The organism is Streptomyces sp. NPDC056128, from assembly GCF_042263835.1.
Classification (GTDB): Bacteria; Actinomycetota; Actinomycetes; order Streptomycetales; family Streptomycetaceae; genus Streptomyces.
The window spans coordinates 1-54,365 of the sequence record NZ_JBHJVQ010000029.1 but is presented as its reverse complement, the minus strand read 5'-3'; the positions used below and the strand labels follow the sequence as shown (position 1 = coordinate 54,365).

At 72.8% G+C, this 54,365-nt stretch carries 57 protein-coding genes (1 of these 57 running past the window's edge); 33 read left to right on the top strand and 24 right to left on the bottom strand.

Features of this window, described 5'->3' with window-relative positions:
• On the bottom strand, window positions 1-829 hold the 5' portion of the coding sequence (locus ACFC1X_RS33285; protein WP_376361068.1) for a DUF6421 family protein. It extends 569 nt beyond the left edge of the window; the window shows 829 of its 1,398 coding nt (coding positions 1-829); its start codon is at window positions 827-829; its stop codon lies off the left edge, out of view.
• A gap of 228 nt (window positions 830-1,057) precedes the next feature.
• On the opposite strand from ACFC1X_RS33285, the gene ACFC1X_RS33280 reads away from it, so the two are divergent.
• Window positions 1,058-1,741 carry a glycerophosphodiester phosphodiesterase gene (locus ACFC1X_RS33280; protein WP_376361065.1) on the top strand — a complete coding sequence of 228 codons (684 nt, stop codon included), beginning with the start codon at window positions 1,058-1,060 and terminating at the stop codon, window positions 1,739-1,741.
• Window positions 1,742-1,756: 15 nt separating this feature from the next.
• Here ACFC1X_RS33280 and ACFC1X_RS33275 read toward each other — a convergent pair whose 3' ends face one another.
• Window positions 1,757-2,296, bottom strand: coding sequence for a GNAT family N-acetyltransferase (locus ACFC1X_RS33275; RefSeq protein ID WP_376361062.1), 540 nt, complete (start codon window positions 2,294-2,296; stop codon window positions 1,757-1,759).
• A gap of 76 nt (window positions 2,297-2,372) precedes the next feature.
• Here ACFC1X_RS33275 and ACFC1X_RS33270 point away from each other — a divergent pair, with 76 nt between their 5' ends.
• Together ACFC1X_RS33270 and ACFC1X_RS33265 are read left to right on the top strand one after the other, a co-directional pair.
• Window positions 2,373-2,765: a VOC family protein gene (locus ACFC1X_RS33270; RefSeq protein WP_376361059.1), complete on the top strand. Its 393-nt coding sequence runs from the start codon at window positions 2,373-2,375 to the stop codon at window positions 2,763-2,765.
• A gap of 111 nt (window positions 2,766-2,876) precedes the next feature.
• The gene (locus ACFC1X_RS33265) at window positions 2,877-3,641 is read left to right on the top strand and encodes a VOC family protein (RefSeq protein ID WP_376361056.1); all 765 of its coding nucleotides are present in this window, start codon (window positions 2,877-2,879) and stop codon (window positions 3,639-3,641) included.
• A 64-nt stretch (window positions 3,642-3,705) separates the two neighbouring features.
• On the opposite strand, the gene ACFC1X_RS33260 is transcribed toward ACFC1X_RS33265, so the two are convergent.
• Both ACFC1X_RS33260 and ACFC1X_RS33255 read right to left on the bottom strand, forming a co-directional pair.
• Entirely contained in the window at window positions 3,706-4,263 is a 558-nt protein-coding gene (locus tag ACFC1X_RS33260) for a MarR family winged helix-turn-helix transcriptional regulator (protein ID WP_376361053.1), read from the bottom strand.
• Complete coding sequence (locus ACFC1X_RS33255) at window positions 4,260-5,966, bottom strand: FUSC family protein (protein ID WP_376361050.1); 1,707 nt, start codon at window positions 5,964-5,966, stop codon at window positions 4,260-4,262. The genes ACFC1X_RS33260 and ACFC1X_RS33255 overlap by 4 nt, the downstream gene beginning before the upstream one ends.
• Before the next feature lie 210 nt (window positions 5,967-6,176).
• Between ACFC1X_RS33255 and ACFC1X_RS33250 the strand changes: the two genes are divergently transcribed.
• From ACFC1X_RS33250 to ACFC1X_RS33230, 5 genes are all read left to right on the top strand, one after another.
• Window positions 6,177-6,731: a DUF5134 domain-containing protein gene (locus tag ACFC1X_RS33250; protein ID WP_376361047.1), complete on the top strand. Its 555-nt coding sequence runs from the start codon at window positions 6,177-6,179 to the stop codon at window positions 6,729-6,731.
• Window positions 6,732-6,879: 148 nt separating this feature from the next.
• Entirely contained in the window at window positions 6,880-7,815 is a 936-nt protein-coding gene (locus tag ACFC1X_RS33245; protein WP_125489584.1) for a M56 family metallopeptidase, read from the top strand.
• 66 nt (window positions 7,816-7,881) lie between these two features.
• Complete coding sequence (locus ACFC1X_RS33240) at window positions 7,882-8,553, top strand: phosphatase PAP2 family protein (protein WP_376361043.1); 672 nt, start codon at window positions 7,882-7,884, stop codon at window positions 8,551-8,553.
• A gap of 40 nt (window positions 8,554-8,593) precedes the next feature.
• Window positions 8,594-9,301 (top strand): HAD family hydrolase, encoded by a 708-nt coding sequence (locus ACFC1X_RS33235; RefSeq protein WP_376361040.1) that lies wholly within the window; start codon window positions 8,594-8,596, stop codon window positions 9,299-9,301.
• A gap of 146 nt (window positions 9,302-9,447) precedes the next feature.
• Window positions 9,448-10,131, top strand: coding sequence for a TetR/AcrR family transcriptional regulator (locus ACFC1X_RS33230; RefSeq protein ID WP_376361037.1), 684 nt, complete (start codon window positions 9,448-9,450; stop codon window positions 10,129-10,131).
• Here ACFC1X_RS33230 and ACFC1X_RS33225 read toward each other — a convergent pair.
• On the bottom strand, window positions 10,119-11,621 hold the full coding sequence (locus tag ACFC1X_RS33225; protein ID WP_376361035.1) for an LVIVD repeat-containing protein: 1,503 nt from the start codon (window positions 11,619-11,621) through the stop codon (window positions 10,119-10,121). The two genes, ACFC1X_RS33230 and ACFC1X_RS33225, sit on opposite strands and share 13 nt — an antisense overlap.
• 208 nt (window positions 11,622-11,829) lie before the next feature.
• Between ACFC1X_RS33225 and ACFC1X_RS33220 the strand changes: the two genes are divergently transcribed.
• A complete protein-coding gene (locus ACFC1X_RS33220; RefSeq protein WP_376361195.1) occupies window positions 11,830-12,483 on the top strand; it encodes a DUF305 domain-containing protein in 654 nt (217 codons plus the stop codon).
• A gap of 18 nt (window positions 12,484-12,501) precedes the next feature.
• Here the strand turns inward: ACFC1X_RS33220 and ACFC1X_RS33215 are convergent, their stop codons facing one another.
• Window positions 12,502-12,957, bottom strand: a complete 456-nt coding sequence (locus tag ACFC1X_RS33215; protein ID WP_376361032.1) for a DUF6214 family protein — start codon at window positions 12,955-12,957, stop codon at window positions 12,502-12,504.
• A 115-nt stretch (window positions 12,958-13,072) separates the two neighbouring features.
• Window positions 13,073-13,435 carry a helix-turn-helix domain-containing protein gene (locus ACFC1X_RS33210; protein WP_376361030.1) on the bottom strand — a complete coding sequence of 121 codons (363 nt, stop codon included), beginning with the start codon at window positions 13,433-13,435 and terminating at the stop codon, window positions 13,073-13,075.
• 122 nt (window positions 13,436-13,557) lie between these two features.
• Between ACFC1X_RS33210 and ACFC1X_RS33205 the strand changes: the two genes are divergently transcribed.
• Window positions 13,558-14,637 (top strand): NADH:flavin oxidoreductase/NADH oxidase, encoded by a 1,080-nt coding sequence (locus ACFC1X_RS33205; protein ID WP_376361027.1) that lies wholly within the window; start codon window positions 13,558-13,560, stop codon window positions 14,635-14,637.
• Between the two features lie 197 nt (window positions 14,638-14,834).
• On the top strand, window positions 14,835-15,638 hold the full coding sequence (locus ACFC1X_RS33200) for a pectate lyase (RefSeq protein ID WP_376361024.1): 804 nt from the start codon (window positions 14,835-14,837) through the stop codon (window positions 15,636-15,638).
• 4 nt (window positions 15,639-15,642) lie between these two features.
• Here ACFC1X_RS33200 and ACFC1X_RS33195 read toward each other — a convergent pair whose 3' ends face one another.
• Complete coding sequence (locus ACFC1X_RS33195; RefSeq protein WP_376361193.1) at window positions 15,643-16,395, bottom strand: PaaX family transcriptional regulator C-terminal domain-containing protein; 753 nt, start codon at window positions 16,393-16,395, stop codon at window positions 15,643-15,645.
• 102 nt (window positions 16,396-16,497) lie between these two features.
• On the opposite strand from ACFC1X_RS33195, the gene ACFC1X_RS33190 reads away from it, so the two are divergent.
• The 5 genes from ACFC1X_RS33190 to ACFC1X_RS33170 all read left to right on the top strand — a co-directional run bounded on the left by ACFC1X_RS33190 (window position 16,498) and on the right by ACFC1X_RS33170 (window position 22,256).
• Window positions 16,498-18,204: a DNA alkylation response protein gene (locus ACFC1X_RS33190; protein ID WP_376361021.1), complete on the top strand. Its 1,707-nt coding sequence runs from the start codon at window positions 16,498-16,500 to the stop codon at window positions 18,202-18,204.
• Between the two features lie 110 nt (window positions 18,205-18,314).
• The gene (locus tag ACFC1X_RS33185) at window positions 18,315-19,469 is read left to right on the top strand and encodes a WD40/YVTN/BNR-like repeat-containing protein (protein ID WP_376361018.1); all 1,155 of its coding nucleotides are present in this window, start codon (window positions 18,315-18,317) and stop codon (window positions 19,467-19,469) included.
• Window positions 19,470-19,539: 70 nt separating this feature from the next.
• Entirely contained in the window at window positions 19,540-20,217 is a 678-nt protein-coding gene (locus ACFC1X_RS33180) for a uracil-DNA glycosylase (protein ID WP_114527144.1), read from the top strand.
• Entirely contained in the window at window positions 20,214-21,194 is a 981-nt protein-coding gene (locus ACFC1X_RS33175; RefSeq protein WP_376361014.1) for an N-acetylglucosamine kinase, read from the top strand. The genes ACFC1X_RS33180 and ACFC1X_RS33175 overlap by 4 nt, the downstream gene beginning before the upstream one ends.
• A 138-nt stretch (window positions 21,195-21,332) precedes the next feature.
• A complete protein-coding gene (locus tag ACFC1X_RS33170; protein WP_376361011.1) occupies window positions 21,333-22,256 on the top strand; it encodes a sirohydrochlorin chelatase in 924 nt (307 codons plus the stop codon).
• Between the two features lie 205 nt (window positions 22,257-22,461).
• Here ACFC1X_RS33170 and ACFC1X_RS33165 read toward each other — a convergent pair whose 3' ends face one another.
• Together ACFC1X_RS33165 and ACFC1X_RS33160 are read right to left on the bottom strand one after the other, a co-directional pair.
• A complete protein-coding gene (locus ACFC1X_RS33165; RefSeq protein ID WP_376361008.1) occupies window positions 22,462-23,496 on the bottom strand; it encodes a lactonase family protein in 1,035 nt (344 codons plus the stop codon).
• Between the two features lie 138 nt (window positions 23,497-23,634).
• Complete coding sequence (locus tag ACFC1X_RS33160; RefSeq protein ID WP_376361005.1) at window positions 23,635-25,125, bottom strand: FUSC family protein; 1,491 nt, start codon at window positions 25,123-25,125, stop codon at window positions 23,635-23,637.
• Between the two features lie 206 nt (window positions 25,126-25,331).
• On the opposite strand from ACFC1X_RS33160, the gene ACFC1X_RS33155 reads away from it, so the two are divergent.
• The 3 genes from ACFC1X_RS33155 (at window position 25,332) to ACFC1X_RS33145 (ending at window position 27,343) form a co-directional block, all read left to right on the top strand.
• Window positions 25,332-25,808 (top strand): Lrp/AsnC family transcriptional regulator, encoded by a 477-nt coding sequence (locus ACFC1X_RS33155; protein ID WP_125489566.1) that lies wholly within the window; start codon window positions 25,332-25,334, stop codon window positions 25,806-25,808.
• Between the two features lie 20 nt (window positions 25,809-25,828).
• Complete coding sequence (locus ACFC1X_RS33150) at window positions 25,829-26,539, top strand: HAD family hydrolase (RefSeq protein ID WP_376361002.1); 711 nt, start codon at window positions 25,829-25,831, stop codon at window positions 26,537-26,539.
• A 63-nt stretch (window positions 26,540-26,602) separates the two neighbouring features.
• The gene (locus ACFC1X_RS33145) at window positions 26,603-27,343 is read left to right on the top strand and encodes a DUF4142 domain-containing protein (protein WP_307009906.1); all 741 of its coding nucleotides are present in this window, start codon (window positions 26,603-26,605) and stop codon (window positions 27,341-27,343) included.
• Window positions 27,344-27,364: 21 nt separating this feature from the next.
• Here ACFC1X_RS33145 and ACFC1X_RS33140 read toward each other — a convergent pair whose 3' ends face one another.
• Window positions 27,365-28,156 (bottom strand): LysR family substrate-binding domain-containing protein, encoded by a 792-nt coding sequence (locus ACFC1X_RS33140; protein WP_376360998.1) that lies wholly within the window; start codon window positions 28,154-28,156, stop codon window positions 27,365-27,367.
• 58 nt (window positions 28,157-28,214) lie between these two features.
• Between ACFC1X_RS33140 and ACFC1X_RS33135 the strand changes: the two genes are divergently transcribed.
• Entirely contained in the window at window positions 28,215-28,613 is a 399-nt protein-coding gene (locus ACFC1X_RS33135; RefSeq protein WP_307009909.1) for a DUF5997 family protein, read from the top strand.
• Between the two features lie 29 nt (window positions 28,614-28,642).
• Here ACFC1X_RS33135 and ACFC1X_RS33130 read toward each other — a convergent pair whose 3' ends face one another.
• Both ACFC1X_RS33130 and ACFC1X_RS33125 read right to left on the bottom strand, forming a co-directional pair.
• Window positions 28,643-29,035 carry a DUF2267 domain-containing protein gene (locus ACFC1X_RS33130; RefSeq protein ID WP_376360994.1) on the bottom strand — a complete coding sequence of 131 codons (393 nt, stop codon included), beginning with the start codon at window positions 29,033-29,035 and terminating at the stop codon, window positions 28,643-28,645.
• 82 nt (window positions 29,036-29,117) lie between these two features.
• On the bottom strand, window positions 29,118-30,188 hold the full coding sequence (locus ACFC1X_RS33125; protein WP_376361190.1) for a galactosyldiacylglycerol synthase: 1,071 nt from the start codon (window positions 30,186-30,188) through the stop codon (window positions 29,118-29,120).
• 273 nt (window positions 30,189-30,461) lie between these two features.
• Here ACFC1X_RS33125 and ACFC1X_RS33120 point away from each other — a divergent pair, with 273 nt between their 5' ends.
• Genes ACFC1X_RS33120 through ACFC1X_RS33110 form a run of 3 tightly spaced genes read left to right on the top strand, consistent with a single transcriptional unit; the run spans window position 30,462 to window position 33,078 of the window.
• Window positions 30,462-31,316 carry an SDR family NAD(P)-dependent oxidoreductase gene (locus tag ACFC1X_RS33120; protein ID WP_376360991.1) on the top strand — a complete coding sequence of 285 codons (855 nt, stop codon included), beginning with the start codon at window positions 30,462-30,464 and terminating at the stop codon, window positions 31,314-31,316.
• Window positions 31,317-31,332: 16 nt separating this feature from the next.
• Complete coding sequence (locus ACFC1X_RS33115; RefSeq protein ID WP_376360988.1) at window positions 31,333-32,253, top strand: DMT family transporter; 921 nt, start codon at window positions 31,333-31,335, stop codon at window positions 32,251-32,253.
• A 30-nt stretch (window positions 32,254-32,283) separates the two neighbouring features.
• On the top strand, window positions 32,284-33,078 hold the full coding sequence (locus tag ACFC1X_RS33110; RefSeq protein WP_376360985.1) for a polysaccharide deacetylase family protein: 795 nt from the start codon (window positions 32,284-32,286) through the stop codon (window positions 33,076-33,078).
• Between the two features lie 56 nt (window positions 33,079-33,134).
• Here the strand turns inward: ACFC1X_RS33110 and ACFC1X_RS33105 are convergent, their stop codons facing one another.
• From ACFC1X_RS33105 to ACFC1X_RS33090, 4 genes are read right to left on the bottom strand one after another with little or no spacing between them, the layout of a single operon-like run.
• Window positions 33,135-34,265 carry an XdhC family protein gene (locus tag ACFC1X_RS33105; protein WP_376360982.1) on the bottom strand — a complete coding sequence of 377 codons (1,131 nt, stop codon included), beginning with the start codon at window positions 34,263-34,265 and terminating at the stop codon, window positions 33,135-33,137.
• Window positions 34,258-36,429 (bottom strand): xanthine dehydrogenase family protein molybdopterin-binding subunit, encoded by a 2,172-nt coding sequence (locus ACFC1X_RS33100; protein WP_376360980.1) that lies wholly within the window; start codon window positions 36,427-36,429, stop codon window positions 34,258-34,260. Before ACFC1X_RS33100 ends, ACFC1X_RS33105 begins: the two co-directional genes overlap by 8 nt.
• Complete coding sequence (locus tag ACFC1X_RS33095; protein WP_376360977.1) at window positions 36,426-37,418, bottom strand: FAD binding domain-containing protein; 993 nt, start codon at window positions 37,416-37,418, stop codon at window positions 36,426-36,428. Before ACFC1X_RS33095 ends, ACFC1X_RS33100 begins: the two co-directional genes overlap by 4 nt.
• Entirely contained in the window at window positions 37,415-38,014 is a 600-nt protein-coding gene (locus ACFC1X_RS33090) for a 2Fe-2S iron-sulfur cluster-binding protein (RefSeq protein WP_376360974.1), read from the bottom strand. Before ACFC1X_RS33090 ends, ACFC1X_RS33095 begins: the two co-directional genes overlap by 4 nt.
• A 175-nt stretch (window positions 38,015-38,189) precedes the next feature.
• On the opposite strand from ACFC1X_RS33090, the gene ACFC1X_RS33085 reads away from it, so the two are divergent.
• The gene (locus tag ACFC1X_RS33085) at window positions 38,190-38,780 is read left to right on the top strand and encodes a TetR/AcrR family transcriptional regulator (RefSeq protein WP_376360971.1); all 591 of its coding nucleotides are present in this window, start codon (window positions 38,190-38,192) and stop codon (window positions 38,778-38,780) included.
• On the opposite strand, the gene ACFC1X_RS33080 is transcribed toward ACFC1X_RS33085, so the two are convergent.
• Together ACFC1X_RS33080 and ACFC1X_RS33075 are read right to left on the bottom strand one after the other, a co-directional pair.
• Window positions 38,743-39,528: a response regulator gene (locus tag ACFC1X_RS33080; RefSeq protein WP_376360968.1), complete on the bottom strand. Its 786-nt coding sequence runs from the start codon at window positions 39,526-39,528 to the stop codon at window positions 38,743-38,745. The two genes, ACFC1X_RS33085 and ACFC1X_RS33080, sit on opposite strands and share 38 nt — an antisense overlap.
• Window positions 39,525-41,171 carry an ATP-binding protein gene (locus tag ACFC1X_RS33075; protein ID WP_376360965.1) on the bottom strand — a complete coding sequence of 549 codons (1,647 nt, stop codon included), beginning with the start codon at window positions 41,169-41,171 and terminating at the stop codon, window positions 39,525-39,527. The genes ACFC1X_RS33080 and ACFC1X_RS33075 overlap by 4 nt, the downstream gene beginning before the upstream one ends.
• 243 nt (window positions 41,172-41,414) lie before the next feature.
• On the opposite strand from ACFC1X_RS33075, the gene ACFC1X_RS33070 reads away from it, so the two are divergent.
• The 4 genes from ACFC1X_RS33070 to ACFC1X_RS33055 all read left to right on the top strand — a co-directional run bounded on the left by ACFC1X_RS33070 (window position 41,415) and on the right by ACFC1X_RS33055 (window position 44,884).
• Window positions 41,415-42,401, top strand: a complete 987-nt coding sequence (locus ACFC1X_RS33070) for a Bug family tripartite tricarboxylate transporter substrate binding protein (protein WP_376360962.1) — start codon at window positions 41,415-41,417, stop codon at window positions 42,399-42,401.
• Window positions 42,398-42,964 (top strand): tripartite tricarboxylate transporter TctB family protein, encoded by a 567-nt coding sequence (locus ACFC1X_RS33065; protein WP_376360959.1) that lies wholly within the window; start codon window positions 42,398-42,400, stop codon window positions 42,962-42,964. The genes ACFC1X_RS33070 and ACFC1X_RS33065 overlap by 4 nt, the downstream gene beginning before the upstream one ends.
• Before the next feature lies 1 nt (window position 42,965).
• A complete protein-coding gene (locus ACFC1X_RS33060; RefSeq protein WP_376360957.1) occupies window positions 42,966-44,477 on the top strand; it encodes a tripartite tricarboxylate transporter permease in 1,512 nt (503 codons plus the stop codon).
• 83 nt (window positions 44,478-44,560) lie between these two features.
• Window positions 44,561-44,884: a putative quinol monooxygenase gene (locus ACFC1X_RS33055; protein ID WP_376360954.1), complete on the top strand. Its 324-nt coding sequence runs from the start codon at window positions 44,561-44,563 to the stop codon at window positions 44,882-44,884.
• Window positions 44,885-44,939: 55 nt separating this feature from the next.
• Here the strand turns inward: ACFC1X_RS33055 and ACFC1X_RS33050 are convergent, their stop codons facing one another.
• The 4 genes from ACFC1X_RS33050 to ACFC1X_RS33035 all read right to left on the bottom strand — a co-directional run bounded on the left by ACFC1X_RS33050 (window position 44,940) and on the right by ACFC1X_RS33035 (window position 49,005).
• A complete protein-coding gene (locus ACFC1X_RS33050; RefSeq protein WP_376360951.1) occupies window positions 44,940-45,701 on the bottom strand; it encodes an isocitrate lyase/phosphoenolpyruvate mutase family protein in 762 nt (253 codons plus the stop codon).
• Window positions 45,702-45,767: 66 nt separating this feature from the next.
• Complete coding sequence (locus tag ACFC1X_RS33045; RefSeq protein ID WP_376360948.1) at window positions 45,768-46,481, bottom strand: class I SAM-dependent methyltransferase; 714 nt, start codon at window positions 46,479-46,481, stop codon at window positions 45,768-45,770.
• A 204-nt stretch (window positions 46,482-46,685) separates the two neighbouring features.
• The gene (locus ACFC1X_RS33040) at window positions 46,686-48,485 is read right to left on the bottom strand and encodes a glycoside hydrolase family 15 protein (protein WP_376360945.1); all 1,800 of its coding nucleotides are present in this window, start codon (window positions 48,483-48,485) and stop codon (window positions 46,686-46,688) included.
• Between the two features lie 91 nt (window positions 48,486-48,576).
• Window positions 48,577-49,005 carry a pyridoxamine 5'-phosphate oxidase family protein gene (locus ACFC1X_RS33035; protein WP_376360942.1) on the bottom strand — a complete coding sequence of 143 codons (429 nt, stop codon included), beginning with the start codon at window positions 49,003-49,005 and terminating at the stop codon, window positions 48,577-48,579.
• A gap of 208 nt (window positions 49,006-49,213) precedes the next feature.
• On the opposite strand from ACFC1X_RS33035, the gene ACFC1X_RS33030 reads away from it, so the two are divergent.
• The 3 genes from ACFC1X_RS33030 to ACFC1X_RS33020 are packed head-to-tail and all read left to right on the top strand — an operon-like array spanning window position 49,214 to window position 52,060.
• Entirely contained in the window at window positions 49,214-49,867 is a 654-nt protein-coding gene (locus tag ACFC1X_RS33030) for a transcriptional regulator (RefSeq protein WP_376360939.1), read from the top strand.
• Between the two features lie 4 nt (window positions 49,868-49,871).
• Entirely contained in the window at window positions 49,872-50,891 is a 1,020-nt protein-coding gene (locus ACFC1X_RS33025; RefSeq protein ID WP_376360936.1) for an ornithine cyclodeaminase family protein, read from the top strand.
• Window positions 50,888-52,060: a DSD1 family PLP-dependent enzyme gene (locus ACFC1X_RS33020; RefSeq protein ID WP_376360933.1), complete on the top strand. Its 1,173-nt coding sequence runs from the start codon at window positions 50,888-50,890 to the stop codon at window positions 52,058-52,060. Before ACFC1X_RS33025 ends, ACFC1X_RS33020 begins: the two co-directional genes overlap by 4 nt.
• A gap of 58 nt (window positions 52,061-52,118) precedes the next feature.
• On the opposite strand, the gene ACFC1X_RS33015 is transcribed toward ACFC1X_RS33020, so the two are convergent.
• Window positions 52,119-52,994, bottom strand: a complete 876-nt coding sequence (locus tag ACFC1X_RS33015; RefSeq protein ID WP_376360930.1) for a sigma-70 family RNA polymerase sigma factor — start codon at window positions 52,992-52,994, stop codon at window positions 52,119-52,121.
• An 87-nt stretch (window positions 52,995-53,081) separates the two neighbouring features.
• On the opposite strand from ACFC1X_RS33015, the gene ACFC1X_RS33010 reads away from it, so the two are divergent.
• A complete protein-coding gene (locus ACFC1X_RS33010) occupies window positions 53,082-53,540 on the top strand; it encodes a carboxymuconolactone decarboxylase family protein (protein WP_376360927.1) in 459 nt (152 codons plus the stop codon).
• 90 nt (window positions 53,541-53,630) lie between these two features.
• Window positions 53,631-54,263, top strand: a complete 633-nt coding sequence (locus tag ACFC1X_RS33005) for a DUF1345 domain-containing protein (RefSeq protein ID WP_376360924.1) — start codon at window positions 53,631-53,633, stop codon at window positions 54,261-54,263.
• The last annotated feature ends 102 nt before the right edge of the window (window positions 54,264-54,365 follow it).

The window sequence follows — 54,365 nt, the reverse complement described above, 5'->3', positions numbered from 1 at the left end:
TCCAGAACGGCTGGCGCTGCTTGATCATGAACGGGTCGAAGGGCAGGTCGCCGTGGCTGTGGGTGCGGTCGTGGACCATGTCCCACAGGACGAAGGCCTCCTCGCAGCGCTTCTGGTCGTCCACCAGCGCGGCGACGTCCTCGGGCAGCTCCAGGCCCAGGATGCCCACGGCGGCCTCGGTGACGCGGCGGAAGCGGGCGGCCTCGCGGTCGCAGAAGATGCCGCCCCAGGAGAAGCGCTCCGGGGCCTCGCGCACGGCGATGGTCTCCGGGAAGAGGACGGCCGAGTTGGTGTCGTAGCCGGCCGTGAAGTCCTCGAAGGTGATGCCGCAGAACAGCGGGTTGTCGTAGCGGGTGCGCTCCAGCTCGGCCAGCCAGTCGGGCCAGACCATGCGCAGCACGACCGCCTCGAAGTTGCGGTCCGGGTTGCCGTTCTGCGTGTACATCGGGAAGACGACCAGGTGCTGGAGGCCGTCCGCGCGGTTCGCGGCGGGCTGGAAGGCCAGCAGCGAGTCGAGGAAGTCGGGCACCTCGAAGCCGCCGTCGGCCCAACGGCCGAGGTCGGCCACCAGGGCCTCGTGGTACGCGTGGTCGTGCGGGAGGAGCGGGGACAGCTCCCGGACCGCCGCGACGACCCGGCGCACGGCGTCCTCGGCGTCGGTCCGCCCGGGCGCGCCCTCTGCGTCGAAGTCGATCGACCCGTCCTTGGACTGCCATGGCCGGATCCGCTCCACGGCATCCTTGAGCGCGGGCCACGCCGGGTGCTCAACCACCCTGCTCGCCGGAGGAACGTTCCCCTCCGCACCCACCTGCACAAGAATTTCCGTCATGTCCCATCCTCTACGAGAGAAGCTTGCGTCAGGACACCGTATGCATACGAGGTTTCTCCCAGCAAGGGGAGGCCCCGTAAATTATCCTGCCCCACCCGGGCCTTCACCGCATTTTTTCCTGCGGGACGCCTTGGCTCGTATACCAGGCGCGGCAGAGGGGAAACGGTCCCGCAGGGCCGTTAGGCTGCCGCCCTGCCATCGCCGACGTCGACGGAAGCGAGTCGAGCCTTGAACTTCCTCACCATCGGTCACCGCGGAGCGATGGGTGTCGAACCCGAGAACACCCTGCGTTCCTTCGTCGCCGCCGAGCAGGCCGGCCTCGACGTCGTCGAACTCGACCTGCATCTGAGCAAGGACGGCGCGCTCGTCGTCATGCACGACGCGGAGGTGGACCGCACCACCGACGGCACCGGCGCGATCGCCGACAAGACCCTCGAGGAGCTGCGCGCGCTGGACGCGGGCCGCGGGGAGCGCATCCCCGTCTTCGAGGAGGTGCTGGACGCCGTCTCCGTGCCGTTGCAGGCCGAGATCAAGGACGCGGCGGCCGCCCGGACGCTCTCCGAGGTGATGCTCCGCCGGGACCTGGTGGACCGGGTGGAGGTGATCTCGTTCCACGACGAGGCCATCGTCGAGATCGCCCGGCTGGTGCCGGGGGTGCGCACCGCGCTGGTCGCGCAGTACTACGGCAAGGAAGTCGTGGACCGGGCCGTGGAGGCGGGCGCCGGGACCCTGTGCCTGGACATCAACCGGATCACCCTGGAGATCGTGGAACGGGCCCGCAAGGCGGGCCTGCGGGTCTTCTCCTGGACCATCAACACCCAGGACCAGCTGCGGCTGGTGCGCGCCCTGGGCCTCGACGGCGCGACGACCGACTACCCGGAGATCAAGCGCACCGGCCGCTTCACCGCCTGAGGACCGCACAAGGGCTCAGCCCAGCGGCTTGACCAGCAGCTCGAACTGCAGGTCGTCCCGCTGCGGAATACCGAAGCGCTCGTCGCCGTACGGGAAGGGAGTCATCTTTCCCGTACGGCGGTAGCCGCGGCGCTCGTACCAGGCGATGAGGTCCTCGCGGACGGAGATCACGGTCATGTGCATCTCCGTGACGCCCCACGCCTCGCGGGCCTGCCGCTCCGCCTCCGCGATGATCGTCCTGCCGAGGCCCTCGCCCTGGAGCGCGGGACTGACGGCGAACATGCCGAAGTACGCGTGCTCCCCGCGGTGCTCCAGCTGGCAGCAGGCCACGATCCGGCCGTCCCGCTCGACCGTCAGCAGCCGGCTGTCCGGCGACTTCACGACGTCCAGCACGCCCTGCGGGTCCGTGCGCTGCCCCTGGAGGATGTCCGCCTCGGTGGTCCACCCGATGCGGCTGGAGTCGCCCCGGTAGGCCGACTCTATGAGCGCCACGATCCCGTCCACGTCGGCGTCGGTGGCATCGCGGTAGATCAGTCGGCCGGCGGTGGTGTCCATGTGGGGCGTCTCCGGTTCTTCCTCGGGCGCGGCGGGGGCACCGATGAGGGTAACGCCGCCCGTAGGGTCGGGACGCATGGTGCATGTACTCAGCAGCCGGATCCTGCTCCGTCCCACCGACCCCGAACGCTCCCGCGCCTTCTACGGCGAACAGCTCGGCCTCGCCGTCCACCGGGAGTTCGGCACCGGTCCCGAACGGGGCACCGTCTACTTCCTCGGCGGCGGCTTCCTGGAGGTCTCCGGGCGCTCCGAGGCCCCGCTCTCCCCGGCCCTCCAGGTGTGGCTCCAGGTCGAGGACGCGGCGGCGGCCCACGACGAACTGCGCGCCAAGGGCGTCGAGATCGTGCGGCCGCCGGTCGAGGAGCCGTGGGGGCTGGTGGAGATGTGGATCGCGGATCCGGACGGCACCCGGATCGTGCTGGTGGAGGTGCCCGCGGAGCATCCGCTGCGTTACCGGCCGGGGATCTGAGGCGTCCGGGCCGCCGGGGGCGGTGCGTGCCGGATGGCCCCGGCACCGGGGCGGCCTTAGCGTGCTGGAAGGGGGCGGAGGGCCCGCGGCCCGGCGGAAGGAGGCCCCGCGATGAAGCTCCATGAACCGGTGACCGGCGGACCCTGCTGGGCGGAGCTGGGGACCGACGACCTGGCGGTGGCCGAGCGGTTCTACAGCGGGCTGTTCGGCTGGCGCCCCGAGACGGACCCGAGGCAGCGGGCGAGCGGCCACACGATCGCCCGGCTCGGCGGCGAGGCGGTCGCCGGGCTCACCCCCCTGTCGCGGCCGGAGCAGCCGGTCGCGTGGAACGTGGTGTTCGCCGTGCGCGACGCAGACACCGCCGTCCGGCAGGTGACGGCGGCTGGCGGCACGGTGCCGGAGGGGCCCACGGACGTCCTCGGCCACGGCCGCTTCGTGGTGGTTGTGGACCCCACCGGGGCGCTGTTCCAGCTGTGGCAGCCCGGCTCGTTCGCCGGTGCCGGACTGTTCAACGCGCACGGCTCGCTGGGCTGGGTGGAACTGCTGACCCGCGAGCCCGGCCTGGCCGCCGACTTCTACACCACGGTGTTCGGCTGGAGCGTCACCGCCTCGGAGTACTACCCGCAGTGGGGCATCGGCGGGGCGGACTTCGGCGGCATGGTGACGATGGACGACAAGTTCCCGCACGAGGTGCCGGCGCACTGGTTGCCCTACTTCGCCGTGACGGACGTGGACACGGCGGCGGCCGGCACGACCGACGGCGGCGGCACCGTGCTGATGGAGCCCGTCTCGCCGCCCGACGGACCGCGGATCGCGGTGCTGCGCGATCCCCGGGGCGCGATGTTCGGCGTGTACCGGGCGGGGGACGAGCGCTGAGCCTGCCGGGGCGGGGCGTGCGGCGGCCGCCGGGGCAGGCTCAGCCCGGCCGTCGGGGGCCGCTTCAGACCCGCAGCGCGTCCAGGCGGCCCTCCAGCTGGCCCAGCAGCCCGCCGAGAAGTGCCGCCAGCTCGCTCTGCCGGGGCTCGTCGACGCCCGACAGGACGGCGGCCTCGTAGGCGAGCTGTTCGGGCAGGATGCCGTCGACGAGTTCGCGTCCGCTGTCCGTGAGGCGGACGTGGGCGACGCGGCGGTCACGGGCGTCTCCGCGCCGCTCCACCAGACCGCGCTCGGTCAGCTGCTTGAGGCGCTTGGTGACGGCGGCACCGGAGGAGAAGGTCTCGCGGGCGAGGTCGCCCGGGGTCAGCTCGTGGCCGGTGCGGCGCAGCGCGCCGAGCAGGTCGAACTCGGCCCGGCTCAGGCCCGCCCGGCGCAGCGGTGCGTCCTCGGCCTGCTGGAGGAGGGCGGCGCAGCGGTTGATCCGGCCGATGATCTCCATCGGCCCGGTGTCGAGGTCCGGATGGACGGCCCGCCACTGCCGCACGACCGCGGCCACGGTGTCGCCGCCCGGTCCCCCTCTCCCGTCGCCCCCGGTCGCCGAGCCCCCGTCGGTTGCGGTCATGGCCGTACGTCCTCCGCTCTCGTACCCGTGTCCCGGTCCCGACGCGCTGCCCGGCGTCGCACCGCTGCGGCGAGCGTACGGTGTCCGGACTGCTCGGCGAGCACGACCCTCTCCTGCGGCAGTGCGCGTCCCCACCATTCGCCGGACGCCCCGTCCACGGTGGCCCGCAGGTCGGTCAGCGCGGCGGCCAGGGACCGGCGGGCGGCCTCCAGGGCGCCGGGCGCCGGCTCGGGCTCCGCCAGGACGCGGGCGGTGTGCTCCCGGGCCCGGTCGGCGGCCCGCAGCGCCCGCTCGACGCGGTTCCCGGCGCCGCGGTCGGTGACGGCGACGGCGGCCAGGAAGCCGACCATGGCGCCGACGAGGGTGTCCACCACCCGCTCGGTGATCAGAGAGCTCGGTTCCTGGTAGCCGGCGAACTCGGTGATGAGCAGCGCCATCGGGGTGACGCAGACGCTGCCGAGCCAGTAGTTGCGGGTGATGAGGGCCTCGGCGCCGAAGTTGAGGGCGAGGCAGAGCAGGACGAGGAGCGCCGGGCCGAGGTGGGCGAGCGGGGCTATGGCGGCGAAGAGCAGCACCCCGGCGAGGTTGCCGACCACGCGCTGCACGGCCCGGCTCCAGGTGAGGGTCAGGTTGGCCTGGTAGAGCGCGGCGGCGGTGACCAGCGCCCAGTAGGGGCGGCCGACGCCGAGGGCCAGGGAGGCGTAGCCGGCCAGCGCGCAGCCCAGGGCGGTGCGTACGGCGACCGGGGCCAGCGGGCCGAGGCGCTGCCACAGGAGGGCGGGGCGGGCGGCGAGTTCGGCGTCGACGCCGAGGAGTTCGTCGGTGACGGCCGGGCCGTCGTCGGTGCGGGGGACGCGGCCGGTGCCGCGCAGGGCGCGGGCCCAGGTGCGCAGCGGCTCGGGGTCGGTGTCGGCGGGGGCGGCCAGCGCCACCTCGGCGCGGACGACGAGGCGCTCGAGGGCGTGCCGGGTGGTGACACGGGCGCCGGTGGCCGGGACGGACAGCAGCGTCTGCCAGGCGTGCTGCACCGCGGCGTACCCGGCGGCACGGGCGGGGGCGTGGCCGTCGCCGGTGCCACGGGGGTCGGCGTGCGCGGCTTCGGCGTACGCGGCGGCGGCGTTCAGGGCTTGGGCGGTGGCCCGGCGTTCCGGGCCGTGCGGTCGGACCAGGACGGGTGCCATGCAGACCAGCCAGGCCCAGGCGCCGGCGGCGGCGCCCAGGGCCAGGTGGGCGGGGATCTGGCCGAGGGTGTGCGGGACGAAGAGGGCGGCGGAGCTGATGAAGGTCAGGACCACGTTGCCCGGCGGGCCGATGCGGGTGGCGTCGCACAGTGCCTTCTGTACGGCGGCCAGCAGGGCCCCGACGGTGACCAGGACGACGGCGTTCCGGGTGAGCGAGGCGGTGACCAGGGCGACGGCGACGCCGCCGAGCATGCCGAGCACCACCCACGCGAGGGCCCGGGCCCGGGCGGCGTAGGGGCGGTTGTGGGCGTAGAGCGCGCACAGGGACCCGGCCATCGTGTACATCGCCAGGTCGAGCCGGCCGAGCGCCAGCAGGAGCAGGTTGGGCGGGGCGACGGCGGCGACCGAACTCAGGGCGGGCTTGAACCAGATCTCGGAGGGCCGGCGCAGGCGCAGCACGCCGGCCAGGGACAGTCGTCGGCCCGGTGAGGTGCCGGGGATGGAGGGGGGCGCACTGCTCATGTGAATTATCTTAGCAGGTGTTTTACTCGTGAATAATCAGCCTCTGGTACCGACGGGGAGCGCCCGCGCCGCGCCATGCCGTGGCTCCGACCAGCGGCGATCCCCCGCGCTCCCCCGAATACCCCCTGCGTACTCCCTTGCGCTCGCGTGCGCGCCGCGTGGCCGGGGCAGGCCTTGACCGACCGTGGACCGCCGAACGGGGAGGTGCGTGTGCACGGACCGGCGTCGCCCGGATGGCTGCTGGTCGCGCTGTGCGCGGCGACCGGCGCGTACTGCCTGCTGCGGATGCGCAGCCACGAGGGGGAGCAGCGCCGCGCCGCGGGCGGCGAGGCCCTGATGGGGTTCGGCATGGCCGCCATGGCCGTGCCCGCGGCGGCGTTCACTCCACCGGCGTGGACCTGGGCCGGATACGTGGTGGTGTTCGGCGCCGCCGGGCTGCGCGCCCTGTGGGCGGCGGCGCGGTACGGGGGCCACCATCTGCACCACCTCGTCGGAGCCGCGGCCATGGTCTACATGGCGGTGGTGATGGCCGGTTCGCCCGCACACGCCCATGGGCACGGCGTGTCGGGCCCACCCGCGGCGACGGGTGCGCTGCTGCTCTACTTCACCGGATACGTCCTGCTGTCCGGCGTACGCCTGCTGCCGGTCGTCGCCGTCGCCGGGGGCGGCGGTCCGACGGCCGGGTGGGGGGACCGGCCGGAGCTGGCCCGGGCCTGCCGCCTCTCCATGGGCATCGCGATGCTGGCCATGCTGGCGGCCATGTGACCCGGCCGTGCGACGGGGCCGTGCCACCGGGCCGGGTGATCGCGTCGTCGGCCGGTCGTGCCCGGTGTTCGCCGCGCGCAATCGTTGCCTGCGTCACTTTGCGCCTCGGCCCGTACTGCGGGCGGCGCCGCGCTCATAGGCTGCCCCCATGATTCTCCCCGCGGCACTGCTGCTGCTCGGCGCCCTGACGGCCGTGCTCGCCCCGAGGCTGCTCGCCCGGGCCGACTGGCCGGACCGCGAACCGGTGGTCGCCCTGTGGGTGTGGCAGTGCGTGGTGGCGGCCGTGCTGGTGTGCTGCGCGCTGTCGATGACGTTCAGCGCGGCGGCGGCCTGGCACGCGGTGGGCGGGCCCGTCTTCGCGACGGCGCCGGGCCCGGTGGTCGAGGCCTACGCGCTCGGCACGTCCGGCCTCTGGGCGGACACGACCGCCCTCACCCTGGCCTGTGCCGGGTTGTGGAGCGCCACGATGCTCGTCAGGGAGGTCGTACGGGCCCGGTCCCGGCGTCGCGTGCGCCGTGCGGAACTCCTGCACCGCGCCCCGCTGTTGCCCGGCGAGGTGCCCGGGCCGGACCGGCTCGTCGTCCTGGAGGGTGAGCGGCCGGACGCCTGGTGGCTGCCCGGCACTCCCCCGCAACTGGTCGTCACCACCGCCGCGCTGAGCCGCCTCAAGGGCCGTCAGCTGGACGCGGTCCTCGCCCACGAGAAGGGGCACGCGCAGGCGCGGCACGACTGGCTGCTGCACTGCTCGGCCGCGCTGGCGGACGGCTTCCCGCAGGTTCCGGTCTTCGCCGCGTTCCGCGACGAGATGCACCGCCTGGTCGAACTCGCCGCGGACGACGTGGCGTCCCGCCGCTTCGGCCGCCTGACGACCGCGCTGGCGCTGGTCGAACTCAACGAGGACCGCGGCGTGTTCGGTCCGTGCCCGACCCCGCAGGCCCAGGTCCCGCAGCGGGTGCACCGGTTGCTCACCCCGCCCGACCGGCTCTCGGCGGCCCGGCGACTGCGGCTGACGGCGGCGGCCGCGCTGGTACCTGCGGTCCCGGTGCTGGTGGCGTTCGCGCCGGGGCTGCGGGCGCTGGGTTAACCCGCCGCGGGTCGCCCGTACCCGGGGAATTCGCCTCCGGGCCACTTGGTCGGCGAGTATCGCAGCATGCAGACGCCGCCGGTCGACTCCCCGCCCACTCCACCGCGCCCCCGCACGGCTCTCGGCCTCACCTGGACGCTGGCCGTGTGCTCGGCGCTGCTGCTCACGCTGGTGGCCGTCGAGTGGGGGCCGTTGATCCGCCTCGACGACGACATCGCCACCACGACGCACCGCTGGGCCGTCGACGAACCCGACGTCACGCAGGTCATGCGGGTCCTCACCGACTGGGTGTGGGACACGTGGACGATGCGACTCCTGTGCGCGGTGGTCGTGTTGTGGCTGTGGTTCCGGCGCGGGGACCGGTGGACGGCCGTCTGGCTGGGGGCCGCCTGCCTGCTGGGCAGCCTCCTCCAGCAGGCCCTGAAGGCCGCGGTGGACCGCCCCCGCCCGGTCTGGCCCGACCCCGTCGACTCCGCCCACTACGCGGCCTTCCCGTCCGGCCACGCCATGACGGCGACCTTTGTGTGCGGCCTCCTGGTCTGGCTGGTCCACTACTACGGCGCCTCCCCGGCCCTGCGCCGCGCCGCCTGGACCGTGGCGGCGATCTCCGTGGCGGGCGTCGGTGTGACCCGGGTATGGCTGGGCGTGCACTGGGCGACGGACGTGGCGGGCGGCTGGCTCCTGGGCGTCCTGGTCACGGCGCTCGCGGTCCTGGTGCACCAGCGCCGGCATCCCTGAGTCCGGCACCGGCCGCCGCCCCGCCTCGTAGGATCCGCCCATGACCGCCGTTCTGTTCGACTTCTCCGGGACCCTGTTCCGCATCGAATCGTCCGAGGACTGGCTGCGTGCCGTGCTCGAGGGTGCCGGGGTGCCCCTGTCCGGTCCGGAGCTGGCCGAGACGGCACGGGCGCTGGAGGCCGCGGGAGCGCTGCCCGGTGGCGCGCCGCCGGTGCGGGTGCCGGAGGAACTGGCCGGGGTGTGGGAGATCCGCGACCAGAGCTCCGAGCTGCACCGGAGCGCGTACACCGGGCTGTCCCGGCGGGTGCCGCTGCCGGACCCCGGGCTGCACGACGCGCTGTACGAGCGGCACATGACGCCGGGCGCCTGGCGTCCCTACCCGGACGCCGCCGAGGTGCTGGAGGCGCTGCGCGGGCAGGGCGTCGCCGTGGGCGTGGTCAGCAACATCGGCTGGGACCTGCGGCCCGTCTTCCGCGCACACGGCCTCGACCGGTACGTGGACACGTACGTCCTGTCCTACGAGCACGGCATCCGCAAGCCGGACCCCCGGCTGTTCGCCCTGGCCTGCGAGGCGCTCGGCGTCGAGCCGGGGCGGACCCTGATGGTGGGCGACGACCGGCGGGCGGACGGCGGCGCCGCGGCCCTCGGCTGCGGGGTGCACTTCGTGGATCATCTGCCGGTGACCGAGCGTCCGGCCGGGCTGCGGCCGGTGCTCGACCTGGTGCACGGAAACGGGTCGGGCACGTAGCCCGAGGCAACCAGCGGGGCGGGTGCGTCCGTCCCGGACGATCCCCCGTGTCGCCCGGGACGGACATGACCGGACCGGACCTCTGAAGGCCGGCCCGCCTGCGCCGAGTATAGTTGGCTGTCAGCCAGTCAACGCAGGAGTACAGCATGTCCCCGCGCAGCGCCTCGGTCAATGAAGAGTTGCGGCGGCGTTCGAAGGAGCGGCTCCTGCAGGCCGCCGTGGAGCTGGTGGGCGAGCACGGGTACGACGCGACCACGCTGGGCGCCATCGCCGACCGCGCGGGCTCGGCACGCGGCCTGGTCTCGTACTACTTCCCCGGCAAACGCCAACTGGTGCAGTCCGCCGTGCACCGGCTGATGCACCGCACGCTGGAGGAGGCCCTGGAGCGCGAACCCGGCACCGCCGACGGGGCCGAGCGGATGGCGCGGGCCATCGACGCGATCCTGGGCCTCGCCAGGGACCGGCCGGTGCTCATGCGCCAGCACATGGCGGGCCTGCTCCAGGCCGAGGTGGGTTTCGTACCGTGCCCCGAGCAGCGGAGGCTGGCGGAGCTCCTGCGGGACACCGTCGCCCGGCACGGCTCGCGGGACGTCGACCGCGACTACCCGATGCTGCGCGCGCTGCTGATGGGAGCCGTCTTCGCGGCCCTGGTGCCGGGCGTACCGATGCCCGTGCCGGTGCTGCGCGCCGAGTTGTTCAAGCGTTACCGGCTGGAGTGGGAGATGGGTGTCCCGCCGGACACCGAGGCGTCCGGCGGGACGACGTGCGACGCGGACCTGTCGCGGTTCTTCGCGACCGGCGGGCCCGACGACCAGGCTCAGTCGAAGTAGTCCGGCTGCGTCTGCGTGTTCAGCTCACGCAGGTGCACCCGCTTGGCCGGGTCGGTGCGCCGGTCGTTGAGCTTGAGGACGTCGAAGCCCTTGGCGATGTCGTTCGAGTAGATGTAGCCGTTGTAGTAGTACGCCGACCAGGAACCGCCCGTGGTGATGCCGTCCGTGGTCAGCGGTCCGCGCTCGAAGTAGGCGATCTCCTTGGGGCGCTTGGAGTCGGTGAACTCCCAGACGGAGATGCCGCCCTGGTACCAGGCCTGCACCATGATGTCGCGGCCCTTGACCGGGATCAGCGAGCCGTTGTGGGCGACGCAGTTCTCGGTGTCCGCCTGGTGGCGGGGGATCTTGAAGTAGCTGCGGAAGACCAGCTTGCGGTGGTCGCCCCGGCCGACGATGTCGTAGATGCCGTCGGCGCCCCGGTCCGGGCCGATCTCCGCGTTGCAGGTGGCCGCGCCGCCGCCGCCCAGCTCGTCCGTGAAGACGACCTTGTTGGCCTTCTGGTTGAAGGTCGCCGAGTGCCAGAACGCGAAGTTCACGTTGTCCTGGACCCGGTCGATGACCTTCGGGCGCTCGGGGTTCTTGATGGAGAACAGGATGCCGTCACCCATGCAGGCGCCCGCCGCGAGGTCCTTGGAGGGCAGCACGGTGATGTCGTGGCAGCCGGTGGTCTTGGAGACGCCCGGGTTGGTGGGCCCGCCCGGGTTGCCGCCGCCGTCGGGGCCCTCACCGGGGAACAGCACCGGGAAGTCCACGACCGCCGCCCGCTCGGGCGCCTTGCGCGGCACCTTGATGACGGAGATCCCGTCGTGCGGCGGCCGGCAGTCGGGGTACGAGGCGCTCGGCGAGTACGAGGAGACGTAGACGTAGACGTTCCTGCGCTCGGGCACCAGCGTGTGGGTGTGCGAGCCGCAGGCGGTCTCGACGGCGGCGACGTACTTCGGGTTCCGCTTGTCGCTGATGTCGAAGACCTTCATGCCCTCCCAGGAGGACTTCTCGGTCGCCGGCTGCGTGGTGCTGTTGCAACTGCTGTCGCTGCGCGAGGAGTCGGTCGACAGGAACAGCAGGTCCCCGGAGACGGAGATGTCGTTCTGCGAACCGGGACACAGCACCTGGGCGACGGTCTTCGGCTTCTTCGGGTTCTTGATGTCGAAGATGCGGAAGCCGTCGTAGTTGCCGGCGAAGGCGTACCGGCCCTGGAAGGCCAGGTCCGAATTGGTGCCCTGGAGTGCGTCCTTGGGGATGTTCGTCAGGTGCTCGATGTTGTCCGAGTGGACTATCTCGTCCTGGCCGGGTATCTCGCCGCTCTCTATCGCCTCGCGCACCTCGGCGCGCGCGCTCTTCGACACCTCCTTCGACGTGGCCGGGCTGTCCCCGGGGTCTGGGGTCGCCACGGCCGGGCCGGCGGTGAGCAGAGCGGAGAGCAGTCCGGCGGCGACCGCCGCGACTCCCAGGCGTCTGCGCCGCGTTCGCGGGTCGTTCAACAGGGTCACTGTTTCCTCCCTAGGTCCGTTCCCGTCGGAACGGTTCACGCACCACGCAGTATCGTCTTCGCCATGCTCATACCAACAGGGGGCAACAAACACGCAATGAAGTTTTTTGATCAGTGACGCGCGGAAGCGTGCTAGGACGGTCATCGCACCCACGAGGTGTTCCGCATTCCGCCTGCCACAGGAGGTTGTTGTGCCCTTTCGCTCCGCGATGTCCGGCGCGTCGCTTTTCACGGCCTCGCTGACCGCACTGGCCGTGCTCGGCCTGAGCGCCTGCGACTCGGGCTCGGACACCGGGTCGGCCGCCGGTACCGGACCCTCGGTGATCGCTCCCGGCCGGCCGGGTGAGGGCAACCGGACGCTGTCCGCCGAGGACGCCGAGAAGCAGCGGGCGGACGACGACTCCCCCAACTCGGCGGACGTCTCCTACGCGCGGATGATGATCCAGCACCACGCCCAGGCACTGAAGATGACCGAACTCGTGCCGAAGCAGGCCGAGTCGGGCCGGATCAAGAAGCTCGCCGAACGGATCTCCGCCGCGCAGGGCCCCGAGATCGAGGCGATGCGGGGCTGGCTGAAGAACCACGGCGAGGAAGAGAAGGACGAGAAGGGGACGGGCGGCGGGCACGAGCACGCCGGGATGCCCGGTATGGCGACGGAGGCCCAGCTGAAGAAGTTGCGCGCGGCGCGGGGGAGCGCCTTCGACCAGCTCTTCCTCACTCTGATGATCACCCATCACGAGGGCGCGATCACCATGGCCACGGACGTCAAGTCGCAGGGCAACAACGTGCAGGTCGAGGAGATGGCCGACGACGTGGTCGCCCAGCAGACGAGCGAGATCTCGCGGATGCGCGAGATGCTGTGACCCTCGACCGGCGGCGACTCAGCGGCGGGCGCGGCGCGGCGCCAGGTACCCCTCGTCGCGCGCCTGGCCGATCAGCCTGAGGGACTTGCGCCTGCTGTGCCCGGTCACGCGCATCACCGCGAGGACGGGGTCGGCCCCCTCCTCGCGGGCCTCCCGGTACTCCCGCGCGACGAGCAGGCGCTCCTCCCTGCCGCGCGGCCACGCGGGACGGCCCCGGCGCGACACGGCCGGTACCGCGCGGGCGGGCGCCGGCACACAGGCCGCGAAGAGCGGGTTCTCCAGCCACTCGGCGAGCACGGCGAGGTCGTCGAGGGACAGGGGCGGCTCGGCCCGCACGCCCTCGACCCGCACCTCCCGGCCGGACAGGACGGCGAGCACGTCCACCCGGGCGCCGTCGGCGAAATCCAGCCGGACATCGAACCAGGAGGCCGTGGCGCCGCCCTCCCGCACCACCCAGGCGTGCCGCACGGACATATCACCGTCGTCCGGACAGCGATCGGAAAGCCGAAGAGAACGATCAAAGAAGGCTGCTTCGAGCACATACGCAACGTAACCGAATGATCACATTCCATACGAATGAAACACGCGGTCAGCTGTCACCAGAGGTGGCGGCCTGGCGGGCGGCGGCGGACAGCAGGGCGTCGAGCAGCCCCGGGAACAGCGCGTCCAGGTCACCCCTGCGCAGGCCGTTCATCTTGGCCGTGCCCCGGTAGGTCTGCCGGACCACCCCGCTCTCGCGCAGCACCCGGAAGTGGTGCGTGGTGGTCGACTTGGTGACCGGCAGGTCGAAGTGCGAGCAGGAGAAGAGCGCGTCGCTGTCGGCGGCGAGATCCCGCACGATCCGCAGCCGCACCGGATCGGAGAGCGCGTGCAGCACTCCCTCCAGCCGGATCTCCCCGCGCGTGGGGTGCGGCAGCTCGCGGGCGCCTGCGGCGGTGGCGGCGGGGGTCACGGCGACTCCAGTTCGTCCGGGGGCTTCATTGTACGATGACCACCGTAGTTTGACACTCGCCGTACTACGAGACGTATCGTACGAGCTCTCCCGTCCCGCCACACCCCAGGGAGCAGCCCGCCATGAGTGCCCTCTTCCAGCCTCTGCACCTGCGTGCCACCACGATCCCGAACCGGGTCTGGATGCCGCCGATGTGCCAGTACTCCGCCGCGCCCCAGGGCCCGTTGGCGGGCGTCCCCGGCGACTGGCACTTCGCCCACTACGGCGCACGCGCGGCAGGCGGCACCGGTCTGATCGTCGTGGAGGCCACCGGCGTGTCGCCCGAGGGCCGCATATCCCCGCAGGATCTGGGGCTGTGGAACGACACGCAGGTCGAGGCGTTCCGCCGGATCACGGACTTCATGCGCTCCCAGGGCACCGTTCCCGCGGTCCAGCTGGCCCACGCGGGCCGCAAGGCGTCGACCGCGCAGCCCTGGAAGGGCGGGGCCCCGGTGGGGCCGGACGCGTACGGCTGGCAGCCGGCGGCCCCGAGCGCGCTCGCGTTCGACGAACGGCACCCGGTGCCGACCGAGCTGACGGTCCCGCAGATCCAGGAGGTGGTCGGCCGGTTCGCGGACGCCGCGCGCCGGGCCCTCGCCGCCGGCTTCGAGATCGTCGAGCTCCACGGCGCCCACGGCTACCTGATCCACGAGTTCCTGTCGCCGCACTCCAACCACCGCACCGACGCCTACGGCGGCTCGTACGAGAACCGCACCAGGTTCGCCCTGGAGGTCGTCGACGCCGTACGGGAGGTGTGGCCGGACGACAAGCCGCTGTTCTTCCGCGTCTCGGCGACCGACTGGCTGGACGAGGGCGGCTGGACGGGGGAGGACACCGTCCGGCTGGCCGGCGATCTCAAGGCGCACGGCGTCGACCTCCTCGACGTCTCCACCGGCGGCAACGTCCCGCGCGTGCGGATCCCGACCGGGCCCGGCTACCAGGTCCCGTTCGCCGCGCGCGTGAAGGCCGGGGCCGCGCTGCCGGTCGCCGCCGTCGGTCTGATCACCGAGGTGGAGCAGGCCGAGAAGATCCTGGCCAACGGTGAGGCGGACGCGGTACTGCTGGGTCGCGAGCTGCTGCGCAACCCGTCCTGGGCGCAGCACGCGGCGCGGGAGCTGGGCGCGGACGTCCGGATGCCGGACCAGTACGGCTGGGGCATGTGAGGCGGCGTTCCGCGCGAAGCGTTGACCAGAAAGCGCTTACCCTCTACGGTCCGTTCATCAGCATGACCGATGTGCACGCGGTGGGGCACCCAATGCCCCGCCGGCACCCCACCGCGTGCGCATTGGAAACGTGTTGATGCACATCGTTCACGTACATGTTCCGTTCCACCCCCACTCCCTATGGAAGGGATCAGAACATGACCGCTGCGACACGCCCCCACGCGCGACGGCGCGCGGCCGTCGGCGCACTGGCCGCGCTCGGCGTCTCGGTTGGCATGCTCATGACTACCGAGGCGACCTCGGCGCACGCCGCGACCTGGCCCACCCCCAACGGCAGCGAAGGCGTCTCCTCCACCATCTCGGTGTCCGGCACCAAGGACTACGGGATGAAGCGCCTGTACGGCACCGGCGACCTGGGCTCCGGCGGCCAGGACGAGGACCAGGGCCCGATCCTGAAGCTGGCGCCCGGCGCCGTCCTCAAGAACGTGATCATCGGCGCCCCCGCCGCGGACGGCGTCCACTGCGAGGGCGGCTGCACGCTGCAGAACGTCTGGTGGGAGGACGTCGGCGAGGACGCGGCGACCTTCCGGGGCTCCTCGTCGTCGAACGTCTACACCGTCTCCGGCGGCGGCGCCAAGGAAGCCAGTGACAAGGTGTTCCAGTTCAACGGCGCCGGGACCCTGAACGTCTCCAACTTCGCCGTGAAGAACTTCGGCACCTTCATCCGCTCCTGCGGCAACTGCTCGTCGCAGTACCAGCGGACGATCAACCTCAACACGATCGAGGTGAACTGGAAGGGCAGCCGGATCGCCGGCATCAACACCAACTACGGCGACAGCGCGACCCTGCGCAACATCACCATCGTCGGGGACAGCGGCAAGAAGATCGTCCCGTGCCAGAAGTACATCGGCAACGACGACGGCGACGAGCCGGACTCCAACGGCTCGGGCGCCGACGGCACGCACTGCAAGTACGCGTCCTCCGACATCACCTACAAGTGACGTGTCAGGTCCGGGTGCCGCCCGCCCGGACCTGTCCGGACTGCTCCCGCTGGTACTCCGTGTAGGCGTCCCGCAGGGCCGCCCCCGGCCAGTCGGACGGGAGCAGTTCCGCGGGCAGTACCGGGTCGGCGAGCAGATGGCGCACGACGGCCGCGAAGGCGGTGAGACGGTCGGCCGGCCGCCGGGCCCGGTCGACCCGGGCGAGCAGGTCCCGGGCCGTGCGGGACCAGGCGTCCAGCGGCCACAGCCGCGCGGACAGTTCGGCGGCCGGGCGCTCGGGGCGTGAGACGAGGCGCTCGGCGACGCCGTCCAGAGCGGCGGGCAGCGGGCGGCGCAGGTTGGCGGGGCGCAGCCAGACGCCCTCCCGGAGTTCGGCGAGGCGCAGGGCGGTCAACCGGGTGCGCAGCTCGGCGCGTTCGGCGGGACCGCGGCCCGTCGCGGTGATCACGAGCGTCTCCCAGTCGCCGTCCCACGCGCGCGTGCGCGGGCGCAGGGCCTCGTCCTGGCGCCGCTGGCGTTCCAGCAGCCGCTCGCTGAGCCGGTAGCCGGTGTCCGTGCGCCTCAGGTCCCCGGCGGCGGCCATCCGGCTGAGCGCGGCGCGCACCGTGGACCCGCCGACGTCGAAACCCTCCACGAGCCGTACCAGCTCCCGGACGGGCAGTTCGGGGGGATGCGTGCCGAGCAGCAGGCTCAGCACCACCGACCGCGCGGACAGCGGGCGCAGTGGCGGCTCGCCGGGGGCCGCGGAACCGTTCATCCGCGCGGGCACGTGTCGTCCGTCCACATGAGCACGTACTGTACGTGCGCCCGGGGTGTTGCACCATTGCTGCGGTCGCAGCGATGGTGCAACACTCGGGTCATGACGACACTCGCGCAGGAGCCGGACGAGCAGTACGAGGAGTCCGCGGGCCACCCGGAGGGGTACGCCACGCACGACGTCACCAACCAGCCCCCTCCCCTGGCCCCCTACGACGCCTCGGACGACACGGCGCTGCTGGAAGGTCTGCGGCGGGAGGGCGCCGGGTGGGCCGAGGACGGGCTGCGCCGGCTCGGCCGGCGGGCCGGCAGCGCGGAGGCGCAGGACTGGGGCGACCTGGCCAACCGCCACGAACCCGTCCTGCGCACCCACGACCGGTACGGCAACCGGGTCGACGAGGTCGAGTACCACCCGAGCTGGCACCACCTGCTGCGGGTGGCGGTCGGGGAGGGCCTGGCGGGTGCGCCCTGGGCGGACGACCGGCCGGGCGCCCATGTCGCGCGCACGGCGGGCGGACTGGTGTGGGGCCACACGGAGGCGGGACACGGGTGCCCGACGTCGATGACGTACGCGGCCGTCCCGGCGCTGCGCGGCACCCCGGAGCTGGCCAAGGTCTACGAGCCGCTGCTGACCGGCCGGGAGTACGAACCGGGGCTGCGGACGCCCACGGAGAAGCGCGGCCTGCTGGCCGGGATGGGCATGACCGAGAAGCAGGGCGGGTCGGACGTCCGCACGAACACCACGACGGCCACCCCGACCGCCGAGCCCGGCGTGTACACGCTGCGCGGGCACAAATGGTTCACGTCGGCGCCGATGTGCGACGTGTTCCTGGTGCTGGCCCAGGTGGCGCCCGGCAGGGGGCAGGGGGGCCTGTCCTGCTTCCTGGTGCCGCGCGTGCTGCCGGACGGCACCCGCAACACCTTCCGCATCCAGCGGCTGAAGGACAAGCTCGGCAACCGGTCCAACGCCTCGTCCGAGCCCGAGTTCGACGGCACCGTCGCCTGGCTGGTCGGACCCGAGGGGCAGGGCGTCAAGACGATCATCGAGATGGTCAACTGCACCCGGCTGGACTGCGTGATGTCCTCGGCGACACTGATGCGCAAGACGCTGGTCGAGGCCGGCCACCACGCACGGCACCGCAGCGCCTTCGGCGCCCGGCTCGTCGACCAGCCGCTGATGCGCAACGTGCTGGCCGACCTGGCGCTGGAGTCCGAGGCCGCGACGGCGCTCACCCTGCGGCTGTCCGGCGCGGCGGACCGGGCGGTGCGCGGGGACACCGCCGAGGCGGCCTTCCGGCGTATCGCCACCGCCGTCGGCAAGTACTGGGTGACCAAGCGGGGACCGGCGTTCACCGCGGAGGCCCTGGAGTGCCTCGGCGGCAACGGCTACGTGGAGGAGTCGGGCATGCCCCGCCACTACCGCGAGGCCCCGCTGCTGTCGATCTGGGAGGGCTCGGGGAACGTCAACGCCCTCGACGTCCTGCGCGCCCTGGGCCGCTCCCCCGCCACCACGCACGCCCTCTTCGCGGAACTCGCCCTCGCACGCGGGGCGGACGCCCGGCTGGACGCCGCCGTGGCCCGGCTGGAGACGGGACTGACCGAGGCGTCCGAGACCGGTGCCCGCCGGCTGGTGGAGCTGATGGCCCTCACCCTCCAGGGCTCCCTCCTGGTCCGGCACGCGCCGCCCGCCGTCGCCGACGCCTTCTGCGCGACGCGGCTCGGCGGCGACTGGGGGCACGCCTTCGGCACCCTGCCGTCCACGGCCGACCTCGGAGGGATCCTGGCGCGGGCGCTGCCGACGGCGGACTGAGCGGGCGGGGTCGGGGTCCGGCCCCCGTGCCGCCCCCCTCCCCCGGCTCCGCGAGCATGCCGCATCACCGCGATGACCTGCGACGACGCCGACTCCAGAGGTGACTGTCAGTGGCTGGGTGCAGACTGGCCCGTGTCCGAGACAAAGGCGTCGACGAGGACGCCGCGGAGGTGATCGGCATGACCGAGGTACTGCTCGCCGTGGGCACCCGCAAGGGCCTGTTCATCGGGCGCCGGCGGGGTGGCACCTGGGAGTTCGACGAGAGTCCGTACTTCAACGCCCAGGCCGTCTACTCGGTCGCCCTCGACATCCGCGGCGACACCCCGCGCCTGCTGGCCGGCGGCGACAGCGCGCACTGGGGCCCGTCGGTGTTCCACTCCGACGACCTGGGCCGCACCTGGACCGAACCGAGCGCTCCGGCCGTCAAGTTCCCCAAGGACACCGGAGCCTCACTGGAGCGGGTGTGGCAGCTGCACCCGGCCGCCGCCGAACCGGACGTGGTCTACGCGGGCACGGAACCGGCCGCGCTGTACCGCTCGGAGGACCGCGGCGAGAGCTTCGAGCTGGTCCGGCCCCTGTGGGAGCACCCCACGCGGTCCAAGTGGGTGCCGGGCGGCGGCGGGGAGGGGCTGCACACCGTCCTCACCGACCGCCGGGACCCCGACTCGGTGACGGTCGCCGTGTCCACCGCGGGCGTGTTCCGCACCACCGACGGCGGCGCGAGCTGGGCGCCGTCCAACTCCGGTGTCTCCGCGGTCTTCCTGCCGGACCCCGACCCGGAGTTCGGCCAGTGCGTGCACAAGGTCGCGCGGGACGCGGCCCACCCGGACCGCCTGTACCTGCAGAACCACTGGGGGGTGTACCGCAGCGACGACGCGGGCGCCCACTGGACGGACATCGGCGAAGGGCTGCCGTCCACGTTCGGATTCGCCGTGGCCGCCCACCCGCACCGCGGCGACACGGCATACGTCTTCCCGATCAACGCCGACGCCGACCGGGTGCCCGCGGACCACCGGTGCCGGGTCTTCCGCACCGCGGACGCGGGCAAGAGCTGGGAGCCGCTCTCGGCGGGCCTGCCCCAGGAGGACCACTACGGCACGGTGCTGCGCGACGCGCTGTGCACGGACGACGCGGACCGCGCGGGCGTGTACTTCGGCAATCGCAACGGCGAGGTGTTCGCGTCGGCCGACGACGGCGACAGCTGGCGGCAGTTGGCCTCCCACCTGCCGGACGTGCTGTGCGTGCGGGCCGCGGTCCTGGCATGAAGCGGGCGGGGGGATCCGGCCTTGGCCACCGCTTGATCGGCGTCACCCGTACGGCAGTAGGGTGACGCCCGTGGCACCACGACCCTTGAATGAAATCGTCGAAGCGGGCTGGGCGAAGGCGCTGGAACCCGTCGCCGGACGGATCACCTCGATGGGTGACTTCCTGCGCGCGGAGATCGCCGCCGGACGCACCTACCTCCCGGCCGGAGCCAACGTCCTGCGGGCCTTCCAGCAGCCCTTCGACGACGTCCGGGTACTGATCGTCGGACAGGACCCGTATCCGACCCCGGGGCACGCCGTGGGGCTGTCGTTCTCGGTCGCACCCGAGGTGCGTCCGCTGCCCGGCAGCCTCCTCAACATCTTCCGGGAGCTGAACACCGACCTGAACCTGCCGCAGCCCTCCAACGGCGACCTGACCCCGTGGACCCGGCAGGGCGTGCTGCTGCTCAACAGGGCGCTCACCACCGCCCCGCGCAAGCCCGCCGCCCACCGCGGCAAGGGCTGGGAGGAGGTCACCGAGCAGGCCATACGCGCCCTGGCGGCGCGCGGCAAGCCGATGGTGTCCATCCTGTGGGGCCGCGACGCCCGCAACCTGCGGCCGCTGCTCGGCGACCTGCCGGCCCTGGAGTCCGCGCACCCGTCCCCGATGTCGGCCGACCGCGGGTTCTTCGGCTCCCGCCCGTTCAGCCGGGCCAACGACCTGCTGGTGCGGCTGGGGGGCCAGCCGGTCGACTGGCGGCTGCCGTGAGCGGCGGCTTCCTGGCCGTGGACTCCGGCGGCTCGGGTCTGCGCGTGGTCGTGGGCACCGCCGGTGCCGACGGGCGCGGCCCGCTCGGGCACCGCGCGTCGCGGGAGCCCGTGCGCACCGGGCCCCGTGGCATCGAGCCGGAGCACCTGATGGCACAACTGCTGCCCATGGTGCGGTCGTTGACCGCCGAGACCCGGGTGGACCGGTTCGGCACCGTCGTCGTCGGGGCCGCCGGTCTTGCCACCCTGGGCGACGCCCTGCGCGCCGAACTGCCGGGCGCGCTCGCCCGGGAACTGGGAGCGCGGAAGGTCGCGCTGGTCGCCGACGCGGTGACCGCCTACGTCGGCGCCCTCGGCCCCCGGGCCGGAGCGGTGGTGGCCGCCGGGACCGGCCTGATCGCGACGGGCACCGACCTGACCGGCTGGCACCGGGCGGACGGCTGGGGGCATCTGCTGGGCGACTGCGGCGGCGGCGCGTGGATCGGACGGGCCGGTCTGGAGGCCGCGCTGCGCGCCCACGACGGGCGGGAGGGCGGCTCCGCGTCCCTGCTGGCCCGGGCCCGGGAGCGCTTCGGCCCGGCGGCGGGCATCCCCGGGCAGCTGTATCCGCGGACCGACCGTCCCGCCGTCCTCGCCTCCTTCGCGCCCGACGTGGCCGCCTGCGCGCCCGGCGACCCCGTGGCCGCCGAGATCCTGCGCGCCGCGGCACGGCACATGGCCGACTCGGCCGCCGCGGTCTGCCCCCGCGACGGCGAGCCCCGCCTCGCGGTCACCGGCGGCCTGCTGAAGCTGGGCGACCCGCTCGTCGTACCGCTGGAGGAGGAGCTGGCTAAGCGGCTGCCGCAAGCACGGCGGACGGCCGCGGAGGGCGACCCCCTGGACGGCTCGGTCCGCATCGCCACCGACCTGGCGACCGGCGCGCTCACCCTCCCGGGTGATGACGCGATGCTGTGGGTGACGACCGTGACGGAAGGCTGAGAATCGGTCCACCGGAGAGGTGAATCGTGCCGATGTCGGCCGATCCGTACATCACTCATCAGACAAAACAGGACGGATACCGCTCACCTGCACCCTCCCCGAACAGGGAAACCCCGGAAACCAGTAACATGCGGCGCCATGAGCTCCCCCACTGGGCCCGCGTCCGGCCTGCCAGTACGAATGCCGCGCCCCCGCCAGCCGGGACGGCACCGCCGCCCCGAACCCCTGGTGGCTCCCGAGGGCGCGCCCGCGCTTGTCCTCGCGGTCCCGGGCACGCCCAGTAGCGCCACCCGGGGCCTCGCCGACGAGGTCATCAGCATCGCCCGCTCCGAGCTCCCCGGCCTCGACGCCCGGGTCGGACACCTCGAAGGGGACGACGCCGAGTTCCCCTCGCTGTCGGCCGTGCTCGTGAGCGCCGCCGAGGAGCGCACCGCCCGCTTCGAGCAGGCGCGCGCCGCCGGCCTGGAGGTGAAGGAGCCCGAGGGCCCCGTCGCCGTCGTCGTGCCGCTGCTCGCGGGCCCGGACAACGCGCTGCTGCGCCGGATCCGGCAGGCCGTCATGGACAGCAGGGTCGCGGCCGAGCTGACCGACGTGCTCGGCCCGCACCCGCTGCTGGCCGAGGGCCTGCACGTGCGGCTCTCCGAGGCCGGTCTGGCCCGCGCCGACCGCGCCCGGCTGTTCACCGTGGCGACCGCCGCGGACGGCATCATCCTGGCCTCCGTGGGCGGTGACGAGGCGGTCCAGGCGGCCGGGATCACGGGCATGCTGCTCGCCGCGCGCCTCGCCGTGCCGGTGATCGCCGCCGCGCTGGACGAGGAGGGCTCGATCGCGTCCGTGGCCGAGCAGCTGCGTTCCTCCGGCTCCCAGCAGCTGGCGCTGGCGCCCTACCTGATCGGCCCCGAGATCGAGGCGTCCGTGCTGGTGGAGGCGGCCAAGGAGGCGGGCTGCTCCACCGCCGAGCCGCTCGGCCCGTACCCGGCGATCGGCAAGCTGGCGCTGGCCAAGTACACGACGGCGCTCGGCATCTCGCCGCAGCAGCCGCAGGGCACACCGGTCCGCTGACGCGCGGACGCCCGCGCGAACGCGATCGCGGGTGGCACGAGAGACGGCGACACGGCACCTCAGGGGGGCCGAAGGGCCCGCTCCGGTACAGGAGCGGGCCCTCCGTCGTGCCGTGCGGCGAAGGGGCCCTCGGCGATCGGCCGTGGACCCTGCGCGACGTCGGCCGTGGACCCTGCGCGACGTCGGCCGTGGCCCCGGCGCGACGTCAGCCGAAGACCACGCAGGACGCCGCCGGTACCGCCAGTGAGCCGGCCCGGCGGGGCACGCCGGTGTCCGGGTCGAGGGCGAACCAGGTGACGTCCCCGGAGCGCTCGTTGGCGGCGTACAGGAAGCCGCCCGACTCGGCGATCTCCCGGGGCCAGTGCCCGCCGCAGGGCACGGTCGCGGTCAGGCGCAGTCCGTCCGGCTCCACGGCGAGGACGGACAGGACGTCCTCGCCGCGGGTGGCGGTCCACACGAAGCGGCCGTCGGGCGAGACCACGACGCCGGACGGGTAGGCGTCCCCGGCCGGTGCCCCGGTCAGCACCGGCACCTCGGTGAGCGGCTGGAGGACGCCCTCGGCCGCGTCCCAGCGGCAGAGGGTGACGGTGGGCGCCAGTTCGTTGAGCACGTAGGCGTGGGTGCCGTCCGGATGGAAGGCCAGGTGGCGCGGGCCCGAGCCGGGGCGCAGCGCGGTCTCCCGGTGCACGGCCGGGGCGCCGTCCGTCAGGGTGCAGACCCGCACCGAGTCGGTGCCCAGGTCCACGCTGACCGCCCACCGCCCGCTCGGGTCGGGCCGCACCTGGTGCGCGTGCGGCGCCTGCTGCCGCTGGGCGTGCGGGCCGGAACCGGTGTGCCGCAGGACGCCGGACGCGGACCGGGCGAGGCTGCCGTCGGAGCGGACCGGCACGGCGGAGACGGTGCCCGAGCCGTAGTTGGCGGTGAGCACGTGACCGTCGTACAGGCTGAGGTGGGTCGGTCCGTCGCCGCCCACGGGCACCGGGCGCCCGGCGGGCTCGGGCTTGTCCCCGTTCACGCGGTAGGCGGCCACCACGCCCTCGGCCGTCTCGCTGACGGCGTAGAGCGTGGCTCCGTCCGGGGCCAGGGCCAGGTAGGACGGGTCGGGCAGCCGGTCCGTGCCGCTCACGACGGTGAGCGCGCCGCTGTCGGGGTCGACGTCCGCCGTCAGGATGCCGGGGCCGCCGGCCGCCGTGAACGACCCGATGTACGCCCGCCGCTGCCGCCTGCCACCGTCCGCCACCGCTGCCCCTCTCGTCCTGCGTCACCCGTCACACGCCGTCCCGGGCGGGTCGGTGCCGACTGGTCGTCCGCCCGGAGCGACGGTAGCAGTCGATCACATGCGGTCTAGACCAAACGGGTGGTGTGGCGCCCGACGGGCTCAGGCGCCGACCAGCGGGGACCCGGAGGGGGCGCGCAGGGGCGCGGCGAGTTCGGCGAGGGCGCGCTCCAGGTCGTGGAGGTGCGCCAGCGCCGGTTCGACGGCGCGCGGTCCGCCCGCGTGGGCGGGCACGTCGCCCCCGCCGGTGAGCGCCTCCACCGCGGTCTCGACCCGCCAGCAGGCGGCGGCCAGCCGGGCGTCGTGCGAGGCCTCCGGGTCGGCGGCGACGGCGACCAGGCCGCGGATCTCCCGGGCGCAGTCGTCGAGCAGGTCGAGTACGCGCCGGGCGCGCCGCTTGCGGCCGGACATCGGGTTCAGCGGGTGCACGAGCGGGGCGATCGACAGCCGCACCCGGCCGAGCAGCTGCTCCAGTTCGGCCACGCGCGGCGCCGGGTCGGCGCCCTCGGTTCCGGCGAGCCGGGCGGCGGCCTCGGCGGTGCAGGCGTGCACGCAGCGCAGGGCGCGCTGGATCCAGGCGTCGGTGACGGCGTGCGTGGTGACCGGCAGGAGGAAGAGCACGGCGAGTACGGCGCCGAGCGCCCCGACGCCGGTCTCGGCGATCCGCAGGGCGAGCAGGCCGGGGCTGAGGACGCCCAGGAGGCCGTAGAGCAGCTCGGCGAGGAGGGTCACGCAGAGCATCATCCAGGTGTAGGAGACCGCCGCGGTGTAGAAGATGCCGAAGACGCAGACGGCGGCGAGCACGGCGGTGGGCACCACGGAACCGGCCAGCGGGAAGGCCACCAGGAAGCCCAGGCCGATGCCGACGACGGTGCCGAGGACCCGGCGGAAGCCGCGGACCAGGGTCTCGCCGCGCGAGGTGGTGTTGACGAACACCCACCAGGCGGCGCCGACCGCCCAGTACCAGCGTTCGCCCGACACCAGCTGGCCCGCGACCAGCGCGAAGCCGGCCCCCGCGGTGGCCTGCACGGCCTGGCGGGTGGTGATCCGGGCGAGTCCGGTGCCGCCGGGCGGTGCGGGGACGGCGGGCGCGGGCCGGCGGCGCTCGTAGCACCACAGGCCGAAGCGGACCGCCGCGGCGGTCGCCACGGACAGCAGGACGGCGGCGAACATCTCGGGCAGCCGGTCCGTGGTCGCCCGCAGGAACTGGGCGATGAAGAAGGTCATGAACGCGAACACGCCGAGGCTGTGCCCGCGCGGGCCCCAGCGCCGGGCGTACACGCCCGCGCCGACGACGGCGAGGAAGGTGAGGTCGCGGGCGACGGGGAGGTCGTGCAGAGCCGCCGCGGCGGCGAGCACGGGCAGCCCGGCCAACGGCAGCAGCGCGGTGGTGACGACCTGTCCGCGGACGGTCGCGTCGGTGACGGTGAACAGCGCCAGCAGCGCGGCGAGCCCGCCGATGACGGCGCCCACCAGCGAGATGCCGGCCAGCCCGCACACGACGACGGCCGCCCCGATGCCGAGGACGGCGCGCGCGGCGAACCGCAGCCGCGCCCGCCCCGGATCCGGGCTCATGAACACCTTCTTCAGCACTGCTTACCGCCCCCTCGCACCGGCCCGAACGTACTGGCATGAAAAAGGCGCCGCGGGATCCGCAGCGCCATCGACCGTCCTATAGGAGCATCCCTGCCGCCACTGGCTCAACCGGCCACGTCAGGACTGTGCCATTGGTACAGTCGTCGTGGCATTCCCCCGGCCACCCGAGAGCCAATGGCCGACGAAGGAGGACCCGGCCCGTCATGGCCGTCGACGCGCTCGACACCCGCATCCTGCGACTGCTCCTCGAGCAGCCGGGCACCAGCGTGCGCGAGTACGCCCGGCTCCTCGGCATCGCCCGCGGCACGCTGCAGGCCCGGCTCGACCGGCTGGAGCGCGAGGGCGTGATCACCGGCACGGCGCCGTCCCTCTCCCCCGCCGCGCTGGGCCACCCGGTGCTCGCGTTCGTGCACATCGAGGTCACCCAGGGCCACCTGGACGAGGTGGGCGAGGCGCTGGCGGCCGTGCCCGAGATCGTGGAGGCCTTCTCCATCACGGGCGGCGGGGACCTGCTGACCCGGGTCGTGGCCCGCGACAACGCGCACCTGGAGGACGTGGTCCAGAAGCTGATCAGCCTGCCCGGGGTGGTCCGCACCCGCAGCGAGGTGGTGCTCCGCGAGCGCGTCACGCACCGGCTGCTGCCCCTGGTGGAGTCGATCGGGCGCTCGGCCCGGAAGTGATCCTTGGCATCCTGGGGCGCATGAGCACTCTCGGCGGCATCTCGGTCATCTTCGATCTCGACGGAACGCTCGTGGACAGCGAGCCGAACTACTACGAAGCGGGTCGGCTGACCCTCGCCGAGTACGGCGTCCCGGACTTCACCTGGGCGGACCACGAGACGTACGTGGGCATCAGCACACAGGAGACGGTCGCCGACTGGAAGCGGCGGTACGCGCTGACGGCACCCGTGGAGGAGCTGCTCGCCGTCAAGAACCGGCACTACCTGGAGCTGGCCCGCACCTCGGCCCGCGCGTATCCCGAGATGCGGAGGCTGGTCGAGTGGCTGGCCGGTGAGGGCGTCCCGCTGGCGGTCGCCTCCGGGTCGTCGCCCGAGGCCATCGGGGCGATCCTGGCCCGCACCGGCCTGGACGCGCACTTGCGCACGGTCGTCTCCGCCGACGAGGTGGCGCGGGGCAAACCGGCCCCCGACGTCTTCCTGGAGGCCGCCCGCAGGATCGGCGCGGACCCGGCCGACTGCGTGGTCCTGGAGGACGCCGCTCCGGGGGCCGCCGCCGCGCACGCGGCGGGGATGCGCTGCATCGCGGTGCCGTACGTCGCGGCGCAGGCGGACGCGCCCGAGTTCGCCACCGCCGGACTGCTGGTGCGCGGGGGCCAGGACGCGTTCACCGCGCGGGCGGCGTACGACTGGATCGCGGGACCGACGCGGGCAAGTTTTTGCCCGGAGAGGTGATCAGATCACCGCCCGTATCCGTACCTCCTGGTGTCCGAGCCTGTTTTCGCCCCAGGAGGCACGATGCGCATCACGCGCACCACGGCAGGGACGGCCTTCGTGGCCGGTGCCCTGGTCCTCACCCTCACCGCCCTCGCCTACCCGACCATGCTCGGGGTGCAGAACACGGGCAGTGACCAGGCCCGGATCATCACCAACACGCGGTACGGGCCGCTCACCGAGCAGGACCGGGACTTCGTGGTGAAGGTGCGTGCCGCGGGGCTGTGGGAGCACCCGCTGGGGCTGATGGCGATCGAGCGGGGGACGACGCCGGAGATGAAGGAGGCCGGCGAGCACCTGGTCGTCGGGCACTCCCGGCTCGACGCGACCTGCCGCAAGATCGCTCCCGAGCTGGGCATCACCCTGCCCAACCTGGCGTCCCCGCAGCAGCAGCAGTTCGTGTCGACCGTGGACGGGACCACGGGCAAGCAGTTCGACACCACCGCGGTGAACATCATGCGCATCACGCACGGTCAGATCTTCCCGGCCATCGCCAAGATCCGGGCCAACACCAAGAACTCCCTGGTGCGACAGCTGGCGGATCAGGCCAACGACACCGTCCTGGACCACATCACCGTGCTGGAGAAGACCGGGCTGGTCAACTTCGACCAGGTCAACTTCCAGCAGACGGCGCCGCCGAGCCTGCCCAAGGTGCAGCTCACACCGCCCGCGCCGCAGCCGGGCGAGCCGGTGCTGTCCCTCACCCAGCCGCCCGGTCTTGACGTCAACACCTCGGCGCCGACGCCGAGTCCGACGGTCCGCTGACGCGTTCGGGGGTCCGGCGGGTCAGCGGCCGCGGGGTTTGCCGCGCCCGCCGCCGCTGCCGCTCTTCTTGCGCGGGGTACCGCCGCCGCGCCGGGCTCCACCGGTCTGCTGCTTCCCGGTCTGTTGCTTGCCGGACTGCTGCTTGCCGGACTGCTGCTTCCCGGCGGCCGGTTTCCGTCGGGCGGGCGCCGGGTCGGGCTGCCGGCCCCGGGTGCTGTTGACGGTCCGGCCGCGGACGATGCCGATGAAGTCCTCGACCCGGTCCGTGTGCGCGTCCTCCGGCCAGGACAGCGCCACGCCCGACTGGGGGGCGTCGGTGACCGTCCGGTACGTGAGGTCCTTGCGGTGGTGCAGCCGGGCCAGCGACAGGGGCATCAGCAGCACGCCGATCCCGGCCGCCACCAGCTCGACGGCGTCCGCGGTGGTGGCCGGACGCTCGAACGCGGGCCGGCCCGGCGGCCGCTCCTCCCAGCCGAGGACGTCGTCCAGGGGGTGCAGCACGATCTCGTCGGCGAGGTCCTCGACGGTCACCTCGTCGACGGCGGTGACGAGGTGGTCCTTGGGGATCACCACGACCGTGGTCTCGGTGTAGAGGGGGATGGCGCTGAGGCGGGTCCGGTCGACGGGCAGCCGCACCAGTCCGGCGTCGGCGTCACCGTCCAGCAGGACGCCGTCCGCGCCGGCCGCGGGGACCTGGGTCAGGGACAGCGGGACGTCCGGCAGCCGCTCGTTCCAGATGCGCGCCCACTTGTCGGGCGTCACCCCCGGGACGTACGCGAGCCGGAACGAGGGGCGATCTTCCGAGCCTGTCACCCGGCCAGGTTACCGGGCGTGGTCGGGGGCCGCTCACATGCTCGATACCCTTGACGGCATGACGTCGCACCAGAACACCCAGTCCATGAAGCCCGCGACCGCGGCGAAGAAGCTGGGTGTGTACCTCGAAGCCACACCCGCGGAGTTCCGGGAGGGCGTCGTCACGCGCGCCGAGCTGAACGCGCTCCAGACCGAACCGCCCGCGTGGCTGCGCGACCTGCGGCGCGACGGCCCGCACCCGCGGCCGGTGGTGGCGGCCAAGCTCGGTGTGTCCATCGCGGGCCTGCACCGGGGCGGAGTGTCGGAGCCGCTCACCACGGAGCAGATCGAGACGCTGAAGCAGGAACGCCCGGAGTGGCTGGAGCGGGAGCAGGCCGTCCAGGCCGACGTGCGCAAGGAGACGGCCCGGGTGAAGAAGCTGCACGCGGAGCGGGCCGAGCGCGCGGACCGCGACTGACCCTCGCACCCAAGTCGCACAACCGGGGGTCAGCGCGGCGCCCGCCCCGGGCCGCCCAGGAGGTCGGCGCAGTCCGACGGCAGCTGGGCCAAGAGCTGATCGACCCGGTCGCGGGGCATCGATTCGGTCAGGGTCGCGAGCACGGCGCCCGCGTCCCACTCCGCGGTGCGCGGCCGGGCGCCGGTCTGCTGGGCCACCCGCCGCAGGAATTCGTCGCGCCCGAAGGACTCGGGCCGTCCGCGCTCGGGGCGCAGCACGTCGTCCAAGGGCTCGGGCAGGTCGGCGGCCAGCTCGGCCGCCTCCTCGGGTTCGACCCGGGACGCGAGCACCCACAGCACGGCCCTGCTGACCTGCTCGGCCTCGTCGTCGCTGTGGTACTCGCCGAGGTCGCGCACCCGGGTAAGGAATTCGTCCAGCCGCACGTCCTCGCCTCTCTCCCGCCGCTTCCGGCTCGGGGCCGGGTGCCCAGGGCCCGCGAGGGGAAACAGGTCCACGCCGTGCGGTTCAGCCGCGGGCGCGCACGGCGTCGGCCAGGTCGGTCACCCGGGTGAGGGCGTCGTCCGTGAAGAGCGTGCGTCCGGCGGCGATCCGCTCGCGGCGGGCCGGGCCCGGGGCGGTGAGCCTGCGTACCGCACCGAGCAGCGCGGTGGCGTCCCCGGCGACCTCCGACACGCCCAGCGCGGCCATCCGCCGGACACCGTCCGCGCCGTGGCCCGGTATCGGGCGGTACGCCACGACCGGCAGTCCGGCGGCGAGCGCCTGTACGGCCGTCTGGCCGGCCGCGTTGTCGATCAGGGCGCCGGCGGCGTGCAGCAGGCCGGGCATGTCGGTCACCCAGCCCAGGGCGACGACGCCCGGGGTGCCGGCCAGGGTGCGGCGCAGCCGCTGGTTGCCGCCGCAGAGCACGACCGGCAGGAAGCCGTGGTCCGCGAGGAGCCGGACGGTGCCGTCCAGGTGGGTGCCGACTCCCCAGGCGCCGGCGGACACCACGACGGGGGGCCGGCCGGGACCGAGCCGGTCGAACAGCGCCCGCCACCCGGCCGCGCCGGGGGCGTCGGCGAAGAACTCCGGGGCCACCACGGGACCGCAGGTCCCCGCGGAGCCACCCGTGCTCGCGCGCGCCTCGCGTGCCGCGTCCTCGGTGAGACACAGGCAGTGGTCGTTGCCGGGGTGCAGCCACTGCCGGTGGACGGCGAAGTCGATCACGAGGACGACGCTGGGCACCGGCAGCAGACCGCGGGCGCGCAGGTGCCCGGTCAGCTGGGCGCCGAGGTGGAACACGGGAACGACCACGTCCGCGCCGGACCGCTCGGCCAGCTCGCGCAGCCTGCCGCCGGCCAGCCGGGCCAGGGGCGTGCCGCCGGGGCGGCGTCCTGCACCGGGACGCAGGAAGAGGCGGTAGACGGCGGCGTACAGCCAGGGGAAGTGGCGTACCGACCCGCGGTAGAAGCGCCGCAGGGCGCCGCCGAGGCCGCAGGGCAGGAGCGCGAGGACGTCGACGACCAGGGCGTCGCCGCCGCGCTCGCGGGCGCGGCGGACCAGTTCGGCGGCGACGGTGTCGTGGCCGGCGCCCATGCTCGCGCTGACCACCAGCAGCCGGCCGCCCTCCCGCGAAGCGGGTGGTGCCGCCGGCCGGGGCGCCGTGGAGCCCGTCGGGGGGCCGGCCGATGAACTGCGAGGATGCACGGCGGACCAAGTTGCCCACCCCGCATGTTCCAAACCACCCCACATGGGTGCGTTTCGGGCGCGCTGGCAGGGATACTCCGTGACCGCCCGTCCGGCCGGCCGCCGGAGCCCGACCGCCCGGTCGCACGCTCCCGGTGTCCGCCCCGAGCCAAGGTGGTCCCCATGGTCCATGCGTTCTCCCGTCCCCGGTCCGCCCCCGGACCGCGGGCCGTCGCCCCCGACGCGGACCGTGCGAGCACCCGGCGGCAGCCCGCGGGCGTCCCGGACGCACGGACCCGGACGGCGCTGGTGACGGGGGCGTCCTCCGGCATCGGCGCGGCCGTGGCCCGCCGGCTGGCGGACGAGGGCGGCTGGCGGCTGGTGCTCACCGGGCGTGACCCGGTGCGGCTGCGGGAGGTCGCCGACGACGCGTCGGCCACCGCCTTCGCCGCGGACCTCACCCTGCCCGGGGCCGACCGGCAGCTGACCGACTTCGCCCTGGCCACGGTGGGTCACGTGGACCTGCTGGTGGCGGGTGCCGGGGTGGGCTGGGCCGGGGAGTTCCTGGACATGCCCCCGCACACGGTCGACGACGTCCTCGACATCAACGTGCTGGCCACGCTGCGGCTGGTGCGGCTGGTGCTGCCGGGGATGGTGGCCGCGGGCTCGGGCCGGGTGGTGCTCATCGGCTCGCTGGCCGGCAGTGTGGCGGTCCGCGACGAGGCCGTGTACTCCGCCGCCAAGGCCGCGATCGGCGCCTTCGCGGACGCGCTGCGCTACGAGTTGCGGGGCACCGGCGTGGGCGTCACCCATGTGGTGCCCGGGGTCGTGGACACGCCGTTCTTCGAGCGGCGCGGGGCTCCCTACCAGCGCTCCAGGCCGCGCCCGGTACCCCCCGAGCGGGTGGCCGACGCGGTGCGCGACGCGGTGCGGCGGGGCCGGGACGAGGTGTACGTGCCCGCCTGGCTGCGGCTGCCGTGCAGGGTGCGGGGCGCGGCTCCGGGACTGTACCGGCGCCTGGCGGCGCGGTTCGGATGAGCGGGAACACGCGGCGGTGAGTGTCCTCACCGTCGTCCTGGCCCTGTTCGCGGCGCTGGCCAACGCTGCGGCGTCGGTGTTGCAGCGGCGGGCCGCGGCGCAGGACGAGGAGCGGGCGGGCGCCAGGCACACGATGGTGCGCTCGCTGCTGCGGCTGGTGCGCGACCGGTACTGGCTGGCCGGCGCGGCGCTGCTGGCGGTGACGACGGTCCTGCAGGCGGCCGCGCTGGCGGTGGGCAGTCTGGCCGTCGTCCAGCCGCTGATGGCCAGCGAGCTGCTGTTCACCCTGATGGTCGGCAGCGTGGTCTTCCACCGGCGTCCCGATGCGCGGACGTGGGTGGCCTTCGTGGCCCTGGCCCTGGGGCTCGCGCTGTTCCTGGGCGCCGCGGCACCCTCGGCCGGTGAGGACACCGCCGCAGAGGGCCGGTGGGGCTGGGCGGGGCTGGCGCTGTTCGTCCTGGTCACGGCGCTCGCCTCGGCGGGCAGCCTGGTGCGGGGCGCGCCCCGCGCCGCTCTGTTCGGATCGGCGGCCGCGGTGGGGTTCGGCGGTACGGCGGCGCTGCTGAAGGAGGTCACCGGGCGGCTGCCGCAGGGGGTGGGCGCGGTGCTGTCCCAGTGGCCGCCGTACGCCACCGCGGCGGTCGGTGTGGTCAGCTTCCTGCTGTTGCAGAGCGCCCTGCGGGCGGGGACGCTCGCCGCGTCGCAGCCGGCCCTGACCCTCGGCGACGCGCTGACCAGCGTCGGCCTCGGATGGGGCCTGTTCGGTGAGGAGATCGTGCTCGGCGTGCGGGTGCTGCCCGAGCTGATCGGCGTGGCGCTGATCGGCCTCGGCAGTGTGGGACTGGCGCGGGCGCCGTCGGTCCACGGGGCGTGGGACACGGCGCCGGCCGCGCGGGACGGGCCCGGGCGGCGGGGAGGGAAACAGCGGGGGTCATGAGTCGGGCCGAGCGGATGGGAGGTACCGGGGATGCGTCAGGGGTTTCACACCGGGCGGGCGGTCTGCGCCGTCGCGCCCGCCGTCGTCGCGCTGGCCCACATCGGTCCGGCCGTGACCTGGCTGCCGGAGCTGCGCCGGCGCCGGTTCCCGGGCCTGGCGGGGCAGGGCCGCCCCGGTCACGTCGCCCTCACCTTCGACGACGGCCCCGATCCGGTGACCACGCCGCGCTTCCTCGACGTACTGGACGGACTCGGGGTGCGCGCCACGTTCTTCCTGCTCGGCGAGAACGTCGTACGCCACCCGGCGACGGCCCGGGAGCTGGCCCGGCGAGGACACGAACTCGCGGTCCACGGCTGGGCCCACGACCGTCCCTGGCTGCCGTCGCCGGGGCGGGACGCGCGCGAGTTGCTGCGGGCCGCCCATGTGGTGGGCGAGGCCGCGGGACGGGCGCCGTTCTGGTACCGCCCGCCGTACGGCATCCTCAGCTCGGGGCGCTGGGCAGCCGCCCGCCGGGCGGGGCTGCGGCCGGTGCTGTGGACCGCCTGGGGCAAGGACTGGCGGTCGGACGCCACACCCGCGTCGGTACGGGCGACCGTCGCGGCGGACCTGGGCGGGGGCGGCACGATCCTCCTCCACGACACCGACCACGCCTCCGCCGCGGGCAGCTGGCGGGCCGCGCTCGGGGCCCTGCCCGATCTCGTGCGGGACTGCCGCGCGACGGGGCTGGAGGTGGGGCCGCTGGGCGAGCACGGGATCCCCGGTGCGGACGCCGCCACCGGCATCGGGGCCGGGCGGCGCGGGCCGGTACCGGCGCCCGTGCCATGACGTCGGGAACGTCACCGCTCCGGGCACCGGCCGAGGTGCGCGACGGCCCGCTGGGCTCAGGCGGCCGTCTCCGTCAGGTCCCGGTGGATCGGGGTCGCTCCGCCCGTCAGGGGTTCGCCCGTACCGCCGCGGCGGGCGGCGACGATCTCCGCCGCGATGGACAGCGCGGTCTCCTCGGGTGTGCGGGCGCCCAGGTCCAGGCCGATCGGTGAGCGGAGCCGGGACAGCTCGTGCTCGGTCAGGCCGGCCTCGCGCAGGCGCCGGTCGCGGTCCCGGTGGGTGCGGCGCGAGCCCATCGCGCCGACGAACGCGACCGGCATCCGCAGTGCCTCCGTCAGCAGGGGTACGTCGAACTTGGCGTCGTGGGTGAGCACGCACAGCACGGTCCGCGCGTCGGTGGAGGTGCTCCGCAGGTAGCGGTGCGGCCAGTCGACGACGATCTCGTCGGCCTCGGGGAAACGGGCCTGCGTGGCGAAGACGGGCCGGGCGTCGCAGACGGTGACGTGGTATCCGAGGAACTTCCCCGCCCGCACGAGCGCCGCCGCGAAGTCGATCGCCCCGAACACGATCATGCGGGGCGGCGGCACGCTGGACTCGACGAGCAGGGTGAGTCCGCCGGGGCAGTGCGAGCCGTCCTCCGAGAGGCCGACCGTGCCGGTGCGGCCGCTGTTCAGCAGGGCACCGGCCTCGGCGGCCGCCGTGCGGTCCAGGTCCGGGTGGCCGCCGAGACCGCCCTCGTGCGTGCCGTCGGGGTGGACGAGCAGGGCCCGGCCCAGCAGGTCGGGCGGGCCCTGGACGACCCGGGCGAGGGCGGCGGTCCCGCCCCGGGCGGCGGTCGCCAGCGCCGCCCGGAACAGCTCCCGCGACGGCGCGTCCGCACCGACCGGAGTGACCATCATGTCGATGACCCCGCCGCAGGTCAGCCCGACCGCGAAGGCGTCCTCGTCGCTGTACCCGAACCGTTCCCGCACGGTCTCGCCGCTGCGCAGGGCGTCGGAGCACAGCTCGTACACCGCGCCCTCCACGCAGCCGCCGGAGACCGAGCCGATCGCCGTGCCCTCGCTGTCGACGGCGAGGGCGGCACCGGGACCGCGCGGTGCGCTGCCGCCCACGGAGACCACCGTGGCGACGGCGAACTCCCGGCCCTCGTCGAGCCAGCGGTCCAGTTCGGCGGCGATGTCAAGCATCCGCCGCTCCCCCGTCCGAGGCAGCCGCTCCCCCGCTCGCGGTCGCCGCCGACAGGACACGGTCCGGCCGGATCGGCAGGTTCCGGTGGCGGACGCCGGTCGCGTGCCAGACGGCGTTGGCGACGGCCGCCGCCGCGCCCACGATGCCGATCTCGCCGACGCCCTTGATGCCCACCGGGTCCTCCGGGTCGGAGTCGTCCACCCAGTCCGCGTCGATGTCGCCGATGTCCGCGTGCGTGGCGACGTGGTAGCCGGCGAGGTCGGGGGCGTAGAGGCCACCGCTCGCGCGGTCCCGTACCGCCTCCTCGTGCAGGGCCATGGAGACGCCCCAGACCATGCCGCCGACCAGCTGGTTGCGGGCGGTGAGGGGGTTGACGATCCGGCCCGCCGCGAAGATGCCGAGCATGCGGCGCACCCGCACCTCGCCGGTGGCGGTGTCCACGGCGACCTCGGCGAACTGGGCGCCGTAGGAGTGCCGTTCCTTCTGGGCGAGGCTGCCCAGGGCGGCGCTGGTGTCGGACCGTACGGTGATGCCCTCCGGCGGGACGGTGGTGCCCAGTGCCAGCCGCTCGCGCAGTTCGCGGGCCCCCTCCGTGACCGCCCAGGCCCAGGAGCGGGTGCCCATCGAACCACCCGCGATCATGGCGGGTCCGAAGTCGCTGTCGCCGATCCGGACGCGGACCCGGTCGGGTGCCACCTCCAGCGCGTCGGCGGCGATCATCGTGAGCGCGGTGCGGGCGCCGGTGCCGATGTCGGCGGCGGAGATCCGCACGGTGAAGCCGCCGTCGGCCTCGGCGGTGAGGAGAGCCGTGGAGGGGGCGGCGCCCGCGCCGAAGGAGGCCGCGGCCGTGCCCGTGCCCAGCAGCCAGCGCCCGTCGCGGCGCACGCCGGGGCGCGGGTCCCGCTCGGCCCAGCCGAACCGGCGGGCGCCCTCGCGGAAGCAGGCGTCCAGGTTGCGGCTGCTGAACGGCAGGCCGGAGACCGGGCCGGTCTCGGGCTCGTTGCGCAGGCGCAGGTCGATCGGGTCGACGCCGCAGCGCTCGGCGAGTTCGTCGAGCGCCGACTCGATCGCGAAGGACCCCGGCGCCTCGCCCGGCGCGCGCATGAACGTCGGGGACGGCACGTCGAGGCGGACCACCTCGTTGGCCGTGCGGTGCGCCTCGGCGTCGTACATGACCCGGGCCACGCCCGCGCTGGGCTCGACGAACTCGTAGACGGTGGACGTCTGGCTCACCGAGCGGTGGTCCAGGGCGCGCAGCCGCCCGTCGGTGCCGGCGCCGAGCCTGACCCGCTGGGCGGTGGGGCTGCGGTAGCCGGCCAGCGTGAACATCTGACGCCGGGTCATGACGACGCGCACCGGGCGCTGGAGGACGGTCGCGGCCATCACGGCGGACACCTGGTGGGCGCGCAGGCCCTTGCTGCCGAAGCCGCCGCCGATGTGCTCGGAGCGCACCCGCACCGCGGACTCGTCCAGGGAGAACATCTTGGCCAGTTCGCCCTGGACCCAGGTGGTGCCCTGGTTGGAGTCGACGACCTCCAGCCGGCCGCCGTCCCACAGGGCCGTGGCGGCGTGCGGCTCCATCATGCTGTGGTGCTCTTCGGGGGTGGTGTACTCCTCGTCCACCACGACGGGGGACGCGGCGAGTCCGGCGTCGAGGTCGCCCTTCCCGGTCTCGGCGGGCATCACCCCGGCGGCCGGGTAGGCGTCGGGGTGGGCGCCGGTGAGCAGGGTGTCGTGGGGTTCCTCGTCGTAGGCGACGACCAGGGCCTCGGCGGCCTCGCGGGCCTGCTCGGAGTTCTCGGCGACGACGAGGGCGACCGGCCAGCCGAGGTGCGGCACCCGGTCGTTCTGGAAGACGGCGGCGGTCGGGTCCGGCGGGATGCCCAGCAGGCCGACGTAGTCGGTTTCGAGGCGCGGCGCGTTGCCGTGGTGCAGGACGGCGAGGACACCGGGCATGGCGAGGACGGGTTCGGTCTCGACCGCACGGACGCGGCCGCGGGTGACGGTGGACAGCACCAGCCAGCCGTGCGCGAGGTCGGCGAAGGGGATCTCACCGGCGTAGCGGGCCGCTCCGGTGACCTTCTCGCGGCCCTCGACGCGGGTCTGCGAGGTGCCGACGACGCCCCTGACCGTCGTACGGCCGCCGGTCGTGGCGGTGGTCATCGGGCGGCCTCCTCGGTGAGTTCGGTGAGCACGGCCACCACGAGGTTGCGCATGAGGGTCACCTTGTATCCGTTGTCGGGCAGCGGCCTGGCGGCCGCGAGTTCGGCGTCCGCGGCGGCGGCGAAGGTCTCGCCGTCGGCCGGTGCGCCGGTCAGCACGGCCTCGGCCGCGTGGGCCCGCCAGGGCCGCGAGGCCACCGCGCCGAAAGCGAGGCGCGCCTCGCGCACGACGCCGTCCTCGATGTCGAGCGCGGCGGCGACCGAGCCGATCGCGAAGGCGTACGAGGCCCGCTCGCGCACCTTGCGGTAGCGGGAGTGGGCGGCGACCGGGGCGGGCGGCAGGGTGATGCCGGTGATCAGCGCGCCGGGCGGCAGGGCGGTCTCGCGGTCGGGGGTGTCGCCGACGGGGAGGTAGAAGTCGGCGAGCGGCAGTTCGCCGGGGCCGTCGAGGGTCTCGTAGCCGACGACGGCGTCGAAGGCCGCGAGTGCCACGCCCATGTCCGAGGGGTTCGTGGCCACGCAGTGGTCGGAGGCGCCGAGGACGGCGTGGTTGTGGTGCTCGCCCGTGATGGCGGGGCAGCCGCTGCCGGGGGCCCGCTTGTTGCAGGGCCGGCTCGGGTCGGCGAAGTAGCCGCAGCGGGTGCGCTGGAGCAGGTTGCCGCCGACGGTGGCCATGTTGCGCAGCTGGCCGGAGGCGCCGGCCAGGACCGCCTGGGTCAGCGCGGGGTAGCGGCGGCGCACCTCGGGGTGGGCGGCGAGGTCGCTGTTGGTGACGGTGGCGCCGATGCGCAGGCCGCCGTCCGCGGTCGGTTCGATGCCGTCCAGCGGGAGTTCGCGGACGTCGACGAGGCGGGCGGGGCGTTCGACGCCGGTCTTCATCAGGTCGACGAGGTTGGTGCCGCCGCCGAGGAAGCGGGCGTCCGGGTCGGCGGCGAGCAGCGCCACCGCGCCGGAGACGTCGTCGGCCCGCTGGTATCCGAACTCCCTCATGCCGCCGCCTCCTCTGCGGTCCGGGCGCGGTCGCCGTCGTCGTCGCGGGCCGCGGCCTCGTGCGCCTCGGCGGCGCGGGTGACGGCCTGGACGATGGAGACGTAGGCGCCGCAGCGGCACAGGTTGCCGCTCATCCGTTCGCGGATCTCGTCCGGTGTCAGGGGTGGCGGCCCGGCCTCGGGGCGTACGTCGTCGGTGGCGGCGCTGGGCCAGCCGGCCGCGTGCTCCTCGATGACGGCGATCGCCGAGCAGATCTGGCCGGGAGTGCAGTAGCCGCACTGGTAGCCGTCGAGGTCGAGGAAGGCCTGCTGCACCGGGTGCAGCCGGTCGCCCTCGGCCATGCCCTCGATGGTGGTGATCTCGCGTCCCTCTGCGGCGACGGCGAGATTCAGGCAGGAGACGGCGCGGCGCCCGTCGACCAGGACGGTGCAGGCTCCGCACTGTCCCTGGTCACAGCCCTTCTTGGTGCCGGTGAGATCGAGCCGCTCGCGCAGGGCGTCGAGCAGGGTGGTGCGGTGGTCGACGGTCAGCTGGTGCTTCTCGCCGTTGATGTTCAGAGTGACGGCGCTGGTCGTAGACGAGGGTGCTGGGGCCATGATCAGCCTTCTCTGGTCTCTGGTGACAGCTTCTTCGGTGTCCGGTGACAGGAAAAGCCGCGTTCGCCGCTAAAGTGGGCAAGTAACCGGACAACTGTCCGCTCACTGAAAACGTAACGGACAGTTGTCCGGTTAGCAAGAACGGGATTCGGCCACGAACCCGGAAGGAGGAGGAGTGCCGCCGCCGAAGAAGGACAGGACGGACGCGCCCCTGCGCTCCGACGCGCAGCGCAACCGCGAGCGCATCCTGCGCGTCGCCACGGAGGAGCTGACGCGCTGCGCGAACGCCCCGCTGAGCACGATCGCCAAGAAGGCGGGCGTCGGGCAGGGCACGTTCTACCGCAACTTCCCGCATCGCGAGGCGCTGGTCCTGGAGATCTACCGCTACGAGATGCAGCAGGTGGCGGACGCCGCGAAGGAGCTGCTGGCCACGCGGGAACCCGATCGGGCGCTGCGCGAGTGGATGGACCGGCTCGCCCAGTTCGCCCTGACCAAGGTCGGTCTGGCGGACGCGATCCGGCTGGTCACCAGCGCACCCGGCAGCCCCGCGAAACCGGAGCCCGCCCCGGTCACGGAGGCGACCGAACTGCTGCTCCGCGCGAACGACGAGGCCGGCACCATCCGCCCCGGCGTGTCGGCGGACGACTTCTTCCTGGCCATCGGCGGCCTCTGGCAGGTCGACGCCAGCGAGGACTGGCAGCCGAGGGTCACCCGGCTCCTCGACCTCGTCATGGACGGGCTGCGGGCGGGAGCGCCAGGCCGGTGACCGCGCCCCGGAAGCGGTAGCGGCGCTCCGGCCGGCCCGCAACGCCGTAGCGCAGCGAGACCTCCGCGGTGCCGACGGTGTGGAAGTGCTCCAGGTAGCGGCGGGCACTGACGCGGGAGACGCCGGTCAGGGCCGCGCACTCGCTCGCGGACAAGGTGCCGTCGGCCTCCCGGAGGGTGCGTTCGACCAGCTCGGCGGTCTCCACGCTCATGCCCTTGGGCAGCGCCGGTGCCGCGGCGGTGGGCGCCGCTTTGGCCAGTGCCCGGTCGACGTCGGCCTGGCTGCGCACCACCGTGCCCAGCAGCCGGCCGCGCTGGACGGCGTAGCGCTCCAGCCGGACCCGCAGATCCTCGAACTCGAACGGTTTGAGCAGGTAGTCGACCACGCCGTGGCGGACCGCGCCGCGCACCGCGTCCGCCTCCCGGGCCGCGCTGATGACCATGACGTCGCAGTCGTGTCCGGCCGCGCGCAGTCTCGGGATGACGTCCAGGCCGAAGACGTCCGGCAGGTAGAGGTCGAGGAGGACGAGGTCGGGGCGGAGTTCGCCGACGGCGGCGAGCGCCTCCTCGCCGGTGCCGGCGACGCCGACGACCCGGAAGGGCTCGACGCGTTCGACGAAGGCGCGGTGGACGCGGGCCACCATGAAGTCGTCGTCGACCACGAGCACGCCGATCGCGGCGCCGGGGCCGCGGGACGCCGACGCCCCCGCCGTACCGGTCGCGTCGGGCGTGCCGCTCGTACCCGTCATGGCGTCGCTCCTTCCGCCACCGCGTCGGTGAGGTGGCTGACGGTCATGCGTGCGGTGAACATGGCCCCCTCGGGGGTGTTGGTCACCGAGATCTCACCGCCGTGACGTTCGCAGACGAGCCGGGTCAGCGCCAGGCCGATGCCGCGCTCGCCCTGCCGGGCGGCCTTGGTGGTGAAGCCGTGGGAGAAGACCTCGCGGGCCAGTTCGGGGGCCACGCCGGGTCCCGAGTCGCGGACCACGATCTCGACACTGGCGGCGTCCTGCCGCAGCTCGACCTCGACCCAGGCGTCGTGGTCCTCGCCCGCCGCCGCGGCGGCGTCCACGGCGTTGTCGACGAGGTTGCCGAGGACGGTCGCCACGTCGGCGGCGTCCTGCGGGACGAGCCGGTCCAGCGCCGTGCGGTCCGAGACCCGCAGCGCGACCCTGCGCTCGGCGGCGAGCGAGGACTTGGCCGTGATCAGCGCGGCGACGGCGGTGTCGCGGACCCGGCGGCTGAGCGTGACGTCCAGGGACTGGCGGCGCTGGTTGAGCGCGCGGATGTAGCGCACCACCTCGTCCTGCTCCCCGATCTGGATGAGCCCGGAGATGGTGTGCAACTGGTTGGCGAACTCGTGGGCCTGGGCGCGCAGCAGCTCGGACGTGCTGCGGAAGGAGCCGATCTCCCGCTCCAGGCGGGCCAGTTCGGTGCGGTCGCGCAGGGTGGTGACCGAGCCCAGCGGGCGGCCGTCCTTGGCGACGGTCATGCGGTTCATGACCAGGACCCGCCCGTGCCGGACGACGACCTCGTCGCGGGGCTCGGCGGCGTCCGGCGCGGTGCCGGCCAGTACGTCGCGCAGCCGCCCCTCGATGCCGAGGCCGTCCAGGCTCTGGCCGACGCAGTCGGCGGGGAGGTCGAGCAGGCGCCGGCCCATCTCGTTGACCAGGGTGAGCCGGTGCTGCGGATCGAGGGCGACGACGCCCTCGGCGATGCCGTACAGCATGGCCTCCCGGTGCTCGGCGAGCCCCGCGATCTCGCGCGGCTCCAGGCCGAGGGTCTGCCGTTTGACGCGCCGGGCCAGCAGCCAGGAGCCGGCCACGCCGAGGCCGCTGGCGATGCCGAGGTAGGCGAGGAGATAGGAGGAGGCGCCGCTCAGGCGCTGCCACACCGTCGGGTCGGCCTCGCCGACCATCACCGTGCCGAGGTGCCGGCCGAGGGTGTCCCGGGTGGCGCCGAGCACCGGGACCTGGGCGACGAGTTCACGGCTGCCCCGCAGGGTCAGCGGCCCCGACCAGCCGCGCCCCGCGGCGGCGCCCTCGACGCGCGGCAGCCGGCCGCCGATCAGCGTGGGGTCGGTGGAGCTGACGACGCTGCCGTCGGCGCCGGCGATCGTGACGGAGGTGACGCCGGACTGGGTCTGCGTGGAGTTGACCAGCGGGGCGAGGGCCTCCTGCGGCACGGGGCGCAGCAGCTGGCTGCGAACCAGCGGCGTGGCGGCCAGCTGTTCGGCCAGCGCGGTGACCCGGCGGCCCTCGACGCGGTTGAAGGTGGCGCGGGACTGGGCGAGCGAGACGGCGGCGACAGCGCACAGGACCACCACGACGATGGCGAGCTGGAGAACTAGCATCTCGCCCGCGAGGGTCTGACGGCGGAAGGTGGGTGCCACGGCGGACTCGATCTCGGCTGACTGGGGGCGGGCGGGTGTGCCGGGTCGCCATCATGGCGCCCACCTGCGGCGAAGGAAAGAGATGTGCCGTCTTCGCAATGAAGCGGCGACCGCAATGACCACAACCTCCCTTGGTTCCGCAAGGAAGACACGCCGCCGGAGCGCGGGCACCATGTGGCCCACGTCACCCTTCCCCACAGGGCTCCCCGTACCGATCTACCCAACCGACAGGTGGTGTCATACGTGCGCCTGCGCACCCCCCTTGCCCTGCTCGGGGCCGCCGTGCTCGTGCTCGCGGGACCGCCGCTGCTCTCCTCCGGCGGCGACTCCGACTCCGGCACGCAGATTCCCGGCCTGCGCTTCATGGTTCCCAATACGCCCGGCGGCGGTTACGACATCACCGCCCGCACGGCCGCGAAGAACGCCGAGGACGCCGGGCTCACGCACAACATCGAGGTGTTCAACCTGCCCGGCGCGGGCGGCACCGTGGGTCTGAGCCGGCTGGTGAGCGAACACGGCAACGGCAAGCTCGCGATGTCCATGGGCCTCGGCGTCGTCGGCGCCGTCCGCTCCAACCACGCGCCCAAGACCCTCGCCGACACCACGCCGATCGCGCGGCTCACCGAGGAGCAGGACGTCGTCGTGGTCGCCAAGGACTCGCCGTACGGGACGATCGACGAGCTGATCGACGCCTGGAAGGAGGACCCGGGCAAGATCCCCGTGGGCGGTGGATCGTCGCCCGGCGGGCCCGACCACCTCGCGCCGATGCTGATGGCGCAGGCCGCCGGGATCGCCCCGAAGTCGGTCAACTACATCCCCTTCGACGGCGGCGGCGAGCTGCTCGCCTCGATCCTCGGCAACAAGGTCGGCTTCGGCGTCTCCGGCGTCGGCGAGTACCTGGACCAGATCAAGGCGGGCGAGCTGAGGGTGCTCGCGGTGACCGGCCCGGAGCGGGTGGACGACCTCAAGGACGCGCCGACGCTGAAGGAGTCCGGCTACGACGTGGACTTCACCAACTGGCGCGGCATCGTCGCCCCGCCCGGCCTCTCGGAGGCGGAGCGGAACAAGCTGACGCGCCTGGTCGAGGAGTTGCACGACTCGCCCGAGTGGCGGGAGTCGATGGACAAGAACGGCTGGGACGACGCGTTCCTCACCGGTGAGAAGTTCGGCACCTTCCTGGACGCCCAGGACAAGCGTGTGGTGTCGGTGCTGAAGGAGCTGGGACTGTGACGACACCGACCGACTCCGTCCCCGCCCCCGAGCCCGCCCCGGGCGCGGCCGGCACCTCGGCGCCCGAGCGGCGCTCGTGGCTGCGGGACCACTCCGAACTCGGCGTGTGCGCCATGCTGCTGGCGCTGGGCGTCCTCGTCCTGACCGACGCGCTCACCATGGACGTCGACATCACCCAGCGCGGTCCGGTCGGCCCGAAGACCGTGCCGATCGTGGTCGGCATCGGCCTGCTGGTGATCGCCGCGCTGCTCGCCGTGGACGTCCTGCGCGGCGGCCGGGGCGAGGCCGAGGGCGGCGAGGACATCGACCTGTCCGAACCGGCGGACTGGCGGACGGTGCTGCTGCTCTCCGGGATCTTCCTGGGCGCCGCCGCGCTCATCGAGCCGGCCGGCTTCCCGGTCGCCGGGGCCCTGCTCTTCTGGGGCGCCGCCTTCGCCCTGGGCAGCCGGCGCGTGGACCGCGACCCGCTGATCGCCGCGGTGCTGTCCCTGCTCACCTACGTCGTCTTCGACAAGCTGCTCGGTGTGCCGCTGCCCGGCGGTCCGCTGATGGGAGTGCTCTGACATGAACGCCCTCAACTCCCTGATGGACGGGTTCGGTACGGCCCTGTCCCCGCTCAACCTCCTGTGGGCCGCCCTGGGTGTGCTGCTCGGCACGGCGATCGGTGTCCTGCCCGGCATCGGCCCGGCGATGGCGGTGGCGCTGCTGCTGCCGGTGACGTACGGCCTCGACCCGGTCGCGGCGTTCATCATGTTCGCCGGCATCTACTACGGCGCGATGTTCGGCGGTTCGACCACCTCCATCCTGCTGAACACCCCCGGCGAGAGCGCCGCGGTGGTCGCGGCCATGGAGGGCAACCCCATGGCCAAGGCGGGGCGCGGTGCGCAGGCGCTGGCGGCCGCGGCCATCGGCCACTTCGCGGGCGGCATGATCGGCACGATCCTGCTGGTGGCGCTGGCACCGACGGTCGCCGACCTGGCGGTGGACATCGGTGCGCCGGACTACTTCGCCATCATGGTGCTGGCGTTCATCGCCGTGACGTCGGTGCTGGGTTCCTCGCGCGTCAGAGGTCTGGCCTCGCTGCTGATCGGCCTGACCATCGGCCTGGTGGGCCTGGACCAGATGACGGGGCAGCAGCGGCTGACCTTCGGTTCGCTGCAACTCGCCGACGGCGTGGACGTGGTGATCGTCGCGGTCGGTCTGTTCGCGATCGGCGAGGCGCTGTGGGTGGCGGCCCACCTGCGGCGCGGCGCTGCCGAGCCGATCCCGGTGGGCCGCCCCTGGCTCGGCCGCGGGGACGTCCGCCGCACCTGGAAGTCGTGGCTGCGCGGCCCGTTCATCGGCTTCCCGTTCGGCGCGATCCCGGCGGGCGGTGCGGAGATCCCCACCTTCCTCTCCTACGTCACGGAGAAGCGCCTGTCCAAGCACAAGGACGAGTGGGGCAAGGGCGCCATCGAGGGCGTGGCCGGACCGGAGTCGGCGGCGTCGGCCTCGGCGGCGGGCACGCTGGTGTCCATGCTGACCCTGGGCCTGCCGACGACGGCGGTCGCGGCGGTCATGCTGGCCGCGTTCCAGCAGTACGGCATCCAGCCCGGCCCGCTCCTCTTCGAACGCGAACCCGAGCTGGTCTGGGGCCTCATCGCGTCCCTCTTCGTCGGCATGGTGCTGCTGCTCGCGCTCAACCTGCCGCTGGCACCCGTATGGGCCAAGCTGTTGCAGATCCCCCGGCCGTACCTCTACGCGGGGATCATGTTCTTCGCGGCGGTCGGCGCGTACGCCGTCGGCGGTGAGGTCGTCGACCTGGTGATCCTGCTGATCATCGGCCTGGTCGGCTTCGGCATGCGCCGCTACGGCCTGCCCATCCTGCCTGCCGTGATCGGCGTCATCCTCGGCCCCAACGCCGAGCAGCAGCTGCGCCGCGCCCTGCAGATCAGCGACGGCAGCGTGACGGGCCTGGTCAACACGCCGTTCGCGGTGACGGTGTACGCGGTGATCGTGCTGCTGCTGGCCTGGCCGCTGCTGAGGCGACCGCTGGCGCGGCTGGTGGGCCGGGGACGGACGCGGGCCGACGCCTGACCCCAGACCCTCGTACCGTGATCCGGAGACGGGTCCTGCTCCGTCCCGCAGGACCCGCACCCGCACAGCAGAGGGAGAGCCCCATGATTTTCATTACCGCGAAGTTCCAGGTGCTGCCGGAGCACGCGGACCGGTGGCCGGAGATCTCCGGCGACTTCACCCGGGCCACCCGGGCGGAACCCGGCTGTCTTTGGTTCGACTGGTCCCGCAGCGTCGAGGACCCCGCGGAGTACGTCCTGGTCGAGGCGTTCCGCGACGACGAGGCGGGCGGGGCGCACGTCCAGTCCGCGCACTTCCGCGCCGCGCAGGAGCAGCTGCCGCGCTACCTGGCGCGTACGCCGCGCGTCGTGAACGCGTCGCTCGACCAGGAGGACTGGTCGCTGCTGGGTGAGATGGCGGTCGAGTAGGCCGCTGATTGGTGCGGTTTCGCAGCTGACGGGCGTACGGCCGTTCGGGTGGCTTTCAGCGCGTCCACGGCCCGAGCATGTCCTTCATCGCGTCCGTCATCGCGAATTGCAGCAGCGGGCCGTACGTGATCCGGCCGACACCGAGGTGACGGAAGCGCTCGAGATCGTGCTTGACCGGATGGGCCGTGGTGTTCACGGGAATGGAGACTGCGCCGATCACCGCCGCGAGCAGGTCGTCGTCGTCCTGGATACGCACCGGGTAGACACTGTCGGCGCCGGCCTGCTCCAGGGCCCGCAGCCGCTCGATCGCCTCGTCGAGGACGCCGGCCGCGTCCTCCGCGTGCAGGAAGAGGTCGGTGCGCCCGTTGACCCAGACGGGGATCCCCGCGTCGTCGGCCGCCGCGCGCAGGCCGGCGATGTAGTTCGCGTGCTCCTGCGTACTGCGCACGCGTCCGCCCTCGGAGTGGACGGTGTCCTCGAGGTTGAGACCGACGCCGCCGATCTCGGTGAGCCCGGCGATGAGATCCGCGGGCTCCTGTCCGTACCCGGCCTCCAGGTCCACGGAGACGGGGACGTCGACCGCCGCGATGATCGGCCTGACCGCGGCAAGCACCTCCTCGAACGTCTGCCCCTCCTGGTCCTCGGCCCCCCGGGAGTCGGCGAGCGGATGGCTGCCGATGGTCAGCGCGGGGAACCCGGCGCCGGCCGCCGTCCGCGCGGACCACACGTCCCAGACGGTCGGCAGCACCAGCGGCTGGTACTGGGCGTGCAGTTGCTTGAGGCGTTGAGCCCGCTCAACGGTGGTACGAAGGTCCATGCCGAGGACGCTACCCCGGATCACATGACCGCGAGTCGGTACACGTCTCGCACGTCGCGCACGCGGTCAGTGGGTGGCCCTCAGCAGAACAAGGGATCCGCGGTATGCCGGGCGGCTGCGCAGGTGTCCGAAGGCTTCGTCCCAGGCGCCGGAGCCCAGGGCACGGCGCAGGGAGATGTCGAACTCCTGGCGGGCGCGGTCGTCGATGAAGCTCCACGCCGAGCAGGCTTGCCGGGCCCCGGGGTCGAGGAGCATCTCGGGGCGGCCGTAGTACGCCTCGTTGAAGCCGTCGGTGCAGTCCAGCGGGATGGGGACCGGCTCGACGGTCACGGAGCCGCCGAGGGCTGCGGTCAGGGTGGCCAGGTGCGGGTAGCGGCGGGCCTCGGTGTCGAGGACGTCGGGCGCGTAGTCGTAGAGCCAGAAGTCGCGCACGAGGGTGGGGTCGCAGGTGAGGATCACGACGGGGCCGCGGGTCACACGGCGCATCTCGCGCAGTCCGGCGGCGGTGTCGGACCACTGGTGGACGCTGAAGAGGGCCATGGAGGCGTCGAACCGGCCGTCGTCGAAGGGCAGGTCCTCGGCGACCGCGTCGATCGCCGTCGCCAGTTGGGCGGGGCGCCGCGCGCGCATGGCCAGGGACGGCTCGACCGCGGTGATGGCCTGCGCGGGGTTCTCGTAGGAGCCGGTGCCCGCCCCGACGTTCAGGACGGTGCCGGCGCCACCGAGCGCCAGCGCGATGACCTGGGCGATGCGTGCGTCGGGGCGGTCGTGAGTGCGCATGACCATGGGAGACCTCGCCTTGTGGGCCGGGACCTGACCGGGGCGGTGACCGTCCGCCCCGAACAACATCTCCATCTTGCATCTGCGAGGTGAGATTCCATAGAGGGCTTGTGCATGCTTGGCTGATCACTCAAATCACGAGGCATCTGCAACCCTGCACGACTTGTAGGATGTGTCGGCGATCCTTCGCCGATGCCGCGCTGTTCAGCCCAGCGCCCGGTCGAGGTTGAATGCCGCGCTGATCAGGGCGAGATGGGTGAACGCCTGCGGGAAGTTGCCGTTCTGCTCGCCGGTGTGGCCGATTTCCTCCGCGTACAGCCCCAGATGGTTCGCGTACGTGAGCATCTTCTCGAACGCCAGCTGTGCCTCCTCCAGGCGTCCGGCGCGGCTGAGTGCCTCGACGTACCAGAAGGAGCAGATCGAGAACGTTCCCTCCTCGCCCCGTACTCCGTCCGGGCTGGCCTGCGGGTCGTACCGGTAGACCAGGGAGTCCGCGACCAGCTCCTCCCCCAGCGTGTCCAGCGTCGAGAGCCACTTCGGATCCGTGGGGGAGATGAACTTGGCCAGCGGCATCATCAACACGGAGGCGTCGAGGACGCTGTCGCCGTAGTGCTGGAGGAACGCCTTCCGTTCGGCCGACCAGCCGCGGTCCATGATCTGGCGGTAGATGGTGTCGCGCGTGCCGCTCCAGCGCGCGATGTCGGCCGGCAGCCCGCGATGCCGGGCCAGGCGCATCGCCCGTTCGATCGCCACCCAGCACATCAGTCGCGAGTAGAGGTAGCTCTTGCGTCCGCCGCGGGTCTCCCAGATACCCTCGTCCGGCTGGTCCCAGTGGTCGCAGACCCAGTCGACCAGTTCGCAGACCGTGTCCCAGTGGGCGCTGGATATCGGCTCTCCCCACTTGTCGTAGAGGTAGATCGAGTCGACGAGAGCGCCGTAGATGTCCAGCTGCAGTTGGCCGACCGCTTCGTTGCCCACACGTACGGGGGAAGAGCCCCGATAGCCCTCGAGACCGGGCAGCTCACGCTCGGCCAGGTCCCGGCGGCCGTCGACGCCGTACATGATCTGCAACGGGCCGTTTCCGGAGTCGGAGAGGTGGGCGTACTCGATCAGGAAGCGCATGAACGCCTGCGCCTCCTCGGTGAAACCGAGCCGCAGCAGCGCGTAGACGCAGAAGGCCGCGTCGCGGATCCACACGTACCGGTAGTCCCAGTTTCGTTCGCCGCCGATCTGCTCGGGCAGGCTCGTTGTGGGTGCCGCCACCATGGCGCCGGTCGGGACGTAGGTGAGCAGCTTGAGCGTCAGTGCGGAGCGGTGCACCATCTCGCGCCAGCGGCCGCGGTAGCGCGACGTGGACAGCCACCCTCGCCAGTACCGGACGGTGGCCTGGAACAGTTCCTCCGCCTCGGCCACGGCGCAGACCCGGGGGGCGACGCTGTCGCCGACACGGTCGAGTGCGAAGACGGCGCTCTCGCCCTCGTGGAGCTTGAAGAGCGACCACACGTCCCGGCCGTCGTGCTCCACCGGCACGCTGGACGTCAGCGCGAGGGAGAGCGAGGCCGACTCGAAGATCGGACAGCCGTGCTCGGTGCGGATGGTGTGCGGCTCGGTGGCGTACCCGAACCGTGGTGAGACGCCGGCCCGGAAGGGCAGTGATCCGCGGACGCAGACCACTCTGCGGATGAGCCGATGCCGGTCGGCCTCACGCGAGTTGTCGACGATCGGCATGAAGTCCTGGATCTCGGCCACACCGTCATTCGCGAAGAAGCGGGTGATGAGCACATTGGTGTCGGGGAAGTAGAACTGCTTCGTGCGGGCCGGCACGTCCGGCGCGAGTTCGAAGCTCCCTCCCTTCTCGGCGTCGAGGATCGAGGCGAACACGCTGGGAGCGTCGAATCGGGAGCAGCAGTACCAGTCGATCGTGCCGTTCGTTCCCACGAGAGCAGCACTGCGCAGGTCTCCGATCAGCCCGTGTTCCGAGACGGGCAGATACCTGGCAGACACGGTGAAGCCCTCCTCCGCCGGAGGAAAGTGCCGTTGCAGCTCATTTCATACTAGAACGTGAGCGGCCCCCGCTCACTCGGACCGGACCCGCTCAGGTCCGGCGCCATGTGTCGCGGCCTGCCATTCCGTACTGCTTCAACGCGAGTGCCCGGTCGGGGGCGATCGCGACGAAGGCGGCTTCCGGCGACTCCGGGCCGTCAGGGACGAAATCGTTCAGGTCGTAGTCGAACAGTCCGGTCCACAGGCGGCGTTTCGTGTCGATGTCGGTGTACACCGTCGCCGTGCCCCACAGCATCACGCCATCGCCGCTCGCGTCGACCTGCCAGTGCATCGCGACAGCCGGATTGGCAGCGATGTTGCGCACCTTGACGCTCTTCGCACCCGTGGAGATCCAGACGGTCTCACCCTCCCAGGCCGGCCACACCGGAACAACGTCCGGCTTGTTGTCGGCGCCCACCGTGGCGATGTGAGCCCAATGCGAGAGGCGCGTCGCTTCCGCCTTCACGTCGTCCAGATTCACCTGACACTCCTTGCTCTTCGATCGGTGACCGAGCATGAGCACAGTAACGGTGCGTAACCATTGCGAGCGCCACGCCGCGCCCAATAGAGGGTGGCTGGACTGAAACTCCAGATCCAGATAGATTGTCTGTACAGTTTTGGACGGAGAGTCGAAGGTGCTCGAGTGTCGACCCCTGAGCACCGGGCCGAAGCGGGGAGGGAAGCGAGAGATGAAGGACAGGGACACCACTTCGTCCGGGGAGCCGGAGGACGAGCACCTCCTGGCCGAGGCTGAGAAAGTTGCTCAAGCGCTGGGCCGCATGTTCCCCGGCATCTGCGAGGTAGTGCTGCACGACCTGCGCGATCCGGATCACGCCATCCGGTTCATCGAGAACAACCTGTCCGGACGCCAGGTGGGGCAGTCCGTCACCGAATTGGGCCTGGCCCGTATCAGGGACCCGCAGTACCCCAGCGTCATCCAGAACTACGCCAATCAGTTCCCCGACGGACGCCCCGCGAAGAGCACGTCGATCGGGATCAAGAACTCCGCCGGGCAGTACATCGCCGCCATCTGCCTGAACCTGGACATCTCCACCCTCTCGCCCCTCACGCTGACGCTGTCGAACCTGGTCGCGACCGATCCCGACCACCGTGAAGCTCCGCTCGAGAGGCTGAGCGACCGCAGCCGGCGGGAACTGCGCGAAGTCATCGAAGCGGTGGCCGCCGAGCGCTCCACAACCCCGCGGGCACTGCCCCGGGACGCGAAGAAGGACCTTGTGCGCCGCTTGTACGAGGACGGCCACTTCGACACCCGCAACGCCGCCCAGAGCATCGCCGATCTCCTCGGCATCTCCCGGGCCAGCGTCTACTCCTACACGAAGTGATTCGATGACCACCAGCGAGATCGGCACGCGGAGCCACCGCCCCACGACTGACCGCCACCCCGTGCCGAGCATGGACCAGTCGCCGGCACCCTCCGGCCTGCTGTACGTCACTGAACAGCAGACCGCCGCGCTGGTGGACGAGGCCCTCGCCTTCGACGCCGCCCGCGCCGCGTTTGCCGCCACCGTGGACGCCGCCGCCCTGCCCAGCCTCGTCGTGCATGGATCCGAACCGCGCAACCGGTACAGCCTCAAGCCGTCCGCCTCCGCGACCCATGCGGGGGTGAAGATCGGTACTTTCTGGCCGGACAACCCCGCGCAGGGGCTGCCGCGGCACCACTCCACCCTGCTGCTGTTCGACCAGACCATCGGCAGAATCGCAGCCGTCCTGGAGGTCGGCACCGCGAACGCCTACCGGACCGCTGCCGCCGACGCCCTGGCCGTGGACCTCCTCGCGCGCACCGACGCCGCGACCCTGGCCGTTTTCGGCACCGGGCACCAGGCTGCCTACGAGGTCCGGGCCGTCAGCCGCGTGCGGCCCATCAGCACGGTGCTGGTCGTGGGACGGGACGAGGAGCGCGCCGGTCGGCTGGTCGCGGAGTTGGCCGCAGAAGGCCGCAACGCGCAGAGCATCGGCGCCGAGGAAGCCTGCGCACGAGCCGACGTCATCGTCACCGCCACCACCGCCCAGGCCGACACCCCACCCCTCTTCGAGTCCTCATGGATCCGTCCGGGCACCCACCTCTCGTGCATGGGGGCCGACGCCCCCGGCAAGCGGGAGCTGCCGCCCGAACTGTTCGCCCGCGCCCGCGTCTTCTGCGATCTCGCCGAGCAGGCCCGCCGCATGGGCGAGAGCCAGCACGCCCCCGAGGACACCGAACTCACCGCGCTCGGCGACGTCCTCACCGCTCGCGCCCCGGGACGGGACGGCCGCGCGGACATCACGGTCTTCGACAGCTCCGGGATCGGCCTGCAGGACCTCTACCTGGGCCTGGCCCTCCTCAAGAAAATGGACGTAGCCCTGTGAACACCGCCCCGCCCCCGGCTGCCGCGAAGACGCTGGCCGACCCCGACACCCCATTCGCCGTTGTCGACGTGCACAAGGCCCTGCGCAACATCGAGCGGCTGGCCGGCCGAGCCGACCGCCTCGGGGTCACCCTGCGACCGCACATCAAGACGGCCAAGAGCCTCGACGTCGCAGCACTGATGCATGGCGGTGCCCCTTGTCCCGTCACCGTCTCCACACTGGCCGAGGCCGAGGCGTTCGCCGACGGCGGCTACACCGACATCACCTACGCCGTCGGTATCGACCCGCACAAACTTCCCCGCGTGGTCGCCCTGCTGCGCCGCGGAGTCACCCTGCGTGTGCTGCTCGACAGCCGCGAACAGGCCGCCTTCGTCACCGACGCCGCCCGCGCAGCCGGTCTCGCCATCCCCGCGCAGATCGAGATCGACTGCGACGGCCACCGAGGGGGCCTCAAGACCGACGCCCCCGAGCTGCCCGATGTCGGCCGGATCCTGCACGAGGCCGGATGCCTCGACGGCGTCCTGACCCACGCGGGCGAGTCGTACTTCGCCTACACCCCGGAAGACCAGCGGCTGGCGGCCAAGAACGAACGCGACACCGCGGTCACCGCGGCGCAGCGCCTGCGCGCCGCCGGTCTGCCCGTCCACACGGTCAGCGTCGGCTCCACGCCGACCGCGTTCGCGGTCGAGGACCTGACCGGCGTCACCGAACTGCGCGCCGGTAACTACGTCTTCTTCGACCTCGTCATGGCCGGTCTGGCCGTCTGCGGTGTGGAGGACCTCGCCCTGTCGGTGGTCGTGACGGTGATCGGCCACCGCCCCGAGTACGGCTGGATCGTCACCGACGGCGGCTGGATGGCCATGTCCCGCGACCGCGGCACAGCGACTCAGGCCCAGGACCAGGGCTACGGCCTCGTCCTCGATCTGGCCGGAAACCCGATCCCGAACCTGATCATGAGCGCGGCGAGCCAGGAACACGGCACGCTGACCACCCGCGACGGCGCCGACCTGCCCGACCTGCCCGTCGGCACCCGGCTGCGCATCCTGCCCAACCACGCCTGCGCCACCGCGGCCCAGCACGCCGGCTACCACGTCATTGACAGCGCCCGGCTGCCCAGCACCGACGCCCCCGTCATCCAGGCCAACTGGGAGCGCATCACCGGCTGGTGACCCCGGAGCGGAAATCGTCACCCAGGACCGCACCACGCCACTGCCGGTAGACAGGCAGTCACACCAGGTCCGGCAAGTCCATGACCGCGAGTTCGGCCGGGTCGACGACGGCGGTGATCTCGGTGATGCGGCCGTCGGCGACGGTGAACGTGAGCAGGGACAGCGGGACGCCGTCCTCGTTCCAGGCAATGACGCCGGGTCGCCCGTTGACGGTCACGGCATGTCCGTGTGCCGCGCCGCCGGCCACTCGGGCACGGCCGGCGACCTCGGTGGCCCCGATCGTGACGAACCGTCCGCCGGGAGCGTGGACGGTGAACTCCACCTCGGGATGGAGGACTTCCAGCAGCCGCTCGAACCTGCCCTCGCGGGCTGCCGCCAAGAACGCCCCGACCACCTCGCGTTGCTGCTGTCGGTCGCTCGCCGACTGCCGGGAGGCCTGCACCTTCCGGCGGGCGCGACTGGTGAGCATCTTGGTCGCGTCGGTCGACCTGCCGAGGATGGTGCCGATCTCCCCGTGGGGCACGGCGAACACGTCGTGCAGCACGAACGCGAGGCGCTCGTCGGGGCGCAGCGAGTCCAGGACCGTCAACAGCGCCAGGCCCACCGAGTCTCCCAGTGCCACAAGCTCTTCCGGAGTCGCACCATCGTCGAGCGTCACGGTGAGTTCGGGCAGCTCGTCGTCGAGGGGCACCGTCGGGCGCGTGCGACCCGAGCGGAGGAGATCGAGGCTGATGCGGCCGACCACGGTGGTCAGCCAGCCGCCGAGATTGTCGATGGTGTCGGCGTCCTGGCGCGACAGACGCAACCACGCCTCCTGGACCGCGTCGTCCGCGTCGGCGTGCGAGCCGAGCACGCGGTAGGCGACGGCCGTGAGCCGGGCGCGGTGCGCCTCGAAGGCCTCGGCGATCGGATCGTGGGGATGGGCGCCGGACATGGTGTTACCTCCCTGGAAGCTGCTCCGTCATAGGGGTGACGGGCACCAGCCCGGCAAGGTAACCCCGACCAAGGAGAGCACCCTGCCATGCAGAACCGACTGAAGAACAAGAACACCGACAACCCCGACGTGTGGAAGGCGATCGGGCACCTGCATCAGGCGATCGCCGCCGGGGGCGTCGACCCGCAGCTGCTCACGCTGGTCCACCTGCGCGTCAGCCAGATCAATGGCTGCTCGGCGTGCGTCTACGCCAGTGTCGCCGGAGGGAAGAAGGCCGGTGAAACCGACGAGCGGCTGCACAGCGTAGTGGCGTGGCGGGAGGCGCCCTTCTACACCGATGCGGAGCGTGCGGCACTGGCGCTGGCCGAGGCCGCCACCCGGCTGCAGGACGGTGCGGAGGGAGTCACCGACGAGGTCTGGGAAGAGGCAAACGCCCACTTCACCGAGGAGCAGATCGGCGCGATCAACCTGGAGATCGCCCTGACGAACTTCTTCAACAGGATCAACCGCACCATCAAGGAACCGGCCGGCCAGACGTGGGGCTGAGCCCAGCGTGGCTCGTACGTCAGCGACCCCGAACACCCGGACATAGCAGCCCACCGGGACGAACCGGACGAACGCCATTACGGTGATGCCATGAGGACCTGGCTGCCCGTGGACGCCGTACCGCGGCTGTCCGGCGCCCTGGCGGTCGGAGCCGTGGTGGGTGTCGCGGTGGCGGTGGGAACGGGTGTGGTGCTGGGGGCTCTGGCCGGGATCGCGGCGACGGAGCTGGTCTTCACGCTCGCCGGCTGGATCGTGCTGTGGTCGATGGACGCGTCCACCACTCGCCGGAATGCCCGACGAGAGGACTTCCGGCCGCACACGGACGAACTCGTCGTAGTGGCGGTCGCCCTGTGCGGCCTGGTCGCCATCGTGCTCCTGCTGCTCCTGGGCACGTCCGACGCCGGACGCGCCGGCGCCGCTGTCGCCCTCTGCGGCGTCTTCATGGCCTGGGCCACCGTGCACCTGATGTACGCCACCCGCTACGCCTACGTGTACTACGCGACGCACGGCGGAATCGACTTCAATTCCGACGACCCACCGTCGTACCGGGACTTTCTGTATTTCAGCTACAACCTCGGTATGACCTATCAGGTGTCCGACACCAACGTCTCCAGCGGAGCGATTCGCGCGATCGTGCTGCGTCATTCTCTGCTGTCCTACATTTTCGGCACCAGCATTCTGGCGACTGCCATCAACCTCGTTGCCGGGCTCGTTACGGGCTGACCGTTAACCTCGCGCTTTCATCAAGCGGGCTGTCCGGCAGACGGGCAGGAAAGCAGAAAGTGCCTCTGACCAGCAAGAATGAGGATTGTCGAGGTCCTTGTT

Coding starts and splice junctions, on each gene's coding strand:
- ACFC1X_RS33055 (WP_376360954.1), top strand. CDS start 44,561: ATGATTTTCATTACCGCGAAGTTCCAGGTGCTGCCGGAGCACGCGGAC.
- ACFC1X_RS33105 (WP_376360982.1), bottom strand. CDS start 34,265: ATGCTTGACATCGCCGCCGAACTGGACCGCTGGCTCGACGAGGGCCGG.
- ACFC1X_RS33230 (WP_376361037.1), top strand. CDS start 9,448: ATGTCCCCGCGCAGCGCCTCGGTCAATGAAGAGTTGCGGCGGCGTTCG.
- ACFC1X_RS33150 (WP_376361002.1), top strand. CDS start 25,829: ATGAGCACTCTCGGCGGCATCTCGGTCATCTTCGATCTCGACGGAACG.
- ACFC1X_RS33275 (WP_376361062.1), bottom strand. CDS start 2,296: ATGGACACCACCGCCGGCCGACTGATCTACCGCGATGCCACCGACGCC.
- ACFC1X_RS33015 (WP_376360930.1), bottom strand. CDS start 52,994: ATGTCCGGCGCCCATCCCCACGATCCGATCGCCGAGGCCTTCGAGGCG.
- ACFC1X_RS33090 (WP_376360974.1), bottom strand. CDS start 38,014: ATGGCCCCAGCACCCTCGTCTACGACCAGCGCCGTCACTCTGAACATC.
- ACFC1X_RS33245 (WP_125489584.1), top strand. CDS start 6,880: ATGATTCTCCCCGCGGCACTGCTGCTGCTCGGCGCCCTGACGGCCGTG.
- ACFC1X_RS33220 (WP_376361195.1), top strand. CDS start 11,830: ATGTCCGGCGCGTCGCTTTTCACGGCCTCGCTGACCGCACTGGCCGTG.
- ACFC1X_RS33045 (WP_376360948.1), bottom strand. CDS start 46,481: ATGCGCACTCACGACCGCCCCGACGCACGCATCGCCCAGGTCATCGCG.
- ACFC1X_RS33100 (WP_376360980.1), bottom strand. CDS start 36,429: ATGACCACCGCCACGACCGGCGGCCGTACGACGGTCAGGGGCGTCGTC.
- ACFC1X_RS33240 (WP_376361043.1), top strand. CDS start 7,882: ATGCAGACGCCGCCGGTCGACTCCCCGCCCACTCCACCGCGCCCCCGC.
- ACFC1X_RS33215 (WP_376361032.1), bottom strand. CDS start 12,957: ATGTCCGTGCGGCACGCCTGGGTGGTGCGGGAGGGCGGCGCCACGGCC.
- ACFC1X_RS33205 (WP_376361027.1), top strand. CDS start 13,558: ATGAGTGCCCTCTTCCAGCCTCTGCACCTGCGTGCCACCACGATCCCG.
- ACFC1X_RS33155 (WP_125489566.1), top strand. CDS start 25,332: ATGGCCGTCGACGCGCTCGACACCCGCATCCTGCGACTGCTCCTCGAG.
- ACFC1X_RS33190 (WP_376361021.1), top strand. CDS start 16,498: ATGACGACACTCGCGCAGGAGCCGGACGAGCAGTACGAGGAGTCCGCG.
- ACFC1X_RS33025 (WP_376360936.1), top strand. CDS start 49,872: ATGACCACCAGCGAGATCGGCACGCGGAGCCACCGCCCCACGACTGAC.
- ACFC1X_RS33005 (WP_376360924.1), top strand. CDS start 53,631: ATGAGGACCTGGCTGCCCGTGGACGCCGTACCGCGGCTGTCCGGCGCC.
- ACFC1X_RS33030 (WP_376360939.1), top strand. CDS start 49,214: ATGAAGGACAGGGACACCACTTCGTCCGGGGAGCCGGAGGACGAGCAC.
- ACFC1X_RS33235 (WP_376361040.1), top strand. CDS start 8,594: ATGACCGCCGTTCTGTTCGACTTCTCCGGGACCCTGTTCCGCATCGAA.
- ACFC1X_RS33200 (WP_376361024.1), top strand. CDS start 14,835: ATGACCGCTGCGACACGCCCCCACGCGCGACGGCGCGCGGCCGTCGGC.
- ACFC1X_RS33010 (WP_376360927.1), top strand. CDS start 53,082: ATGCAGAACCGACTGAAGAACAAGAACACCGACAACCCCGACGTGTGG.
- ACFC1X_RS33255 (WP_376361050.1), bottom strand. CDS start 5,966: ATGAGCAGTGCGCCCCCCTCCATCCCCGGCACCTCACCGGGCCGACGA.
- ACFC1X_RS33110 (WP_376360985.1), top strand. CDS start 32,284: ATGCGTCAGGGGTTTCACACCGGGCGGGCGGTCTGCGCCGTCGCGCCC.
- ACFC1X_RS33135 (WP_307009909.1), top strand. CDS start 28,215: ATGACGTCGCACCAGAACACCCAGTCCATGAAGCCCGCGACCGCGGCG.
- ACFC1X_RS33080 (WP_376360968.1), bottom strand. CDS start 39,528: ATGACGGGTACGAGCGGCACGCCCGACGCGACCGGTACGGCGGGGGCG.
- ACFC1X_RS33145 (WP_307009906.1), top strand. CDS start 26,603: ATGCGCATCACGCGCACCACGGCAGGGACGGCCTTCGTGGCCGGTGCC.
- ACFC1X_RS33060 (WP_376360957.1), top strand. CDS start 42,966: ATGAACGCCCTCAACTCCCTGATGGACGGGTTCGGTACGGCCCTGTCC.
- ACFC1X_RS33265 (WP_376361056.1), top strand. CDS start 2,877: ATGAAGCTCCATGAACCGGTGACCGGCGGACCCTGCTGGGCGGAGCTG.
- ACFC1X_RS33195 (WP_376361193.1), bottom strand. CDS start 16,395: ATGAACGGTTCCGCGGCCCCCGGCGAGCCGCCACTGCGCCCGCTGTCC.
- ACFC1X_RS33050 (WP_376360951.1), bottom strand. CDS start 45,701: ATGGACCTTCGTACCACCGTTGAGCGGGCTCAACGCCTCAAGCAACTG.
- ACFC1X_RS33095 (WP_376360977.1), bottom strand. CDS start 37,418: ATGAGGGAGTTCGGATACCAGCGGGCCGACGACGTCTCCGGCGCGGTG.
- ACFC1X_RS33170 (WP_376361011.1), top strand. CDS start 21,333: ATGAGCTCCCCCACTGGGCCCGCGTCCGGCCTGCCAGTACGAATGCCG.
- ACFC1X_RS33270 (WP_376361059.1), top strand. CDS start 2,373: ATGGTGCATGTACTCAGCAGCCGGATCCTGCTCCGTCCCACCGACCCC.
- ACFC1X_RS33120 (WP_376360991.1), top strand. CDS start 30,462: ATGGTCCATGCGTTCTCCCGTCCCCGGTCCGCCCCCGGACCGCGGGCC.
- ACFC1X_RS33125 (WP_376361190.1), bottom strand. CDS start 30,188: ATGGGCGCCGGCCACGACACCGTCGCCGCCGAACTGGTCCGCCGCGCC.
- ACFC1X_RS33260 (WP_376361053.1), bottom strand. CDS start 4,263: ATGACCGCAACCGACGGGGGCTCGGCGACCGGGGGCGACGGGAGAGGG.